Origin of the sequence: Kluyvera genomosp. 2 (assembly GCF_036759865.1) — a bacterium.
GTDB classification, from domain to species: Bacteria; Pseudomonadota; Gammaproteobacteria; order Enterobacterales; family Enterobacteriaceae; genus Kluyvera; species Kluyvera ascorbata_B.
The window spans coordinates 113,731-170,125 of the sequence record NZ_JAPKIA010000009.1 but is presented as its reverse complement, the minus strand read 5'-3'; the positions used below and the strand labels follow the sequence as shown (position 1 = coordinate 170,125).

The following is a 56,395-nucleotide window of genomic DNA, read 5'->3' as shown; positions in this document are numbered from 1 at the left end:
GCTTGCCCGGCGAGCGGAAGCAGCGCCTGCACTTCCACCGCTTTATGCTGCGGGTGCATGAGGAGCTGTCGGCGTTGCAGGGGCACAGTGACCCGTTGGAAATTGTCGCCGAGCGCTTTAAAGCAGAAACCGACGTGCTCTGCTTCGACGAATTTTTTGTCTCGGATATCACCGACGCCATGCTGCTCGGCGGCCTGATGAAAGCGCTGTTTGCGCGCGGTATTACGCTGGTCGCAACGTCCAACATTCCGCCGGATGAGCTGTACCGTAATGGCCTCCAGCGCGCGCGCTTCCTGCCAGCGATTGAGGCGATCAAAACGCACTGCGATATCATGAACGTGGACGCTGGCATTGACTATCGTCTGCGCACGCTCACCCAGGCTCACCTGTGGCTGTCGCCGTTAAACGAGGCGACGCGCGCGCAGATGAATAAACTGTGGCTGGCGCTGGCAGGTACGCCGCAGCAGAACCACACGACGCTGGAAATTAACCACCGTCCGCTGCCGACGCTCGGCGTAGAGAACCAAACGCTGGCGGTCTCGTTTACCACGCTGTGCGTTGATGCGCGCAGCCAGCACGACTACATTGCGCTCTCCCGCCTGTTCCACACCGTCATGCTGTACGACGTACCGGTGATGACGCCGCTGCTGGAGAGCGAGGCTCGGCGCTTTATCGCGCTGGTGGACGAGTTTTACGAGCGTCACGTCAAGCTGGTGGTCAGCGCTGAGGTTGAGCTGTACAACATCTACCAGGGCGAGCGGCTGAAATTTGAGTTCCAGCGCTGCCTGTCGCGTCTGCAGGAAATGCAGAGCGAAGAGTACCTGAAGCGCGCGCATATGCCCTGAATGCCACCCTCTCCCCGTGGGAGAGGGGCTGAGGATGTGGCCAGCGGGCCACACCGCTCCAAACCTTGAAAAACCCGCAGCAAATCACATAAAGGGGTCGATCTTTGACCCCGACTTCTCTATAATCTTGCGACCCCACGTTACAAGAGAGTTTTTTTCCCGAAACTTTCTCTGCGCCGGCATAGGCTATTCGAAGGGGTAGGTTTGCTGGACAATGTCGTGTGAACCTCAACTGACTAAACGTTTGGGTGTTCACCAACGTGTAACTTATTTATTTGGGTAAGCTTTTAATGAAAACTTTTACAGCTAAACCAGAAACCGTAAAACGCGACTGGTATGTTGTTGACGCGACCGGTAAAACTCTGGGCCGTCTGGCTACTGAACTGGCTCTGCGCCTGCGCGGTAAGCATAAAGCGGAATACACTCCGCACGTAGATACCGGTGATTACATCATCGTTCTGAACGCTGACAAAGTTGCTGTAACCGGCAACAAGCGTACTGACAAAGTGTACTATCATCACACCGGCCACATCGGTGGTATCAAACAAGCGACCTTTGAAGAGATGATTGCTCGCCGTCCTGAGCGTGTGATTGAAATCGCGGTTAAAGGCATGCTGCCAAAAGGCCCGCTGGGTCGTGCTATGTTCCGTAAACTGAAAGTTTACGCTGGCAACGAGCACAACCACGCGGCACAGCAACCGCAAGTTCTTGACATCTAATCGGGATTATAGGCAATGGCTGAAAATCAATACTACGGCACTGGTCGCCGCAAAAGTTCCGCAGCTCGCGTGTTCATCAAACCGGGCAACGGCAAAATCGTTATCAACCAACGTTCTCTGGAACAGTACTTCGGTCGTGAAACTGCCCGCATGGTAGTTCGTCAGCCGCTGGAACTGGTCGACATGGTTGAGAAACTGGATCTGTACATCACCGTTAAAGGTGGTGGTATCTCTGGTCAGGCTGGTGCGATCCGTCACGGTATCACCCGCGCTCTGATGGAGTACGACGAGTCCCTGCGTGGCGAACTGCGTAAAGCTGGCTTCGTTACTCGTGATGCTCGTCAGGTTGAACGTAAGAAAGTCGGCCTGCGTAAAGCACGTCGTCGTCCGCAGTTCTCCAAACGTTAATTGGTTTCTGCTTCGGCAGACAATCATTGGCGAAAAACCCGCTTCGGCGGGTTTTTTTATGCCCGTAAAGCAGGGCTGCCGGGCTCTTTTTCCGCTTTTCCGGAATCCCCTCACCACAAGTCGTTCAAAATCTGGTAGACTATCTTCCAATTTTCTGCCCAAATGCGCGCGATTGTTCATTTTTTGTTTAGAACGTGAACGAGAATGTCGCCAGCGTGCAGATGAGGCTTATCGTCTGGCTGGCCGCCGTTGTGGCTGGCAGCAGTACAAATTCTGATTATACCTGGAGGTTTTCATGGCTGTCGCTGCCAACAAACGTTCGGTAATGACGCTGTTTTCTGGTCCTACTGACATCTATAGCCATCAGGTCCGCATCGTGCTGGCTGAGAAAGGTGTCAGCTTTGAGATAGAGCACGTGGAAAAGGACAATCCACCGCAGGATCTGATTGACCTCAACCCGAATCAAAGCGTTCCGACACTCGTAGATCGTGAGCTAACGCTGTGGGAATCACGCATCATTATGGAATATCTTGATGAGCGTTTCCCGCACCCGCCGCTGATGCCAGTTTACCCGGTTGCACGTGGCGAAAGCCGCCTGTATATGCACCGTATTGAGAAAGACTGGTACTCACTGATGAACGTCGTGATGACCGGTTCCGCCGCGCAGGCAGACGCCGCGCGTAAACAACTGCGTGAAGAGCTGCTGGCGATTGCGCCGGTCTTCACTCAGAAGCCGTTCTTCCTGAGCGACGAATTCAGCATCGTTGATTGCTACCTGGCTCCGCTGCTGTGGCGTCTGCCGGTAATGGGTATCGAGCTGAGCGGCGCGGGTGCGAAAGAGCTGAAAGGCTATATGACCCGTGTCTTCGAACGTGACTCTTTCCTCGCCTCCTTAACGGAAGCCGAGCGCGAAATGCGCCTTGGCCGGGGTTAATTGAATGGAAGTATCACAGCTTTCTCCGCGTCGTCCGTACCTGCTGCGCGCGTTCTATGAGTGGCTGCTGGATAACCAGCTGACGCCGCACCTGGTGGTAGACGTTATGCTGCCGGGCGTGAACGTGCCGATGGAGTACGCGCGTGACGGGCAGATCGTGTTGAACATCGCGCCGCGCGCGGTGGGCAACCTTGAGCTGGCCAATGATGAAGTGCGCTTTAACGCGCGCTTCGGCGGCGTACCGCGTCAGGTTTCCGTCCCGCTGGCGGCCGTGCTGGCTATCTATGCTCGCGAAAACGGTGCTGGAACCATGTTTGAACCCGAAGCAGCTTACGATGAAGATGCCGAAAGCTTCAACGATGATGAGAACGTGGACAACGCTGGAAGCGAAACGGTGATGTCGGTCATTGACGGCAACAAACCGGATAGCGATGACGGCGACGAGCCGGACGACACGCCACCGCCGCCTCGCGGCGGGCGACCGGCGCTGCGCGTTGTGAAATAAAAAACAGGCCCTTTGGGGCCTGTTTTGTTATGTCAGTTTGATAATAAGTTACCCTGCGCGGCCAATGCCTTTTGTGAGCGAATCAGCTCATCTGCCAGCCGCTTTTCATCAGGCAGCTGTACTCTGTATTCGCTTGCCATCACGGTATTGGGCAGACCGTTCAGTGAGTAGTGCGCTTCCCCAGCCCCTTTCTCCGCACACAGAATGAGCCCCACGGGCGGATTTTCTCCCGGCATAGTCCAGTGCTCTTTGGCATAGTTCAGGTACATATTCATTTGTCCCGCATCGGCATAGCTGAATTTGCCTACTTTCAGGTCGATAACCAACAGACAGCGTAATTTCCGGTGGAAAAATAGCAGGTCGATGCGAAACCAGCTGTCGTCAATCCGCAAGCGACGCTGACGGCCTACAAATGCAAAGTCATCACCGAGTTCCAGCATAAAGTCCATCAGGTGGTTGAGTAGGGCCTCTTCAAGATCGGACTCTGAATACTCGTCTTTCAGGTCCAGAAATTCCAGAATGAACGGGTCGCGTATTGCCTGCTCTGGCGTAACCTCGGCGGCGGGCGCAGCCTGTTGTAGCATGGCCGTTTTATCGCGAGACAGCAGTGTCCGCTCGTAAAATTGTGTGGCGATTTGCCTGTCTAACTGCCGCACCGACCAGCCACAACGCAGCGTCTCTTTCTCGTAAAAGCTGCGCGCATCGGGATTTTTTACCGACAGAAGGCGTACGTATGCAGACCAGGGAAGCGGGAAAAACTTGGCCAGTTGTATGAGATATTGAGATTCTGCAGACACCGTCTGCGGAATTTCAATATGTTGAAAATAAATGTAAAAAGTGCGTATTTGCCACAGGATTCTTGTAGAAAAACCGCGTTTATACCTTTGGCTTAAATCCTGCGATAAACGATCAATGAGCTGTTCACCATAAGCCGCTCTGGTTTCACCGCCTTGCTCAAATTCGACAATGCGTCGGCCAATTTCCCAGTATGTCGCGGTCATGAGTGCGTTAACGCTGCGAACTATTTCAGTTCGCGCGCAATCGACCAGATGGATAATACCGTCATGGATCTGCTGATAATCATCTGCGTTTTGAGGTGACGCCGGCGTGTTCATATTTCATCCCTGTAGTGATAGTCGCAATGTGAAATTTTGCCGCTATCAATACGCCCGGGCGCTGAAGTGATCAATCCGCGTTCTAATAATTACAAAGACTTGCAGTCTGAATTGCGAGTAGCTTTCAAAGAATGGCGGGGATATACGAAGAAAAAAGCCCCTGTCCGCAAATGTGGACAGGGGCCAGAGAAGAGCCTTCTTACACTTCCAGGTAGTTCATAATCCCGTCAGCCGCCTTACGGCCTTCGGCAATCGCTGTCACCACCAGATCCGAACCACGCACGATGTCACCCCCGGCGAAGATTTTCGGGTTGCTGGTCTGGAAGGCATTTTCGTGACCTTCAGGCGCAATGATGCGGCCCTGAGAGTCCAGCTCAACGCTGTGTTTCGCCAGCCATTCCATGCTGTGTGGACGGAAGCCAAACGCCATCACGACGGCATCGGCCGGGATGACATGCTCGGAACCGGCGACGATCTCCGCGCGACGGCGGCCTTTCGCATCCGGCTGTCCCATTTCGGTGCGCGCCATCTTCACGCCGCTCACTTTGCCATTAGCATTCACTTCAATGCCCAGCGGCTGGATGTTGAACTGGAATTCCACGCCTTCTTCACGCGCGTTTTTCACTTCGCGTTTCGAACCCGGCATGTTCTCTTCGTCACGACGATAAGCACAGATAACGTGAGCCGCATTCTGACGAATGGAGGTGCGCACGCAGTCCATCGCAGTATCACCGCCGCCCAGTACCACCACGCGCTTGCCTTCCATGCTGACGTACGGTTCTTCGGCGGTTTCGCCGAAGCCCATAATCTGCTTGGTGTTGGCAATCAGGAATGGCAGAGCGTCGAATACGCCGGACGCGTCTTCGTTCTCCAGGCCGCCGCGCATGGACTGATAGGTGCCCACGCCGAGGAAGACGGCGTCGTAATCTTTCAGCAGATCGTCGAGCTGCACGTCGCGGCCCACTTCGACATTCAGTTTGAACTCAATGCCCATCCCGGTGAAGATTTCACGGCGGCGGGTCATCACCTCTTTTTCCAGCTTGAAGGCCGGGATACCGAAGGTCAGCAGACCGCCGATTTCAGGGTGACGGTCAAAGACCACCGCTTTCACGCCGTTACGGGTCAGTACGTCGGCGCATGCCAGGCCCGCCGGGCCCGCACCGATGATGGCGACTTTCTTGCCGGTTTGCTTCACGCCGGTCAGATCCGGACGCCAACCCATCTCAAACGCTTTATCGTTGATATAGCGCTCGATGTTGCCGATGGTCACTGCGCCGAACTCGTCGTTCAGCGTACAGGAACCTTCACACAGGCGGTCCTGCGGGCAAACGCGCCCGCAGACTTCCGGCAGGGTGTTGGTCTGGTGCGACAGCTCGGCTGCCTCAAAAATACGTCCTTCGTTGGCGAGCTTCAGCCAGTTCGGGATGTAGTTATGTACCGGACATTTCCACTCACAGTACGGGTTACCGCAGGACAGGCAGCGGTCTGCCTGTGCTTTGGCCTGGCCTTCGGAAAACGGCTCGTAGATCTCAATAAATTCGATCTTGCGGATCTTCAGCGGTTTCTTCGGCGGATCAACGCGCTGCAGGTCGATAAATTGATAAACGTTCTGACTCATGATGACCTCTTACTGCGCCTGCACACGCAGCTCAGCTGCGCTACGACTACGGTGACCCAACAGGGCTTTCACATCACTGGACTTCGGCTTAACCAGCGCGAACTTCGCGGAGTAAGACGGCCAGTGCGCCAGGATCTCTTCGCCGCGGGAAGAACCGGTTAACTGCACGTGTTCGGTAATCAGACCGCGCAGGTGCTCTTCGTGAATCGCCAGCGAGTCGACATCCAGCACTTCCACCAGTTCCGGGTTAACGCGTTTACGGAAATCACCGTCTTCATCCAGTACGTAAGCAAAGCCGCCCGTCATACCGGCGCCGAAGTTAACGCCCGTTTTGCCCAGCACGCAGACGATGCCGCCGGTCATGTATTCACAGCCGTTGTCGCCAATACCTTCCACCACGGTAATCGCCCCGGAGTTACGTACGCCGAAACGTTCACCTGCACGCCCTGCGGCGTACAGACGACCACCGGTTGCGCCGTACAGGCAGGTGTTGCCGATAATGCTCGCTTCGTGGCTGCGGAAGGAAGAACCCACCGGAGGACGGATCGCCAGCAGACCACCCGCCATGCCTTTACCGACGTAGTCGTTGGCATCGCCGGTCAGGTACAGCTCAACGCCGCCGGCGTTCCACACGCCGAAGCTCTGGCCCGCGGTACCGTTGAAGTGCGCCTTAATCGGGTCTGCCGCCAGCCCCTGGTCACCATGCGTCTGGGCGATGTAGCCCGATAGCGATGCGCCCACGGAACGATCGGTGTTGCGGATGTCGAACCAGAAGGTTTTGCTCTGGCGCTCATCAACAAACGGTTTTGCCTGCTGCAGCAGCTGCGCGTTCAGCACGCCGTTATCAAACGGCGGGTTGTTCTCGGTGCAGTACAGCGCTTTGCCAGGATGCGGCTCGGCGGTTTCCAGCAGACGAGACAGCTCCAGCTTCTGCTGCTTGGCGGTGAAGCCATCCAGCTCTTTGAGCAGGTCGGTGCGGCCAATCAGGTCTACGAGGCGGGTTACGCCCAGCGAGGCCATCAGCTCGCGCACTTCACGGGCGATAAATTCAAAGTAGTTAGTCACTTTGAACGGCAGGCCGTGATAGTGGTTCTTACGCAGTTTTTCATCCTGAGTTGCCACACCCGTTGCGCAGTTGTTCAGGTGGCAAATACGCAGGTATTTACAGCCCAGCGCGACCATTGGACCGGTGCCGAAGCCGAAGCTTTCCGCGCCGAGGATCGCCGCTTTAATGATGTCGACGCCGGTTTTCAGGCCGCCGTCTACCTGCAGACGAATCTTGTGACGCAGGCCGTTGGCAACCAGCGCCTGCTGGGTTTCCACCAGGCCCAGCTCCCACGGGCAGCCCGCGTATTTGACGGAAGACAGCGGGCTTGCGCCGGTGCCGCCGTCATAGCCAGCGATGGTAATCAGGTCAGCGTAAGCTTTCGCTACGCCCGTGGCGATAGTGCCGACGCCCGGTTCGGAAACCAGCTTCACGGAGATCATCGCCTTCGGGTTGACCTGTTTCAGGTCGAAAATCAGCTGCGCCAGATCCTCGATAGAGTAAATATCGTGGTGCGGTGGCGGAGAAATCAGCGTTACGCCCGGTACGGAATAGCGCAGTTTAGCGATGTACGGGGTGACTTTATCACCCGGCAACTGACCACCTTCGCCTGGCTTCGCGCCCTGGGCAACTTTAATCTGAATCACGTCGGCGTTAACCAGATACGCTGGCGTCACGCCAAAGCGACCGGAAGCCACCTGCTTAATGCGCGATACTTTGTTGGTACCGTAACGCGCCGGGTCTTCGCCGCCTTCGCCGGAGTTCGAGTTGCCGCCGATGCTGTTCATCGCTTCCGCCAGCGCTTCGTGTGCTTCCGGGCTCAGTGCGCCGATAGACATCGCTGCGGTGTCGAAACGTTTGAACAGGTCGCTTGCTGGTTCAACGTCGGCCAGGTTGACGGTTTCCCCGTTCGGGGTTATCGCCAGCAGGTCGCGCAGCGTCGCCGCCGGACGGTTGTTCACCAGCTCGGCATATTCTTTGTAATCGCTGTACTCACCGCTCTGTACTGCCTGTTGCAGGGTGCGCACCACGTCCGGGTTATAAGCGTGATATTCGCCGCCGTGAACGTATTTGAGCAGCCCGCCCTGATCCAGCGGTTTATGCGCCAGCCAGGCACGTTTCGACAGGTTCAGCAGATCCTGCTGGAAGTCGTCGAACGACGCGCCGCCAATGCGGCTGACCACGCCCTGGAAGCAGTTAGCGACCACATCGTCGTGCAGGCCAACCGCTTCAAACAGCTTGGAGCAGCGGTAGGAGGCAATGGTCGAGATGCCCATTTTGGACATGATCTTGTACAGGCCTTTATTGATGCCGTTACGGTAGTTCAGCATCACCGTGCGGTAGTCTTTCTCGATAGCATGCGTATCAATCAGACGTCCCAGGGTTTCATAAGCCAGATACGGGTAGATAGCCGTTGCGCCGAAGCCGAGCAGTACCGCAAAGTGGTGCGGGTCGCGGGCGCTGGCGGTTTCGACGATGATGTTGGCATCGCAGCGCAGGCTCTTATCAACCAGACGGGTCTGGATAGCGCCTACCGCCATCGGGGCCGGTACCGGCAGACGATTTTTGCCGATGTTACGATCGGACAGCACCAGCAGTACGGTACCGCTGCGCACCATCTCTTCGGCTTTATCGCACAGCGCTTTTACCGTCGTTTCGAGATCGGTTTCCGTCACGTCGAAGGTGATATCCAGCGTATCGGCGCGGTAGTGCTCCTCTTTCATCGTGGTGAGCTGATTGAAATCGGAGTACAGCAGAATCGGTGATTTGAAGCTCAGACGGTGTGCCTGGCCTTCCGCTTCGCAGAAGACGTTCATTTCACGGCCGATGCTGGTCGCCAGCGACATCACGTGCGCTTCACGCAGCGGGTCGATTGGCGGGTTAGTCACCTGCGCAAACTGCTGACGGAAGTAGTCGTAAATAATACGCGGCTGGCTGGAGAGCACGGCAAACGGGGTATCGTCACCCATTGAGCCGACCGCTTCCTGGCCGTTTTCGCCGAGCACGCGGATAACGGAATCCAGCTCTTCAGCGCTGTAGTTAAACTGTTTCTGATAGCTGGCAAGCGTATCGTCGTCCAGCTCACGGCTGCCAACGCGGTCATCGGCCAGATCTTCAAACGGCACCAGGCGGCGAACGTTCTTCTCCATCCACTCTTTGTACGGGTGGCGGCTTTTCAGATCGTTGTCGGTTTCAGCAGAGTGCAGGATGCGGCCGCTGCGGGTGTCGATAACCATCAGCTCGCCTGGGCCTACGCGGCCTTTTTCAACCACTTCGTCAGGCTGGTAATCCCAGATACCGACTTCAGAAGCGCAGGTGATGAGCTTGTCTTTGGTGATGACGTAGCGCGCCGGGCGCAGACCGTTACGGTCGAGGTTACAGGCGGCATAGCGACCGTCAGACATGACGATACCTGCCGGGCCGTCCCACGGCTCCATGTGCATGGAGTTAAAGTCGAAGAACGAACGCAGGTCCGGGTCCATATCCGGGTTGTTCTGCCAGGCCGGTGGTACCAGCAGACGCATGGCGCGAATGATGTCCATCCCGCCTGCCAGCAGCAGCTCAAGCATGTTATCCATGGAGCTGGAGTCGGAGCCGGTTTCGTTAACGAACGGCGCAGCGTCGTGCAGATCCGGGATCAGCGGGGTCTGGAACTTATAGGTACGCGCGCGTGCCCACTGGCGGTTACCGGTGATGGTGTTGATCTCGCCGTTGTGCGCCAGATAGCGGAACGGCTGAGCCAGCGGCCAGCGTGGAACGGTGTTGGTGGAGAAGCGCTGGTGGAACAGGCAGATGGCCGACTCCAGACGCAGGTCCGCGAGGTCCAGGTAGAAGCGCGGCAAATCCGCCGGCATACACAGACCTTTATAGATGTTGACCAGGTTCGACAGGCTACAAACGTAGAAGTCTTTATCTTCCTGGAGGCGTTTTTCGATACGGCGACGGGCGATAAACAGACGGCGTTCCATATCGCGCGGACGCCAGCCCGCAGGGGCGTTAACGAAAATTTGTTCAATGCGAGGCAGAGAGGAGAGGGCGATTTCACCCAGTACGCCTTCATTGGTTGGCACATCGCGCCAGCCGACGATAGACAGGGTTTCACGCTGTAGTTCTTCTTCTACAACACGGCGAGACGCCGCTGCCAGTTCAGGATCCTTATTCAGGAACAGCATCCCAACGGCATAGTTTTTCGCTAAGCGCCAGCCGCGCTCTTCGGCGACGATGCGAAAGAAACGGTCAGGTTTTTGCAGCAGCAGGCCACAACCGTCACCGGTTTTACCGTCGGCGAGTATTGCGCCTCGGTGCTGCATTCGGGCCAGTGCGTGTATCGCGGTACGCACTACCTTGTGGCTAGGTTCGCCTTCTATGTGGGCGATCAGGCCGAAACCACAGTTATCCCTCTCAAGGGATTTATCGTACAACATATCAGTGAACCTCCCCAGGCTCTACGGGACGCCCCCTTAATCGATTGCGCGCAAGGCACAGCAAGAGCATGGCGACGGGGTGAGGCACTCTTTGCCTAACCTCGCATTCGCCCTCTTTTATCCTTTTCGCGTAGGTCGCACAAGTTTGAGGACTTGCTTAAGAGGGAATCTCAATTACTGCATAAATATGATGAGCAGGCTACTCATCCAGAAAGCTTCCAGCGGATTCCCAACTTATCGGGAATCGCTACATAGGTCAAATGGCAATCTTATTTATACAGAAATGTGCTATGGAGCAGTTAACATAATGATTAATATAAAAAATAATGCATTTTCCTCGGTTAAGGACCTGATGGGGATGCCGCAATGAGTGTGATCTGTCTCACTATCTGTAAGCGCGCTTTTAATCTTCATGTGCTGTTTTGGATATTAAAAGTAGCATTTAATGCTGGTATTGACAGTGGGGGTATATGATCGCTCTGTTTTTCAACGGGCGCTGGATTATTGCAAATAACGGTACTGACATAAGCAAAAATAATCACGCTTCTTCTGAATGAAATTGCAGTAATTTTGATTTGTTATGCAATAAGGTAAAGGGTCTACATGGCGATTGATCCAGGTCATCGCCGATCGAGACTAAAAGTGGCAGGCTTGGGCCCTTTCTTCAGGCCGGTCTATCAGATTATGCAGTTACAAAAATTAGTCAATATGTTTGGTGGGGATCTTACGCGTCGTTACGGCGAAAAGGTTCATAAACTGACGCTGCATGGTGGATTCAGCTGCCCAAACCGCGATGGCACCATTGGCCGGGGCGGTTGTACGTTCTGTAATGTCGCCTCGTTTGCCGATGAAGCGCAGCAGCATAAGTCGATTGCCGAGCAGCTTGCTCATCAGGCGCAGCTGGTGAACCGCGCAAAGCGCTATCTGGCCTATTTCCAGGCCTATACCAGCACCTTTGCCGAAGTGCAGGTGCTGCGTTCGATGTACCAGCAGGCGGTAAGCCAGGCCAATATCGTCGGGCTGTGCGTGGGTACGCGCCCGGACTGCGTGCCGGAGGCGGTACTAGACCTGTTGAGTGAGTACCACGAGCAGGGCTATGAAGTGTGGCTGGAGCTGGGGCTGCAAACCGCGCACGATAAAACGCTGCACCGGATTAACCGCGGCCACGACTTTGCCTGTTACCAGAATACGACGCGTCTGGCACGTGAACGCGGCCTGAAGGTGTGCAGTCACCTGATTGTCGGCCTGCCCGGGGAAGGGCAGAGCGAATGCCTGGAGACGCTCCAGCAGGTGGTTGAGACGGGCGTTGACGGCATTAAGCTGCATCCGCTGCATATTGTCACCGGTAGCATTATGGCGAAGGCCTGGGAGGCCGGTCGTCTGAACGGCATTGCGCTGGACGACTATACGGTGACCGCGGGCGAGATGATTCGTCATACGCCGCCGGAGGTGATTTATCACCGTATTTCCGCCAGCGCTCGCCGGCCAACGCTGCTGGCGCCGCTATGGTGTGAGAACCGCTGGACCGGGATGGTCGAGCTGGATAAATACCTGAATGAACACGGTGTGCAGGGCTCGGCGCTGGGCACGCCTTGGGTGCAGCCGTAGTGTCGTCACGCCTCGCCGCCGTGTAGGCCTGATGGCGCTGCGCTTATCAGGCCTACAACACCGACTTCACAGATAATCCTCGCATTTTTTACACAACCTACCGCGCTGCGCTCAGAATTGGGTATGATTGAACGACGTTGTCGTTAAGGAATCCCTTATGAAGCAAATCCGTATGCTGGCGCAGTATTACGTCGACCTGATGATGAAGCTGGGTCTGGTACGTTTCTCTCTGTTGCTCGCGCTGGCGCTGGTGGTACTGGCGATTGTGGTACAGATGGCCGTCACCATGGTGCTGCATGGCCAGGTGGAGAGTATCGATGTTATTCGCTCCATCTTCTTCGGCCTGCTGATTACCCCATGGGCAGTGTATTTTCTGTCGGTGGTGGTTGAGCAGCTTGAAGAGTCGCGGCAGCGTCTGTCCCGGCTGGTTGAAAAGCTTGAAGAGATGCGCGAACGCGACCTTAAGCTCAACGTTCAGCTGAAAGACAATATTTCCCAGCTTAACCAGGAGATCAGCGACCGTGAAAAAGCGGAAGCGGAACGTCTGGCTACCCTTGAACAGCTGCGTATTGAGGTACAGGAGCGCGAAGAGACGCAGATCCGCCTTGAGCAGCAGTCCTCCTTCCTGCGTTCGTTCCTCGACGCATCGCCGGATTTGGTTTTCTATCGCAATGAAGATAAAGAATTTTCCGGCTGTAACCGGGCGATGGAGCTACTGACGGGTAAAAGTGAAAAGCAGCTGATTCACCTGCATCCTGAAGAGGTGTATAGCGCAGAGGCGGCGGCAAAAGTCATTGAAACCGATGAAAAAGTCTTCCGTCATAATGTCTCGCTCACCTACGAACAATGGCTCGATTACCCGGACGGACGCAAAGCGTGTTTTGAGATCCGTAAAGTGCCGTACTACGACCGCGTGGGGAAACGCCACGGCCTGATGGGCTTTGGTCGCGATATTACCGAACGCAAGCGCTACCAGGACGCACTGGAACGCGCCAGCCGCGACAAAACGACCTTTATCTCCACCATCAGCCATGAACTGCGCACGCCGCTTAACGGCATCGTGGGGCTTAGCCGAATCCTGCTCGACACTAACCTGACGGCAGAACAGGAGAAATACCTGAAAACCATTCACGTGTCGGCGGTCACGCTGGGCAATATCTTCAACGATATTATTGATATGGATAAGATGGAGCGCCGCAAGGTGCAACTGGATAACCAGGAGGTTGATTTCACCGGCTTCCTGGCGGATCTCGAAAACCTTTCCGGTTTGCAGGCCCAGCAAAAGGGGCTTCGCTTCATTATGGAGCCAACGTTGCCGCTGCCGCATAAAGTGATTACCGACGGTACCCGCCTGCGACAGATTCTGTGGAACCTGATCAGCAACGCCGTGAAGTTTACCCAGCAGGGCAACGTGGTGGTCCGCGTGCGCTATGACGAGGGCGATATGCTGCACTTCGAGGTGGAGGATTCCGGTATCGGTATCCCGCAGGAGGAGCAGGATAAAATCTTTGCCATGTATTATCAGGTGAAAGATAGCCAGGGCGGTAAACCGGCCACCGGTACCGGGATCGGTCTTGCCGTGTCGAAGCGTCTGGCGAAAAGCATGGGCGGGGATATCGACGTCTCCAGCCAGCCGGGCCACGGCTCTGTCTTTACCCTGACGGTGCATGCGCCGGCGGTGGCTGAGGAAGTCGAAGATACGCTGGAAGAAGACGATATGCCGCTGCCCGCACTGCACGTGCTGCTGGTGGAAGACATTGAGCTGAACGTGATTGTTGCCCGCTCCGTGCTGGAAAAACTGGGGAATAGCGTAGACGTCGCCATGACCGGTAAAGCCGCGCTGGAGATGTTTACGCCGGGTGAATATGACCTGGTGCTGCTGGATATCCAACTGCCGGACATGACCGGTCTGGATATTTCCCGCGAGTTGACGCGTAAATATCATGCCGACGATCTGCCGCCGCTGGTGGCACTGACGGCCAATGTACTGAAGGATAAGAAAGAATATCTGGATGCTGGCATGGACGATGTGCTGAGTAAACCGCTCTCGGTACCGGCCTTGACGGCGATGATCAAGAAGTTCTGGGATACCGCTGAAGACGAAGAGGAGAGTACCGTGAGCCAGAGTGATAACGGCAAGTCGCAGCAGCTGCTCGATATACCTATGCTGGAGCAGTATATCGAACTGGTAGGGCCGAAGCTGATTACCGATGGCCTGGCCGTGTTTGAAAAAATGATGCCGGGCTACCTGGCGGTGCTGGAGTCAAACCTGACCGCCCGTGACCAAAAAGGCATTGTCGAGGAAGGACACAAGATTAAGGGGGCTGCCGGTTCCGTAGGGCTTCGTCACCTTCAGCAACTAGGGCAACAGATCCAGTCACCGGACCTGCCGGCATGGTGGGATAACGTAGGCGAATGGGTTGAAGAAATGAAGTCGGAATGGCAGCACGATGTGGCGGTATTGAAAGCGTGGGTAGCCAACGTTGATAAAAAATGACCCCGGTCTAGCCGGGGTGCGCGAATACTGCGCCAACACCAGGGAACTGGTGGCTGCGTCAGATGATTGGCTTGATTTTGTTTGTTTGACACAACCTGAAATACGATTGCACGCTCAATAAGATAGCAAAACTTAAAATGTTTGTTACGTGAATCAGTAAAATGTGTGAAGCGTAACGCTTAATCAGAAATATTAATCAGCGTCAGAGAGTTAGCGAGAACGAGATGGCTTTGAGGAGTGTAGCTGGGCTAAAACGTCTGGTCTTGCGGCTGCTGCTGCTATTGGTGCTGGCATGGGGCGGCGGCATTGCCGCGTTCAGTATTCTGCCGGTACCATTTTCTGCCGTGATGATTGAGCGCCAGGTGGGGGCATGGCTGTCGGGAGACTTCGGCTATGTTGCCCGTTCGGACTGGGTCAGCATGGATGACATTTCGCCGTGGATGGGGCTCGCGGTGATTGCCGCCGAGGACCAAAAGTTCCCCGATCACTGGGGCTTTGACGTCACGGCAATTGAGAAGGCGCTGGCGCACAATGAGCGCAACGAAAACCGCATCCGCGGCGCATCAACGCTGTCGCAGCAGACGGCAAAGAACCTGTTCCTGTGGGACGGGCGCAGCTGGCTGCGTAAAGGGCTGGAGGCGGGTCTCACGCTGGGAATTGAGACGGTGTGGAGCAAGAAGCGCATTCTGACCGTCTACCTGAATATCGCTGAGTTTGGCGACGGCGTTTTTGGCGTGGAGGCTGCGTCGCAGCGCTTTTTCCATAAACCGGCCAGTAAGTTGACGATGGCGGAGGCTGCGCTGCTGGCGGCCGTGTTGCCAAACCCCATTCGCTTTAAGGCCAGCGCGCCGTCAGGGTATGTACGCAGCCGTCAGGCGTGGATTTTACGCCAGATGCGTCAGCTGGGCGGGGAAGGGTTTATGCGGGAAAATAAGCTGTATTAGCGGCAGGTTGCGGTGAGTTTTGTAGGCGCTGATAAGCGTAGCGCCATCTGGCATTCGTAAGGCACCGCTGTATTGCCGGATGGCGGCGTAAACGCCTTATCCGGCCTACGAGACTAGTCTTCGTCAAACCCGGCGTTAAACAGCGCAATCACCGCCGCCAGCGCTTCCACTTCCTGTGGGCCGGTGGCTTCAACCTCAATCTGGCGACCCTTGGCGGAGTCGAGCATCAGCAGCGCAATCACGCTGTTGGCTTCCGCTTCGGTGCCTTCGTCATTACGCAGCAAGACTTCCGCGTCAAAATCCTGCATCAGCTCAAACAGCTTCATCGCCGGGCGAGCGTGCATGCCCAGCTTATTAGTGATTTCAACGGTCTGTTTTACGGTCATGATTTGCGTTTTTCCAGCGTCCGATGACGAGACTGCACGTTCTTACCGCGTGAGCGGAAGTAGTCAGCCAGCTGTTCGGCAACGTAAACCGAACGGTGTTTACCGCCGGTACAACCAATGGCCACCGTCAGATAGCTACGGTTGTTGGTTTCCAGCATAGGTAACCATAGCTCAAGATAGCTGCGGGTCTGGTAAATAAAGTTGTGAACCTCGGTGTGCCTGTCGAGGAACGCGGCGACCGGTTTGTCGAGGCCGGTCATCGGACGCAGCTTCGGATCCCAGTGCGGGTTCGGCAGGAAGCGCACGTCGAAAACGTAATCGGCGTCGATAGGGATACCGTGCTTGAAGCCGAAGGATTCAAATACCATCGTCAGCTCACGCTCGCGTTTACCCAGAAGACGGGTACGCAGCATTTCCGCCAGCTCGTGAACGGACATCTCGGAGGTATCGACGATCAGATCGGCGCGAGAGCGCAGCGGCTCCAGCAGGTTGCTCTCTTCATCAATGGCGCTTTCCAGCGACAGATTCTTACTTGAGAGGGGGTGCAGACGACGGGTGTCGCTGTAGCGACGAATCAGCGTATTGCGATCGGCATCGAGGAACAGAAGCTGCGGGGAGAAGTTGTCCGGCAGGTTCTCCATTGCACGTTCGAAGATTTCCGGCGTTTCGGGCATGTTACGCACGTCAATGCTGACGGCGGCCGATATCTCGCGGTCAGCCAGCGTTTTCGCCAGTTCCGGCAGCAGCACCACCGGCAGGTTATCCACGCAGTAGAAGCCCATATCTTCCAGCGCCCTCAGGGCCACTGATTTTCCCGAGCCAGAGCGGCCGCTGACGATCATCAGTACCATGTACCGTTTCTCCTCAGTACGATGTGATGTCCATTATGCATCATCGTGGGTTTCCGTATCGGTGATGATTTGATACAGCTCTTCGTCGCTCTGCGCGGCGCGCAGGCGGCGACAAATGGTTTTATCCGCCAGACGTTTTGCCACCAGGGAAAGCGTATGCAGGTGGGTTTTGGTCTGGTCTGCCGGCACCAGTAGCGCAAAGAGTAAATCGACCGGCTGGTTGTCGATGGCGTCGAAGGCGATTGGCGTTTCCAACTGCACAAACACGCCGACGGCGCGCAGCGTATCTTCTTCCAGCTTGCCGTGCGGGATCGCGATACCGTTACCGATGCCGGTACTGCCCATTTTTTCACGGGTCAGAATGGCTTCAAACACCACCTGCGGCGGCAGGCTAAGTTGTTTAGCCGCCAGCTCGCTGATGATCTCAAGCGCGCGTTTTTTACTCTGGCAGTGTACTGCACTGCGGGTACATTCCTGGTTAAGGACATTGCTCAGTTGTAGAGCCGAATCGTTATTTGTCATAATTTCACCTAAGCGCCGCCCGATATGCCGGGCATATCGGGCGGCTGCTCGGACAATCAATGTTGTTTTAGTTTATCTTTGTGCTTGTTTAACTGTCTCGCCAGTTTATCGATTAAACCGTCGATAGCGGCGTACATATCCTGCCCTTCCGCGCTGGCATGAAGTTCGCCCCCGTTAACGTGCAGTGTAGCATCCGAGATGTGCGTCAATTTCTCCACTTTTAACACAATATGGACCTGATTGATCCTCTCGAAGAATTGTTCCAGCTTGCTGAATTTCGCATTCACGAATTCGCGCATTGGCTCGGTAATTTCGACGTTGTGTCCAGTGATGTTGAGCTGCATAGTGTCTTCCTTATCAGTAGTGTCAGACCAGCTGTTTACGCTGGTTAGACGGCGGAATGGATAAAGACTCTCGGTACTTTGCAACGGTGCGCCGTGCCACCATGATACCCTGTTCAGAGAGCATGGTGGTTAGTTTACTGTCGCTCAGTGGTTTTGCGGGATTCTCCGCGGCAATCAATTTCTTCACCAGTGCACGAATCGCCGTGGACGAGGCTTCGCCGCCGCCCTCGGTGCTGACGTGGCTGGAGAAGAAATACTTAAGCTCGAAAATGCCCCGTGGGCTATGCAAATACTTCTGCGTGGTAACACGCGAAATCGTGGACTCGTGCATTTCGACGGTCTGGGCGATGTCCGCCAGCACCATCGGTTTCATATACTCTTCGCCAAGATCGAAAAAGGCCTGCTGCTGTTCAACGATGCAGCGGCTGACACGCAGCAGCGTGTCGTTGCGGCTTTCCAGACTCTTAATCAGCCACTTCGCTTCCTGCAGGTTGCTGCGGATAAACTGGCTGTCGGCGTCGTTGCGGGCGTTATTGCACATGCCAGCATAGTGCTGGTTAATCTGCAGACGCGGGATGCTGTCGGCGTTCAGTTCAACCACCCAGCGATCGTTCACCTTACGCACCAGCACGTCAGGAATGACGTATTCAGGTTCACCGGTCTGGATCGATTGGCCGGGGCGCGGATCTAATGACTGGATCAGATCGACCGCTTCTTTCAGCACGTCTTCTTTCAGCCGCGTGACGCGCATCAGCGAACGGAAGTCATGGTTGGCGAGCAGATCCAGATGCTCACTGATGATCAGGCGAGCTTCATCAAGACGCGGCGTCGTAGGTGAGAACTGGGAAAGCTGGATCAGCAAACAGTCGCGGAGATCTTTGGCGGCGACGCCTACCGGATCGAAGCGCTGGATGCGCTTCAACACCGCTTCCACTTCATCGAGGCCAATCTCGTCGTCGCCGATGCTTTCGCGAATATCTTCCACGGAAACGGTGAGGTAGCCGGTGTCGTCCACCGCGTCGACGATGGAGGTGGCGATGGCGCGATCGGTATCGGTAAACGGCGTCAGTTCAACCTGCCACATCAGGTAATCCTGCAGCGACTGGGTTGTTTCGCCCTGGTAAACCGGCAGCTCGTCGTCCTGGTAGTCGGCCCCGGTGCCGGAAGGCGTCCCGGCGGTATAGATCTCGTCCCAGCTGGCGTCAAGCGGCAGCTCTTCGGGCATATCGGGCTTTTCCAGCGCGTCAACGCTGTCCAGCGTTTCGTGATCGGTGGCTTCCTGAGTTTCTACTTCTTCGTGAAGATCGGTTTGCTCGAGCAGGGGGTTGCTCTCCAGCGCCTGCTGGAGTTCCTGCTGAAGTTCCAGCGTAGACAGCTGCAGCAGACGAATAGCCTGCTGCAGCTGTGGCGTCATGGCAAGCTGTTGGCTGAGCCTTAATTGCAAACCTTGCTTCATGTTCAGAACGAATATCTCCCGCTAACGTCGTTAACCACTACCCTATCAGAGTCTGAAGTCTTCCCCAAGATACACGCGTTTAACATGTTCGTCTTGTAGGATCTCCTGAGGGGTACCGTGGGCAATCAGATGCCCCTGGCTGACGATATAAGCGCGTTCACACACCGCCAGCGTTTCACGGACGTTGTGGTCGGTAATCAGTACGCCAAGGCCGCTGTCGCGCAGGTGTTCGATAATACGTTTAATGTCGATAACCGAAATCGGGTCTACGCCGGCAAACGGTTCATCCAGCAGGATAAATTTCGGGTTTGCCGCCAGCGCGCGGGCGATTTCGACGCGGCGGCGTTCCCCGCCGGATAGCGCCTGGCCCAGACTGTCGCGCAGATGCTCGATGTGGAACTCTTCCATCAGCTCTTTAGCACGGTCTTCACGCTGTTCGTTGCTCAGATCGTCGCGGATTTGCAGCACAGCCATCAGGTTATCGTAAACGCTCAGACGGCGGAAAATAGAGGCTTCCTGCGGCAGATAGCCGATACCCCGGCGCGCGCGCGCGTGCAGCGGCAGCAGGCTGATGTCTTCGTCATCAATGATGATATTGCCCGCGTCGCGCGGCACGATCCCAACCACCATGTAGAAGGTGGTGGTTTTACCCGCGCCGTTTGGCCCAAGCAGACCCACAATCTCACCGGAATTCACGGTCAGACTGACATCTTCCACTACGCGGCGGCCTTTGTAGGCCTTCGCCAGATTTTTTGCAGTTAATGTCGCCATAACGGATTAGTTACTCTTCTTCTGTGCCGGAGCCTGATCTTTGGACTTGTCCTGCAGCTGGGATGGCACCAGAACGGTGGTCACGCGTTTGCCTTTATCGCTAAACGCCTGCATTTTCTGTTCCTTGACCAGGTACGTGATCTTGTCGCCCTTGATGTTGCTGTCGAGCTGCTCAAGGTAAGCGTTGCCGGTCAGCACCACGAAGTCGTTCGCCAGCTCATAGCGCATTTTCGACGCATGGCCTTTCACCGGTTTGCCGTTGTCCTGCATCTGGTAGAAGGTGGCCGGATTGCCGTAGCCTTCAATAACTTCTTTACCCTGCTGATTCGCAGGGCGGGTCACGACCACTTTGTCAGCGTTAATTTTGATTGTGCCCTGGGTGACGACGACGTTGCCGGTAAAGGTCACGACGTTGCCCTGCATATCCAACGACTGCTGATCGGATTCAATGTGAATCGGTTGATTGGTATCGCCGGTCACCGCCATGGCCGGCAGGCTAGCGGCCAGCAGAGAAGCGACGAGCGCCAGCTTAAGGCTGAGTTTGTTTGTTCTGAATTTCATAAGAGGTTCTAACCTTTTCAATCAGCTCGGCGTTTTTGCTGCGTAAATTGCCGCGCATTTTCAGGCCGCTGGAATTAAATGTTGTGCCGTATAACGTCACCAGATCGTCAGAGGAAACATCCTGAGTTATCAGGTTTACCTGGGCATTATCCGTCGTAATCTTACGCAGTTGTGCGTCTTCTGTCAGCGCGTTGATTTCAACGTGCCCGTAGAGGTACAGCATGCGGTCGTTGGTCAGCTTCGCTTTATCGGCTTTAATCGACCAGGTTGGCACCTTGGCGGCGTCAAATGTTGTCAGTACGGGGCGAGTAAACCACGACAGACTCTGATCGGAAAAATACTCCACGTGTTCGGCAATTAACCGGTAGGAGAGCGCGCCTTCGGGGCTGTACACCACCGTATCGGTATGCTCGCTTTTATAAGTTGGATCGCCAGCGTTTGTTGTCACCGGGCCGCTGTCTTCTTTATCGGCAAGATTAAGGCCGATCAGGACAAGCGCCACCAGCGATAGCAGAATGATAACCCAACGTCTGGTTTTACTCATATGGATTGCCCTTTGGCTTCGTCCAGCTTCCCTTGCGCCAGCAGCAGCAGATCGCAGACTTCACGAACCGCGCCGCGGCCTCCTGCAATACGCGTGACGTAATCAGCGCGCGGTGGCAGCAGCGGGTGCGCGTCCGCTACCGCGACGCTGAGACCGACTTCTGCCATGACCGGCCAGTCGATCAGATCGTCGCCCACGTAGGCCACTTCCTCTGGCTGAAGGTCAAGCTTCGCCAGCAGTTCACGGTAGGCAATGAGCTTATCCGACTGACCCTGATAGAGATGCGTGATGCCGAGCGTCGCGCAGCGGTCTTCTAACAGTTTAGCTTTTCGCCCGGTAATAATCGCCACTTCGATGTCGGAGGTAAGGGCACAGCGTACGCCGTAACCATCGCGAACGTTGAAGGCCTTCAACTCTTCGCCGTTGTTGCCCATGTAGATAAGACCATCGGACAGCACTCCATCGACGTCGAGGATCAGCAGGCGGATTTTCTCCGCCTTCGCGATAAATTGTGGACTCACCGGCCCGTAGCAGGTAGCGACCGATGCGACAGCATTACTCATTATTTATATCCTTGATTACACTACGCCTGCGCGCAGTAGGTCGTGCATATGTATCACACCTAGCAGATGGTCGCCATCGGCAACCAGCACGCAGGTGATATGACGTGATTGCATCAGGTTCAGCGCGTCGACCGCCAGGATACCCGGACGAATGCGGATACCGCCCGGCGTCATGACGTCGGCAATGCCGAGGCTGCGCACGTCGACGCCATTGTCGAAAATGCGTCGCAGGTCGCCGTCGGTGAAAATACCTTTAATCTGCATATTGTCGTCGCAGATGGCCGTCATCCCCAGATTCTTGCGGGTAATTTCCAGCAGCGCATCGCGCAGCGATGCGTCCGGACTGACGTGCGGAATTTCATCGCCAGTATGCATAATATCGTTAACGCGCAGGAGAAGCTTGCGACCCAGTGCGCCGCCGGGGTGCGAGAGAGCAAAATCTTCGGCGGTAAACCCGCGGGCCTTGAGCAACGCGACGGCCAGCGCATCGCCCATCACCAGCGCAGCGGTGGTGCTGGACGTCGGCGCCAGCCCGAGCGGACAGGCTTCTCGCGGCACCTTCACGCACAGGTGAATATCCGCCGCGCGGCCCATGCTGCTATCCGGGCGGCTGGTGAGGCAAATCAGCGGCACACGCAGGCGTTTAAGTACCGGAATGAGCGCCAGAATTTCGTTTGATTCGCCGGAGTTAGACAGCGCGATAACCACATCCTGCGGCGTGACCATGCCCAAATCGCCGTGCGCCGCTTCGCCGGGATGGACGAAGAAGGCAGAGGTGCCGGTGCTGGCGAAGGTGGCCGCCATTTTGCGGCCGATGTGGCCTGATTTCCCCATCCCCATGACCACAACTTTGCCGGTGCAGTAGAAGATCTTCTCGCAGGCGTCGCTGAAATCCTGGTTAATGTATTGATCGAGCTGTTCCAGCCCTTCCCGTTCAATCGCCAGAACGTCTCTTCCGGCCTGCTGGAAGTCGAAATTTGGCTGCAAATCTATTTGCGACATAGTGTTATCCCGATTCATTCGATGAAGAGCGGCATTGCCCCATAGAGCAGCGCCAGCCACGCAACAAACCCGCCGATCAACAGTAAGCCCGCGCCGCGGCCTATCTGGCGTCGACGCCAGCACAGGAGGGCGAAGACCACGCTCACCACAACCATTACGCCATAGTCCCGGGTAAACGCGAGCGGGTTAAACGACCCCGGTGCGATAAGGGCGGGGATGCCCAGAACGATAGCGATATTAAAGAAATTCGAGCCGATGATATTACCGACCGCAATATCATTTTCACCTTTGCGCACGCCGGCGATGGCGGTTGCCAGCTCCGGCAGGCTGGTGCCGAGTGCAATGATCGTCAGACCAATGGTCAGTTCGCTCATGGCAAAAAAGTTCGCCAGCACCGTGGCGTTATCAATCACCATTCGGGTTGCCATCGGCATAATAATCAGCGCAACGCCAAGCCATAAGCAGGCGACGGGGAGCGAACCGTCGCGCGGCAGCTCGGCCAACTGCTCCTGCGTAAATTTATCATTGCCCTGACGTTCGGCCAGGCGCGCTATCTTAATGATAAACAGCAGCCATAGCGCCGCCAGAACGATGAGAAAGATACCGTCAAACCGCGAGAGTTCGCCATCATAGAGAACATACCCGGCCAGCAGGCTCACGACCAACATTAGCGGTATTTCGCGGCGCAGGATATCAGAATGCACGGTAAAAGGGTGGAACAACGCGGTCAGGCCGAGGATCAGCAGGATATTGACGATATTGGATCCGATGGCGGTGCCAACGGCGACGTCAACCTGGCCATGCAACGAGGCGGCGGCGGAGACGATGATTTCCGGCAGCGAAGTACCGATGCTGACCACGGTCATACCGATAATCAGCGGAGGAACGCCCAGAGCACGGCACAGAATGGAGGCGGAGTACACAAGGCGATCGGCGCTGTAGACCACCAGAAGTAAACCAATAATTAACAGAGCCGTGGCTAAGAGCATCTAAAGTCCTTTCTTCAGGTATAATCGTCGGTCCGCACGTCTGGACGTAACGAATTCTTAATTTTGACTTTATGAGCCGTAAAAGTAAAACAAATGCCAGATTTCGTTAACCCGTGCGGCTAGGATTCTGTAAGAATGCGCAATCGAGTGGGAAATGATTCCCCTTAAGGACCTGGAAAGGTAAGCCTATGAGCCACACTATCGAGAATTTGGTCGATATGCGCGACGTCACGTTCAGCCGTGGCAGTCGGGTGATCTTCGACAATATCTCGCTGTCGGTGCCGCGCGGAAAAATTACCGCGATTATGGGGCCGTCGGGGATTGGCAAGACCACGCTGCTGCGCCTGATCGGCGGGCAAATTCCCCCGGACAGCGGAGAGATCCTCTTTGATGGCGAGAACGTGCCGCACATGTCGCGTTCCCGTCTTTATACTGTCCGTAAACGGATGAGTATGCTGTTTCAGTCCGGTGCGCTGTTTACCGACATGAACGTGTTTGACAACGTGGCGTACCCGATCCGCGAGCACACCCAGCTGCCCGCGCCGTTATTAAAAAGTACGGTGATGATGAAGCTGGAGGCCGTTGGCCTGCGCGGGGCGGCGAAACTGATGCCATCCGAGCTTTCCGGCGGGATGGCCAGGCGCGCTGCGCTGGCCAGGGCGATTGCCCTGGAGCCGGATCTGATCATGTTCGATGAGCCTTTCGTCGGCCAGGATCCGATCACCATGGGCGTGCTGGTGAAGCTGATTTCTGAACTCAACAGCGCATTGGGTGTCACCTGTATTGTGGTTTCCCACGACGTGCCGGAAGTGCTGAGTATTGCTGATTTTGCCTATATCATGGCGGATCGCAAAATCATCGCTCACGGCAGCGCCACTTCGTTGCAGGAAAACGACGATCCTCGAGTGCGTCAGTTCCTCGACGGGATCGCCGACGGCCCGGTGCCGTTCCGTTTCCCTGCGGGCGACTATCGCCGCGACCTCATCGGCACAGGGAGTTAATCGACTCATGCTGTTAAATGCACTGGCAGCGCTTGGACATCGCGGGATCAAGACCATCGCGACGTTCGGGCGAGCCGGGTTAATGTTGTTCAATGCCATCGTTGGCAAGCCGGAGTTCCGCAAGCACGCGCCGTTGCTGGTGCGCCAGCTGTATAACGTCGGCGTGCTGTCTATGGTTATCATCATTGTGTCGGGCGTATTTATCGGCATGGTGCTGGGCCTGCAGGGCTATCTGGTGCTGACCACCTACAGCGCAGAGACCAGTCTCGGTATGCTGGTCGCGCTGTCGCTGCTGCGCGAGCTGGGGCCGGTTGTCGCCGCGCTGCTGTTTGCCGGCCGTGCCGGTTCAGCGCTAACGGCGGAAATTGGCCTGATGCGTGCCACCGAACAGCTCTCCAGTATGGAGATGATGGCGGTGGATCCGCTGCGTCGGGTCATCTCGCCGCGCTTCTGGGCGGGGGTGATCTCGCTGCCGCTGCTGACGATTATCTTTGTGGCGGTGGGCATCTGGGGCGGTTCGCTGGTGGGCGTAAGCTGGAAAGGCATTGATGCCGGGTTCTTCTGGTCGGCAATGCAAAATGCGGTGGACTGGCGTCTCGATCTGGTGAACTGCCTGATTAAGAGCCTGGTTTTCGCCATTACGGTGACATGGATTGCGTTATTTAACGGTTACGATGCGATCCCCACTTCTGCCGGAATCAGCCGGGCGACCACCCGTACCGTGGTGCATGCGTCGCTGGCGGTTCTTGGGCTGGACTTTGTGCTGACGGCACTGATGTTTGGGAATTGAGTGAATGCAAACGAAAAAGAGTGAAATCTGGGTCGGTATTTTTCTGCTGGTGGCCCTGCTGGCGGCGCTGTTTGTCTGCCTGAAGGCGGCGGACGTGTCGTCCATAAAATCAGAGCCAACCTACCGCATTTACGCCACCTTCGATAACATCGGCGGCCTGAAGGCACGTTCGCCGGTGCGGATTGGCGGCGTGGTCATTGGCCGGGTGGCCGATATTAGTCTGGACCCGAAAACCTACTTACCCCGCGTGGCTATTGATATTGAAGATCGCTACAACCACATCCCCGATACCAGTTCGCTGGCGATTCGAACTTCGGGCCTGCTGGGCGAGCAGTATCTGGCGCTGAACGTGGGTTTTGAAGACCCAGAGCTGGGAACGTCTATTCTTAAAGACGGCGGCGTCATTCAGGACACCAAATCAGCGATGGTGCTGGAAGATCTTATTGGGCAGTTCCTTTACAACAGCAAAGGTGGCGACAATAAGAATTCAGGCGATGCGCCGGCATCCACAGATGGACATACTGATACGGCGACGCCGGCAACTGGCGCGACGAATTAATCTCAGGAGATACTCGATATGTTTAAACGTTTACTGATGGTCGCCATGCTGGTGATTGCACCGTTAACGGCGGCGACGGCGGCGGACCAATCTAACCCTTACAAGCTGATGAACGAAGCGGCGCAGAAAACATTCGATCGCCTGAAGAATGAGCAGCCTAAAATTCGCGCTAATCCGAACTACCTGCGTGAGGTAGTCGATCAGGAACTGCTGCCGTATGTGCAGGTAAAATATGCCGGTGCGCTGGTGCTGGGCCGTTACTACAAAGATGCGACCCCGGCGCAGCGCGAAGCCTACTTCGCTGCTTTCCGTGAATACCTGAAACAGGCGTACGGCCAGGCGCTGGCGATGTACCACGGTCAGACCTACCAGATTGCGCCGGAACAGCCTCTGGGCGATGCGAGCATTTTGCCTATCCGCGTTACCATCATCGATCCGAACGGCCGCCCGCCGGTACGACTGGACTTCCAGTGGCGTAAAAATACCCAGACGGGTAACTGGCAGGCGTTTGATATGATTGCGGAAGGGGTGAGCATGATCACCACCAAGCAGAACGAATGGAGCGACCTGCTGCGTACTAAAGGCATTGACGGCCTGACCGCGCAGCTGAAATCCATCTCTGCGCAGCCGATTACCCTGGAACAGAAAAAATAATGGCCGAATCGCTGAGCTGGACGCGCGAAGGTGAACGCCTTGCGCTGCACGGCGAACTGGATCAGGACTTTCTGGTGCCGCTATGGGAGGCCAGAAACGAGGCGACGCAGGGCGTGTCGGTGATAGACCTCAGCGATCTTCGCCGCGTCGATACCGCCGGTCTGGCCCTGTTGGTGCACCTGGTCGATCTGATTCGCTCTCAGGGACGCAAGGTGACGCTGGAGGGCGTAAGCGAAAAAGTGGCGACGCTGAAAGGGTTGTATAATCTACCTGAAGATATGATCCCTTAAAAATTTCAGCACGTTATTGTTTCCAATACTCCTAAAGCCCCATCAATCTTAACGATGGGGCTTTTTGCTTGTTTAAGACTGCGCCACTTTCCTCTAAGATGTGGGGCTGTTTTCACTCTCAAATGAAATGTGAACCTATGGAAAATAATGAAATTCAGACCGTGCTGATGAATGCACTCTCCCTTCAGGAAGTTCTCGTTTCTGGCGACGGTAGCCACTTCCAGGTGATTGCCGTGGGTGAGATGTTTGATGGCATGAGCCGGGTTAAGAAGCAGCAGACTATCTATGGCCCGCTGATGGAGTACCTTGCGGACAACCGCATTCATGCCCTGTCGATCAAAGCGTATACCCCGCAAGAATGGGCGCGCGATCGCAAACTCAACGGCTTTTGAGCCATGGGAAAAGTGTGAACACTTTTCCGGTGGCGAACGTGAATACTTAACAGAGATAAGATTTGATGGATAAATTTCGTGTGCAGGGGCCAACTCGCCTTCAGGGTGAGGTCACCATTAGCGGTGCCAAAAATGCTGCCCTGCCGATTCTTTTTGCCGCACTGCTGGCTGAAGACCCGGTAGAGATCCAGAACGTACCGAAGCTGAAAGACGTGGATACCTCCATGAAGCTGCTGACGCAGCTGGGTGCGAAGGTTGAACGCAACGGTTCCGTATGGATTGACGCCAGCTCGGTTAACGTGTTCTGTGCCCCTTACGAGCTGGTTAAAACCATGCGTGCGTCTATCTGGGCGCTGGGCCCGCTGGTGGCGCGTTTCGGTCAGGGTCAGGTTTCGCTGCCGGGCGGTTGCACCATCGGCGCGCGTCCGGTCGATCTGCACATCTCTGGTCTTGAACAGCTGGGCGCGGAAATTAAGCTGGAAGAGGGCTACGTCAAAGCGTCCGTCAACGGTCGTCTGAAAGGCGCGCATATCGTTATGGATATGGTCAGCGTAGGCGCGACCGTCACCATCATGACTGCAGCGACGCTGGCGGAAGGCACCACCATTATTGAAAATGCCGCGCGCGAGCCGGAAATCGTCGATACGGCGAACTTCCTGAACGCGATGGGCGCCAAGGTATCTGGTCAGGGTACCGACCGTATCACCATCGAAGGCGTGAAACGTCTGGGCGGCGGCGTTTATCGCGTCCTGCCTGACCGTATCGAAACCGGCACCTTCCTGGTGGCGGCGGCGATCTCCGGCGGTAAAATTGTCTGCCGTAACGCACAGCCGGATACGCTGGACGCGGTGCTGGCCAAGCTGCGTGAAGCCGGTGCCGACATTGAAGTGGGTGACGACTGGATTAGCCTTGATATGCACGGCAAGCGCCCGAAAGCGGTGAACGTGCGTACTGCGCCGCACCCGGCGTTTCCGACCGACATGCAGGCGCAGTTCACGCTGTTGAATATGGTGGCGGAAGGGACCGGCGTGATCACGGAAACCGTCTTCGAAAACCGTTTCATGCACATTCCGGAACTGATCCGTATGGGCGCACGCGCGGAAATCGAAAGCAACACCGCGATTTGCCACGGCGTTGAGCAGCTCTCCGGCGCTCAGGTGATGGCAACCGACCTGCGTGCTTCCGCAAGCCTCGTGCTGGCGGGCTGTATTGCTCAGGGCACCACCGTTGTTGACCGTATCTATCACATCGATCGCGGCTATGAACGCATTGAAGATAAGCTGCGTGCGTTAGGCGCAAACATCGAACGCGTTAAAGGCGAGTAATCTCTGCCCGCCGTTGTGAAGCGCCCTCCGGAACCCCGGAGGGCGCTTTTTTATGCGGTGTCCTTCTTTGGCTGGCGCATCGCCTGCGTTCTGTCGATAAACTCATGCGTCACCGGGTCGTGATATCTCGACGGCCAGATGACCCACGGTTCCGTCTCCAGAACCTTCGCAATAATCACTTCTCCCTTTGGCCAGGGGCGTGAGAGCACGTTAGCCAACGTTGATGAGCTCAGGCCGTTTTTGCGCGATTCTGCGGCCATTGAGGTGCCTTTTTTGCGTAGCCCGGCGATGATGTCCGCCGGATGCCAGTCGATAAATTTATCCATACTTCCTCCCTGAGAGCGCTGTTTAAATCGCCAGATTGGGCGAAGAATGTACTTTATCGCGCTTTTCATGAAGATTCTAAAAAGTTCGTGTAAGTTATGGAAAATTAGGAAAACGTTAATTTTCAGGCGTGAATAGACGTTATTGGATGCTTTTAAGAACTTTCCCGCGCGATGCGCGGGAAAGGATTAACGATCGCGCTGAACGGCAATATGGGCGAGCCCAATGAGCGCGTCGCGCCATGGGGAGTCAGGCAGCGGTGCCAGGGCAGCAATCGCTTTATCGGCTTCTTCTTCGGCGCGCTGGCGGGTCCACTCCAGTGAACCGCTGGCGGCCATAGCTTCCAGCACCGGCTCCAGCAGATGGCGGCCGTTACCTTGCTCAATGGCACCGCGAATCAGCTGCGCCTGTTCCGGCGTACCGTTACGCATGGCGTGCAGTAGCGGCAGCGTCGGTTTGCCTTCATTCAGGTCGTCGCCAACGTTTTTACCCAGCGTCTCACCATCGGCGCTGTAGTCGAGCAGATCGTCGATCAGCTGGAAGGCGGTGCCCAGGTAGCGGCCATAGTCCTGCAGACCTTTTTCCTGCTCTGGCGTACAGCCTGCGAGCAGTCCGGAACACTGAGCGGCAGCTTCGAACAGGCGCGCAGTTTTGCTATAAATCACGCGCATGTAATTTTCTTCGGTGATGTCCGGATCGTTAACGTTCATCAACTGAAGGACTTCGCCTTCGGCAATGACGTTGACCGCTTCGGACATGACTTCCAGCACCTTCAGTGAACCGAGGCTGGTCATCATCTGGAAGGCGCGGGTGTAGATAAAGTCGCCAACCAGCACGCTGGCCGCGTTGCCAAAGGCGGCATTGGCCGTGGCCTTGCCGCGGCGCATATCGGACTCATCAACCACATCGTCATGCAGCAGCGTTGCGGTATGAATAAATTCGATCAGCGCGGCGATTTTGACATGGGCATTTCCCTGATAGCCAACGGCGCGGGCGGCCAGCACGGCGATCATCGGACGAATCCGTTTTCCACCGCCGCTCACGATGTAATAGCCTAGCTGGTTGATCAACTGGACGTCCGAGTTGAGCTGCTCAAGAATCGTCGCATTGACTCCCGCCATATCCTGCGCGGTTAACTCATTGATTTTTTGTAAATTCATCGCAAAAGCCGGGCTTAATGTCCTGTTTACCACTTATCCATACGGGATAACGAAGGTTTTACGTTAGAGTTGTAAGTACGATTGTACTGAAAAAACGCGCCAGATAAACGTTGCCGTGTGCGTTGTGTTTTTTTTCTGCATCTATTGATGGTAGCACTTGTCAAAGGCTCGCGTTTTGCGTAATATTCGCGCCCTATTGTGAATATTTATAGCGCACTCTGAATCACACGAAGATGTGCGCGGAAGCGGAGTTTATATGTACGCGGTTTTCCAAAGTGGTGGTAAACAACACCGAGTAAGCGAAGGTCAGACCGTTCGCCTGGAAAAGCTGGACATCGCAACTGGTGAATCTGTTGATTTCACTGAAGTTCTGATGATCGCAAACGGTGAAGAAGTCAAAATCGGCGTTCCTTTCGTTGATGGCGGCGTTATCAAAGCTGAAGTTGTTGCTCACGGTCGTGGCGAGAAAGTTAAAATTGTTAAGTTTCGTCGTCGTAAACACTACCGTAAGCAGCAGGGCCATCGTCAGTGGTTCACTGATGTGAAAATCACTGGCATCAGCGCTTAAGTTAAGGGGAGCAGATTAAATGGCACATAAAAAGGCTGGCGGCTCGACTCGTAACGGTCGCGATTCAGAAGCTAAACGTCTGGGCGTAAAACGCTTCGGCGGTGAAACAGTTCTGGCTGGTAGCATCATCGTTCGTCAACGTGGTACCAAATTCCACGCTGGCTCCAACGTTGGTTGCGGCAAAGACCACACTCTGTTTGCTAAAGCAGACGGTAAAGTGAAATTTGAAGTTAAAGGTCCGAATAACCGTAAATATATCAGCATCGTTGCTGAATAAGTTATTCGCGTCCCGGTAACGGATAAAAGCCCCGCAACACGTTGCGGGGCTTTTTACATTCGACGCCAGGAAAATGATAGTTTGTCGCGCTAGAGAATCCGGTATGAAGCAACAGGCGGGTATAGGTATTCTGTTGGCGCTCACCACGGCGATATGCTGGGGTGCACTGCCGATTGCGATGAAGCAGGTTCTGGAGGTCATGGAACCGCCTACCGTCGTGTTCTACCGTTTTTTGATGGCCAGCTGTGGTCTGGGCCTGATTTTGACCTGGAAGCGCAAGCTGCCCTCTCTGCAGCTTTTTCGCAACCCGCGTTGGCTGGTGCTGCTGCTGATTGCCACCGGCGGTCTGTTTGGCAACTTCGTGCTGTTTAGCTCTTCGCTACAGTACGTCAGCCCGACGGCGTCGCAGGTGATTGGCCAGCTCTCGCCCGTCGGCATGATGGTGGCGAGCGTCTTTATCCTCAAAGAAAAGATGCGCGGCACGCAGATTATCGGCGCGACCATGCTGATCTGCGGGCTGGTGATGTTCTTTAACACCAGCCTGATTGAAATTTTTACCCGTCTGACCGATTACACCTGGGGCGTTATCTTCGGTGTCGGTGCGGCGATGGTCTGGGTGAGCTACGGCGTCGCGCAAAAGGTGTTATTGCGACGGATGGCCTCACAGCAGATTCTCTTTTTATTGTACACTTTATGTACAATTGCACTGCTGCCGTTAGCAAAACCCGGTGTCATCGGGCAACTGAGCGACTGGCAGCTAGCCTGTCTGATCTTTTGTGGTCTGAACACACTGGTCGGCTATGGGGCGCTGGCGGAAGCCATGGCGCGCTGGCAGGCGGCGCAGGTGAGCGCGTTAGTTACGCTGACTCCCCTGTTCACCCTGTTATTTTCAGATTTATTATCAATGGCCTGGCCCGATTTCTTCGCCAGACCGATGTTGAACCTTTTAGGTTACCTCGGTGCGTTTGTCGTGGTTGCGGGCGCGATGTATTCCGCCATTGGTCATCGTCTATGGGGGCGGTGGCGTAAGCGTGAAGCGGTTGTTCCGTTACCCCGCGCAGGCGAATGATTTACGGAGAGTAAAATGAAGTTTGTTGATGAAGCAACGATCCTGGTCGTAGCAGGTGATGGCGGTAATGGTTGCGTAAGCTTCCGCCGTGAAAAATATATTCCGAAAGGTGGCCCGGACGGCGGTGACGGCGGCGACGGCGGTGACGTCTGGATGGAAGCCGACGAGAACCTGAACACCCTGATCGACTACCGTTTCGAAAAATCCTTCCGTGCCGAGCGCGGTCAGAACGGCGCGAGCCGTGACTGTACCGGTAAACGTGGTAAAGACGTCACCATCAAGGTGCCAGTGGGTACCCGCGTTATCGATCAGGGCACCGGCGAAACCATGGGCGATATGACCAAACACGGTCAACGTCTGATGGTCGCTAAAGGCGGCTGGCACGGTCTGGGTAACACCCGTTTCAAATCTTCCGTGAACCGTACGCCGCGTCAAAAGACCATGGGTACGCCGGGCGATAAACGTGACCTGCAGCTCGAACTGATGCTGCTGGCGGACGTGGGGATGCTGGGGATGCCGAACGCCGGTAAATCCACCTTTATCCGCGCCGTGTCTGCGGCCAAGCCGAAAGTGGCGGACTACCCGTTTACCACGCTGGTACCAAGCCTTGGCGTGGTGCGTGTCGACAACGAGAAGAGCTTTGTGATCGCCGATATCCCGGGGCTGATTGAAGGTGCGTCCGAAGGCGCTGGCCTCGGTATCCGCTTCCTGAAGCACCTTGAGCGCTGCCGCGTGCTGCTGCACATTATCGATATCGATCCGATTGACGGTTCCGATCCGGCTGAGAACGCAAAAATTATCATTGGCGAGCTGGAGAAATACAGCGAGAAGCTGGCGAATAAGCCACGCTGGCTGCTGTTCAACAAGATCGACACCATGGACAAAGCAGAAGCCGAAGCGAAAGCTAAAGCGATTGCCGAAGCGATGGGTTGGGAAGATAAGTACTATCTGATCTCAGCAGCAAGCCAGGTTGGCGTAAAAGACCTGTGCTGGGATGTGATGAACTTTATCATTGAAAACCCAATTACTCAGGCTGAAGAAGCTAAACAGCCTGAGAAAGTCGAGTTCATGTGGGATGACTACCACCGCCAGCAGCTTGACGAAGTCGCCGCAGAAGCGGAAGACGAAGAGTGGGATGACGACTGGGATGAAGACGACGAAGAAGGCGTTGAGTTCATCTACAAGCGTTAATCTCCTCGTAGCCGGATGGCGCTTGCGCTTATCCGGCCTACAATATGCAACGGGCCGCAAATGCGGCCCGTTTTGTTATGTGCTTGTAGGCCGGATAAGACGCGTTAGCGTCGCCATCCGGCAAGCGCGCACTCAGTTATTCTGATAAATATCTTTGTACAATCGGCTTTCAAAGCGCACCAGCGGAATACGGCGGTTACGCTGATCGGCCGGCGACACGGCATAGCCCGAGAGATACTGCACGAAGGCCATCCGCTGCCCGCTGGCGGTGGTGATAAAGCCCGCCAGGTTGTATACGCCCTGCAATGAACCGGTTTTTGCCGATACTTTGCCGTCAACGCCTGCCTGGTGTAGGCCAGCGCGGTACTGCAGTGAACCGTCGTGGCCGGCGAGAGGCAGCATCGAGATAAAGTTCAGCTCATTATCATGCTGGGCGATGTACTGAAGCGCTTGCATCATAGTGGCGGGGGCAATCAGGTTATGACGTGAAAGCCCGGAGCCGTCGGCGATAATCGTATTACCGAGATCAACCCCTGCCTGCTGGCGCAGAATCTGCCGTACCGCATCGGAACCCGCACGCCAGGTACCGGGCACACCAAAGCGTGCATGGCCAATCATGCGGAATACCGTGTCGGCAATCATGTTGTCGGATTTCTTCAGCATAATCTTCAGCAGATCGTGCAGCGGCGCGGACTGTTTGCTGGCAATCACCGTTCCCGGCTCGTTGACCAGCGTCTGGCGCAGCAGGGTGCCGCTATAGGTGATACCCGCTTGCTTAAGCTCATCTTTGATAATCGCCCCGGCATAGCTTGCGCCATCCTGAATGGCGAACGCCAGCGGCAACGGTTCGGCACGCTGTGGCAGACAGCCGGTGAGCGTATAGCGGTTGAGATCGCCCGGCACCACGTCCAGCTCGCAGTATTGTGCCTCCGGTGAGCCTTTCGCCAGCGTTCGCACCTGGCTGAACATGGTCACCGGGTAGTAAGAGGCGATGCGAATGAACGCCAGATCGTTGGCTTTTTGCGCGCTGTAAAGCGAGATCGAGAAGCAGTTGCGGTCAACGATGGCGGCGGCTGGCGGTGCGCTGAAGCACTGGGTCATGTCGTTCCATGGCCAGCCGGGCGCTTTATCGTGGCTGGCAAAAATCGAGGTGTCGATCAGTACGTTGCCCTCAATGGTCTGCACGCCGGCCTTTTTCAGCGCTGCGACCATATTGCGAAGATCCTGGCGTCTTAGCGTAGGATCACCACCAAATCGCGCAATCAGGTCACCTTTAAGCGTCCCGTTATCAATGCTGCCTTTGCTCTCCAGCGTGGTGGTAAAACGAAAATCAGGCCCGAGCTGCAACAGCGCTGCCAGCGCGGTGAGCACCTTTTGGGTACTGGCCGGTAGCGCCATCTGCTGGCCATGGTAGTCAATCAGTGGCGCAGGGGCGCCCACTTTCTGCACCAACAGCGCGAGGTTGGCCCCGGCAGGAAGTTGATTGATATACTCATCAACATTCGCGGCCTGAACGCTAAACGCTATACTGGTGGTCAATCCGATGATAAATCTGGAAAATCGCATATTCTCGCGCTAACAACCTGGAAACAAGCCGTCATACTACGGCGCAACGCCCTGTAAAGTAAACGATGACCCGTAGTGAACTTCAGGGTAAAATGCGTATCAAATTAAAAATTACTGCTGACCTGGGGCTTTGTACCCGGGTCGGTTTTCTTTTGCTTCTGGCCTGGCGTTGATAGCAACCCAGGCGGGCTGAGTAGCCGGAGCGGGGCTAACCGCTCCCAACAGGAATGTTCAAGAGGTATAACAATGCAAGCTATTCCGATGACCCTTCGTGGTGCAGAAAAACTGCGTGAAGAACTGGATTTTCTGAAGTCCGTACGTCGCCCAGAGATTATTGCGGCCATCGCCGAAGCGCGCGAGCACGGCGACCTGAAAGAGAACGCGGAGTATCATGCTGCTCGTGAGCAGCAGGGCTTCTGCGAAGGTCGTATCAAAGATATCGAAGCGAAGCTGTCCAACGCGCAGGTTATCGACATCACCAAAATGCCGAATAACGGCCGCGTCATTTTCGGTTCTACCGTGAAGGTACTGAATCTGGACAACGATGAAGAGCAGGCCTATCGCATCGTCGGTGACGATGAGGCTGACTTCAAACAGAATCTGATTTCTGTGAACTCACCTATCGCCCGCGGCCTGATCGGCAAAGAACAGGACGATGTCGTGACTATCCGTACGCCGGGTGGTGAAGTTGAGTACGAAATCATCAAAGTGGATTATCTGTAAATTTTGTTCAACACTGAAAATGTTGACTGAGTGTAAAGATAAGAAAAAGGCCGCATAGCGGCCTTTTATCAAGCATAAGAGCGTGGCATGTTGCTAGCCCTCGTAAAGGAAAACCCTCATTTAACACAATGTTGTGTCAGAAATTAGGATATTCTTAACGTGGCAGCGAGATTTTGCGTTCTTTACCAGGGCGATAAAGCACCAGCATTTTGCCGATGACCTGTACGTTACAGGCGCCGGTTTCGCGCACGATAGCGTCCACGATCAAGGTTTTGGTCTCGCGATCTTCCGAGGCGATTTTCACCTTGATAAGTTCATGGTGCTCTAACGCTTGTTCAATCTCGGCCAGTACCCCTTCGGTCAAACCATTGTTGCCAAGCATAACTACCGGCTTGAGCGGATGTGCCAGACCTTTCAGGTGCTGTTTTTGTTTAGTACTCAGATTCATCGTATATTTTTGCTTACGTTGGGATTGAAAACGGGTCATTCTACCGCCATCTCCCATATATCGCCAAATGGCGCGTAGAAATTTACGCCAAAAGGTTACGATGAACTGTCCCGATGGGAATGTTAAATGACAGGTAAAAAGCGTTCTGCCAGCTCAAGCCGCTGGCTTCAGGAACACTTTAGCGATAAATATGTTCAAGAGGCACAGAAAAAGGGGTTACGTTCCCGTGCCTGGTTTAAACTTGATGAAATACAGCAAAGTGACAAACTTTTTAAGCCGGGGATGACGGTTGTCGATCTCGGTGCTGCGCCAGGAGGCTGGTCACAGTACGTGGTCACGCAGATTGGCGGCAAAGGCCGCATCATCGCTTGCGATCTTTTACCTATGGATCCAATCGTTGGTGTGGACTTCCTTCAGGGCGATTTTCGTGATGAACTCGTCATGCAGGCATTACTCGAACGCGTGGGTGACAGTAAAGTACAAGTTGTCATGTCAGATATGGCACCAAACATGAGCGGAACGCCGGCGGTAGACATTCCCCGGGCCATGTATCTGGTGGAGCTGGCGCTTGAAATGGCGCGTGATGTGCTTGCGCCAGGCGGAAGTTTTGTAGTGAAGGTGTTCCAGGGCGAAGGCTTCGATGAGTATCTAAGGGAAATTCGCTCCCTGTTTACGAAGGTTAAAGTTCGTAAGCCGGACTCTTCGCGTGCGCGTTCACGCGAAGTGTACATTGTAGCGACCGGGCGAAAATCATAGACGGTGGTTTTTCAAACGAAAGTTTTGAAAGAAACTGGATATAGAGTATCCTGACGCTGTTTTTAACACAGTTGTAATAAGAGGTTAATCCCTTGAGTGACATGGCGAAAAACCTAATACTCTGGCTGGTCATTGCCGTTGTGCTGATGTCAGTATTCCAGAGCTTTGGGCCCAGCGAATCGAACAGCCATAAGGTGGATTATTCTACCTTCCTGCAAGAGGTCAATAACGACCAGGTTCGCGAAGCGCGTATCAACGGACGTGAGATCAACGTTACCAAGAAAGATAGTAACCGTTACACGACCTACATCCCGGTTAACGATCCGAAGCTGCTTGATAACCTGCTGACGAAAAACGTCAAAGTGGTTGGCGAGCCGCCAGAAGAGCCGAGCCTGCTGGCGTCGATCTTCATTTCCTGGTTCCCGATGCTGCTGCTTATCGGCGTCTGGATCTTCTTCATGCGTCAAATGCAGGGCGGCGGTGGCAAAGGTGCCATGTCGTTCGGTAAGAGCAAAGCGCGCATGCTGACGGAAGATCAGATCAAAACCACTTTTGCCGATGTTGCGGGCTGCGACGAAGCGAAAGAGGAAGTGGGCGAACTGGTTGAATACCTGCGTGAGCCGAGCCGTTTCCAGAAGTTGGGCGGTAAGATTCCGAAAGGCGTCCTGATGGTCGGTCCTCCGGGTACCGGTAAAACGCTGCTGGCGAAAGCCATTGCCGGCGAAGCCAAGGTGCCGTTCTTTACCATTTCCGGTTCTGACTTCGTGGAAATGTTCGTGGGCGTCGGCGCATCTCGTGTGCGTGACATGTTCGAACAGGCCAAGAAAGCAGCACCGTGCATCATCTTCATCGATGAAATCGACGCCGTCGGTCGCCAGCGTGGCGCAGGTCTGGGCGGTGGTCACGATGAACGTGAGCAAACGCTGAACCAGATGCTGGTTGAGATGGATGGCTTCGAAGGTAACGAAGGTATCATCGTTATCGCGGCAACTAACCGTCCAGACGTACTTGACCCGGCGCTGCTGCGTCCAGGCCGTTTCGACCGTCAGGTTGTGGTCGGTCTGCCAGACGTTCGCGGTCGTGAACAGATTCTGAAAGTGCATATGCGTCGCGTACCGCTGGCGCCGGATATCGATGCGGCAATCATTGCTCGCGGTACTCCGGGCTTCTCCGGTGCAGACCTGGCGAACCTGGTGAACGAAGCGGCGCTGTTTGCTGCTCGTGGCAACAAACGCGTTGTGTCGATGGTTGAGTTCGAGAAAGCGAAAGACAAAATCATGATGGGTGCGGAACGTCGCTCCATGGTGATGACGGAAGCGCAGAAAGAATCTACCGCGTATCACGAAGCGGGCCACGCGATTATCGGTCGCCTGGTGCCGGAACACGATCCGGTGCACAAAGTAACGATTATCCCGCGCGGCCGTGCGCTGGGTGTAACCTTCTTCCTGCCTGAAGGCGATGCGATTAGCGCCAGCCGTCAGAAGCTGGAAAGCCAGATCTCGACCCTGTACGGCGGTCGTCTGGCGGAAGAGATCATCTACGGCGTTGAGCATGTATCCACCGGTGCGTCGAACGACATTAAAGTCGCGACCAACCTGGCGCGTAACATGGTCACCCAGTGGGGCTTCTCCGACAAACTCGGTCCGCTGCTGTATGCAGAAGAAGAGGGCGAAGTATTCCTGGGCCGTAGCGTCGCGAAAGCGAAACATATGTCCGATGAAACCGCGCGTATCATCGACCAGGAAGTGAAGTCGCTCGTGGAACGTAACTACAACCGCGCGCGCCAGCTTCTGAACGACAACATGGACATTCTGCATGCCATGAAAGATGCGCTCATGAAATATGAGACCATCGATGCACCGCAGATTGACGACCTGATGGCTCGCCGCGACGTGCGTCCGCCAGCAGGTTGGGAAGAACCGGGTTCATCCAACAACAACTCGGGCAGCACCGGTAAACCAAGTGCGCCGCGTCCGGTTGATGAACCACGTGCGCCGGACTCTGGCACCATGTCAGAGCAGCTGGGCGACAAATAAGTTCTCCCCCGTGGAAGACTGCGTTGTACCTGAAACCCTGGGGCTTGCCCCGGGGTTTTTTATATTCAGAAATCAATAATTAAAAGGATTCGATATGAAACTCACCGCCCAGGGCTCCATCCTGGATCTCTCCCATCCACACGTGATGGGGATCCTCAACGTCACGCCGGACTCTTTCTCCGACGGTGGCACGCACAATACGCTGGTTGAGGCGGTGAAACATGCGAACCTGATGATTAACGCGGGCGCGACCATCGTTGACGTAGGCGGCGAGTCCACTCGCCCGGGCGCGCTGGACGTGAGCGTGGAAGAAGAGCTTGATCGCGTTATCCCAGTGGTGGAAGCGATCGCCCAGCGCTTTGAAGTGTGGATCTCTGTCGATACGTCTAAGCCTGAAGTGATTCGTGAGTCTGCCCGTGCCGGAGCGCACATCATTAACGATATCCGCTCGCTCAGCGAGCCGGGCGCGCTCGAAGCTGCGGCCGAAACCGGACTGCCCGTTTCGCTGATGCATATGCAGGGCAACCCAAAAACCATGCAGGATGCGCCGAAGTATGACGATGTCTTTGCTGAGGTAAATCAGTATTTTATTGAACAGATTGCCCGCTGCGAACGGGCAGGAATCTCAAAAGATAAATTGTTGCTCGACCCGGGGTTCGGTTTCGGTAAAAATCTGTCCCATAACTATGCATTACTGGCGCGTTTGTCAGAGTTCCATCATTTCGGCCTGCCGCTGTTTGTCGGCATGTCGCGTAAATCAATGATTGGTCAACTGCTGAACGTGGGGCCGTCGGAGCGCCTTAGCGGCAGCCTGGCGTGCGCGGTGATTGCTGCCATGCAGGGCGCGCATATTGTTCGCGTCCACGACGTCAAAGAAACTGTTGAAGCGATGCGTGTGGTTGAGGCCACCTTGTCTGCGAAGGGAAATAAACGTTATGAGTAATCGCAAGTATTTTGGTACCGATGGGATTCGTGGTCGCGTAGGTGATGCGCCGATTACCCCTGATTTTGTTCTGAAGCTCGGCTGGGCGGCAGGCAAGGTACTGGCAAGCCACGGATCGCGTAAAATTATTATTGGTAAAGATACCCGTATCTCAGGCTATATGCTGGAGTCCGCGCTGGAAGCCGGTCTGGCGGCCGCGGGGCTGTCGGCCTCTTTCACCGGGCCGATGCCGACGCCGGCGGTGGCTTACCTGACCCGCACGTTCCGCGCGGAAGCCGGTATCGTTATCTCCGCATCGCATAACCCGTTTTATGACAATGGCATCAAATTCTTCTCCATCGACGGCACCAAGCTGCCGGACGAAGTGGAAGAGGCCATTGAAGCCGAGATGGAAAAAGAGATCACCTGCGTTGATTCCGCCGAGCTGGGTAAAGCTAGCCGCATCGTTGATGCGGCGGGCCGCTATATTGAGTTCTGCAAAGGCACCTTCCCGAACGAGCTGAGCCTGAACGGGCTGAAAGTGGTCGTTGACTGCGCCAACGGCGCAACCTACCACATTGCGCCGAATGTGCTGCGCGAACTGGGCGCCACCGTGATCGCCATCGGCTGCGAACCGAACGGCGTCAACATTAACGAAGAAGTGGGGGCCACCGACGTCCGCGCTTTGCAGGCGCGCGTATTGGCTGAGAAAGCCGATGTGGGCATCGCGCTGGACGGTGACGGCGACCGCGTCATCATGGTTGATCACCAGGGTAATAAAATCGATGGTGATCAGATTATGTATATCATCGCCCGCGAAGCGCTGCGCCAGGGCCAGCTGCGCGGCGGCGTTGTTGGTACGCTGATGAGCAATATGGGGCTGGAAGTGGCGCTCAAGCAGCTCGGCATTCCGTTTACCCGCGCGAAAGTGGGCGACCGCTACGTGCTGGAAAAAATGCAGGAGAAAGGCTGGCGCATCGGTGCGGAAAACTCCGGCCACGTGATCCTGCTGGACAAAACCACGACCGGCGACGGTATTGTGGCGGGTCTGCAGGTGGTGGCGGCCATGGTGCGTAACCACATGAGCCTGCACGATCTGAGCAGCGGTATGAAAATGTTCCCGCAGGTGCTGGTAAACGTGCGCTATACCGATGGCAAATCGAACCCGCTGGACAACGAGGCGGTGAAGGCGGCGGCCCTGGCGGCAGAAGCAGCGATGGGTAATCGTGGCCGCGTACTGCTGCGTAAATCAGGCACCGAGCCGCTGATTCGGGTGATGGTTGAAGGGGAAGATGAAGCGCAGGTAACCGAGCTTGCGCATCGCATCGCCGACGCGGTTAAAGCGGCCTGACAGACAGGCTAAGTGATTAAAAAGGCGGCGCTTGCCGCCTTTTTCTCATTAACCGAGACAGTTTTGCTGTTTTTTTCCGCAGTTGATACAATGTGTGGAAATTGCCCTTGCGAAGGTCATTCGCTTTGGTTAGTATTCACACCCGCTTCAGTGGGAAACTTAAATGTCCCGCTTTATTGGTCGAAGCACTTGGTACGCGGCATTCCCGCAAGGAACAGGTTGATTATGTACGAAGCTCTTTTAGTTGTTTTCCTTATTGTAGCGATTGGCCTTGTGGTCCTCGTTATGCTGCAACAAGGTAAAGGCGCTGATATGGGAGCCTCCTTTGGAGCAGGCGCTTCCGGCACATTGTTTGGTTCAAGTGGTTCAGGTAACTTCATGACCCGCATGACCGCTGTGTTCGCGACGCTGTTCTTCATTATCAGTCTGGTGCTGGGTAACATCAACAGCAACAAGACCAATAAAGGAAGTGAGTGGGATAACCTGACTGCACCGAAGACTGAGCAAACGACTCAGCCAGCGGCACCGGCTCAGCCGACCAGCGATATCCCGCACTAAGTATTCTGTACCGAGGTGGTGGAATTGGTAGACACGCTACCTTGAGGTGGTAGTGCCCTAACGGGCTTGTGGGTTCGAGTCCCATCCTCGGTACCAATATTCCGAAAGAAAGACGCTGAAAAGCGTCTTTTTTTTCGTCCGTATCTTTTATCCCTTCTTTCCTCGGGGTATACGGGCCGCAGCTCCCTTACCCGCAAAACACGGTTAATCCGCCTTAGGAAAATCTACCACCGTGTCGTTCACCCGGTTCACCATATTGGTAAACAGAATGGCGCTGATTGCGCTGATAATCTCAACGATCTGACGATCGCTGAAGCCTGCATGTTTCAGCGCGGTCACGTTGGCTTCCGGCAGCGTACCGGTGGTGGTGACCAGGGTTTGTGCAAATTTCACCAGCGCATCAAGCTGTGCATCTTCGGCGTATTCTCCACGACGTAGCGCGTGGATCTGCTCGCTACTAAAGCCCGCCTTTTTTGCCATCAGCGTATGGGCCGCCAGGCAGTAATCGCACTGCGTCGCTTCGCTCACGGACAGGTTAATTGCTTCCAGCATTTTAGCGTTCAGGCTGCCTTTATGTAGCATGGCGTTGTGCGCCAGCGCCTGCTGCAGCGCCTCCGGTGAATGCCCACCAATGGTCAGATAGGCGTTCGGTACTTTACCCACTGCTTTTTTGATCCCGCTAAAAAGTTCTGCGGCTTTGCCCGTTGCATCTTGTTCGCGAATGTCTGTTAAACGGCTCATCATCTTCTCCTGTCGTTCGAGGGTTTGTTGTGGCAATGGAAACATCATAGGACAGGTTGACGTGATAGACTGGCGCGATTCGTCTCATCTTTTTGTCTTATCGTCTCAGGAGCTGTATGGACAGTCTTAGCCATCTCTTAACGCTGCTGGCACCGCGCTGTGAAGTGAATCTGCACTGCCGCTTTGGCGGACGCTGGCAGGCGGGGCATAGCCAGATGCGGACGGGCGTCGTTCCCTGGCACTTTGTACTGCGCGGAGAGGGGCGACTCACCGTGGGGAAGGAAACGCGTCAGATGCATACGGGAGACGTTATCCTGCTGCCGCACGGTTCACCACATCTGATGGAAAGCCTGGTCGAGTGGGGGCAGGTGCTGCCGGTCGCCCATCGCTTTAACGGTACGCTGACCGAGATGCGCACAGCATCAGACAGCAATGCGCTGGAGATGCTGTGCGGAGAGTTCTACTTCGGGCCGCACGTAAACTGGCTGTTCAGCGAAGACAGTGAACTCATCCATCTGCATACCCACGAACGGGAAGACTGCCCTGAACTGGAGACGATGCTGAGCGTATTGGTTCGTGAGAGTCTGGCTGAGCGGCCGGGCGCTGCCGCTATCGTACGCAGCCTAGGCGATACGCTGCTGGTACTACTGATGCGCACGTTGCTGGCGGCGAAAGCACCACCGGGCGGACTGCTACGGTTAATGAGCGATGAGCGACTGATGCCCGCGGTGCTTGCGGTACTCGCGGCACCAGAACAACCGTGGACCATGGAGACAATGGCTTCCCGGGCGTTTTTATCACGTGCCACGTTTGCCCGCCACTTTGCTCGCGTCTACCACCTGACACCTCAGGCCTGGCTGACGCAGCTGCGTATGGTGATGGCCGCGCGGTTACTTCACCAGGACCGACAGGCGCGGGTGGAGGCGATCGCCGAACGCTGCGGATTTCAATCGCTGGCCTCATTCTCAAAAAGCTTTAAAAAGTACTACGGCCTGACGCCGGGAGAGTGGCGGCGGCGATAGCAATAAAAAAGGCCGCACAGGCGGCCCTTGATGGCGTTTACACAGGCTTATTTGCCTTTGTTTTCCAGATTCTCAACCTGCGGCAGGCCGGTTGCAGAAGAGGCGGTCAGCAGCCCGCTCTGGGCGTAGCCGAACAGCTTCTCGCGGGTATCGGTAATGTCCAGGTTACGCATAGTCAGCTGGCCGATACGGTCTTCAGCGCTAAACATAGAGTCACCTTTTTCCATGGTCAGACGTTCTGCTTTATAGGTCAGGTTGTCAGACACGGTATTCATGATGGAGTAGTCGTTACCGCGGCGCAGTTCCAGCGTGACTTCACCCGTAATCTGGCTGGCCACCCAACGCTGCAGAGAGTCACGCAGCATCAGCGCCTGGGAGTCAAACCAACGGCCCTGATACAGCAAGCGGCCCAGTTGGCGACCGTGAGCGTGATACTGCTCAATGGTATCTTCGTTGTGAATACCGGTCAGCAGACGCTCGTAAGCGATGTGCAGAAGTGCCATCCCCGGCGCTTCGTAGATACCACGGCTCTTCGCTTCGATAATACGGTTTTCAATCTGGTCACTCATGCCCAGACCATGACGCCCGCCGATGCGGTTGGCTTCCAGCATCATCTCTACGTCGTCGCTGAAGGTTTTACCGTTAAGCGCAACCGGATGGCCCTGCTCAAAACGCACGGTCACTTCTTCTGCCGGCACTTTTACGTTTTCGTCCCAGAACTTCACACCCATAATCGGGTTAACGATTTTGAGGCTGGAGTTCAGGAATTCCAGATCTTTTGCTTCGTGCGTTGCGCCAAGCATATTGGAGTCGGTTGAGTAGGCTTTCTCCACGGACATTTTGTAGTCGAAACCGCAGGAGATCATAAACTCTGACATTTCATGACGGCCGCCCAGTTCATCGATAAAATCGCTATCCAGCCACGGTTTGTAAATCTGTAGCTCGGCGTTGGTCAGCAGGCCGTAGCGATAGAAACGCTCAATATCGTTACCTTTGTAGGTGCTGCCGTCGCCCCAGATGTTAACGCCGTCTTCTTTCATGGCGGCGACCAGCATGGTGCCGGTAACCGCACGGCCCAGCGGAGTGGTGTTGAAGTAGGTCAGGCCGCCGGTAGTATTGTGGAAAGCACCGCATTGGATAGCGGCGATGCCTTCGGCAACCAGCTGTTTACGACAGTCGATCAGGCGAGCGTTCTCTGCGCCATATTCCATAGCACGACGAGGAATTGCATCATAATCATCTTCGTCCGGCTGACCCAGGTTTGCAGTATATGCATAAGGGACAGCGCCTTTTTGTCGCATCCACAGCAGCGCTGCGCTGGTGTCAAGACCGCCAGAGAAGGCGATACCAATACGTTGACCTACCGGAAGATGCTTGAGAATCGTCGTCATAAAGTAAAACCCTGCTTGATTGACTGAAGGAGAAATTACGTTCCGCTGTCAGTGAATTTTTATGCAAAATAAATGAGTTTTCATTTAATCACGTTTTATCTGTGACAGGAAGACATTCATGCATTTTTATTCAAAAAATCCGCACTGCCAGCGAAGGTTGTCAGGCGTACCTTAGCGCGATGGCCGGCGCATTTCTTCTGCATAGAATGTGAGGTTGACAAGTTGTGATAATGCTCACTATACTGGAGGCCGGTTTTACGTCCCGTCCTCGGTACCAAATCCCAGCATTATTTGCATTTTTTACTCAAAACGCGTAAAATTTGCCACGTTTCAGGCGCGGGGTGGAGCAGCCTGGTAGCTCGTCGGGCTCATAACCCGAAGGTCGTCGGTTCAAATCCGGCCCCCGCAACCACTTTCCCTTAGAGTTCATTTTCAAATATACTGTGAAGACTTAGGCCTTCGTAGCTGGATTTGAAAAAAAATTCTTTCGGAAGGTTCTCCAGGCCGCAGTTGCGGCTATAGGGTTCAGTTATCTAAAGCCCCGATTTATCGGGGTTTTTTGTTATCTGACTACAGAATAACTGGGCTTTAGGCCCTTTTTTTATGTCTTGGGGGTGGGTTTGTCCACATTAGAGCAAAAATTAACAGAGATGATTACAGCGCCGGTTGAAGCCCTGGGCTACGAACTGGTCGGCATCGAATTTATTCGCGGTCGCACATCCACACTGCGCATCTATATTGATAGTGAAGATGGCATCAATGTTGATGATTGTGCTGATGTGAGCCACCAGGTAAGCGCGGTGATGGACGTTGAAGATCCGATTACCGTTGCTTACAACCTGGAAGTTTCCTCTCCGGGCCTCGATCGTCCGATGTTCACCGCGGAACACTATGTGCGTTTCCTGGGTGAAGAGGTGACGCTGGTCCTGCGCATGGCGGTACAGAACCGTCGTAAATGGCAGGGCATTATCAAAGCGGTAGACGGTGAGATGATCACTGTGACAGTCGAAGGCAAAGATGAAGTGTTCGCGCTGAGTAACATCCAGAAGGCGAACCTGGTTCCCCACTTTTAACAGTCTGGATTGAGGTGAAAGGCCCCGATGAACAAAGAAATTTTGGCTGTTGTTGAAGCCGTCTCCAACGAGAAAGCGCTGCCGCGTGAGAAGATTTTCGAAGCGCTGGAAAGTGCGCTGGCAACGGCGACAAAGAAAAAATACGAACAGGAAATCGACGTACGCGTTGAAATCGATCGCCGCAGCGGCGACTTCGATACTTTCCGTCGCTGGGTCATTGTTGAAGAAGTTACCCAGCCAACCAAAGAAATTACGCTCGAAGCGGCACGCTTCGAAGACGAAAGCCTGAACGTAGGCGATTACGTTGAAGATCAGATTGAATCCGTCACCTTTGACCGTATTACGACTCAGACGGCAAAACAGGTTATCGTGCAGAAGGTCCGTGAAGCCGAGCGCGCGATGGTTGTCGATCAGTTCCGCGATCAGGAAGGCGAAATCGTCACTGGCGTAGTGAAGAAAGTGAACCGCGACAACATCTCTCTGGAAGTGAAATCCGAAGGGATGGCCGGGAACGCTGAAGCCGTAATCCTGCGTGAAGACATGCTGCCGCGTGAAAACTTCCGTCCGGGCGACCGCATCCGCGGCGTACTGTACGCCGTTCGCCCAGAAGCGCGCGGCGCACAGCTGTTCGTCACCCGTTCTAAGCCGGAGATGCTGATCGAACTGTTCCGCATCGAAGTGCCGGAAATCGGTGAAGAAGTGATTGAAATTAAAGCGGCCGCTCGCGATCCGGGCTCTCGTGCCAAAATCGCGGTAAAAACCAACGACAAACGTATCGACCCGGTCGGCGCTTGCGTAGGTATGCGCGGCGCTCGCGTGCAGGCGGTTTCTACCGAACTGGGCGGCGAGCGTATCGATATCGTGCTGTGGGACGACAACCCGGCGCAGTTCGTGATCAATGCTATGGCACCTGCTGATGTGGCATCCATCGTGGTTGATGAAGACAAGCACACCATGGATATCGCGGTAGAAGCAGGTAACCTGGCGCAGGCGATCGGCCGTAACGGCCAGAACGTGCGTCTGGCTTCTCAGCTGAGCGGCTGGGAACTCAACGTGATGACCGTTGACGACCTGCAGGCGAAGCATCAGGCGGAAGCGCACGCGGCGATCGATACCTTCACCAAATATCTCGATATTGATGAAGAGTTCGCGACCGTGCTGGTAGAAGAAGGCTTCTCCACGCTTGAAGAACTGGCCTATGTGCCAATGAAAGAACTGCTGGAAATTGATGGTCTGGACGAAGCGACCGTTGAGGCGCTGCGCGAACGTGCGAAAAACGCCCTGACCACTCTGGCACTTGCCCAGGAAGAAAGCCTCGGTGATAACAAACCGGCTGACGATCTGCTGAACCTGGAAGGGTTAGATCGCGCACTGGCTTTCAAACTGGCCGCTCGTGGCGTTTGTACGCTGGAAGACCTCGCTGAACAAGGCGTTGACGACCTGTCTGACATCGAAGGGTTAACCGACGAGAAAGCGGGTGAGCTGATTATGGCTGCGCGTAATATTTGCTGGTTCGGCGACGAAGCGTAATAAACTGTAGCAGGAAGGAACAGCATGACAGATGTAACCGTAAAAACGCTGGCCGCAGAGATACAGACCTCGGTGGATCGCCTGGTACAGCAATTTGCTGATGCGGGTATCCCGAAGTCTGCAGATGACTCTGTGTCCGCACAAGAGAAGCAAACCTTACTGGCGCACCTGAACCGCGAAAACGGTTCTGCGCCGGATAAGTTGACTTTGCAGCGCAAAACGCGCAGTACTCTCAACATTCCAGGTACCGGTGGAAAAAGCAAATCGGTACAAATCGAAGTCCGCAAGACACGCACCTTTGTGAAACGCGATCCGCAAGAGGCTGAACGCCTGGCCGCGGAAGAGCAGGCGCAGCGTGAAGCGGAAGAGCAAGCCCGTCGTGAAGCTGAAGAAGCAGCTAAACGCGAGGCGCAACAAAAAGCTGAACGTGAGGCCGCAGAAAAAGCTAATCGTGAAGCCGCTGATAAAGCGAAACGTGAAGCTGCGGAAAAAGACAAAGTGAGCAATCAACAGACCGACGATATGACCAAAACCGCCCAGGCTGAAAAAGCCCGCCGTGAAAATGAAGCTGCCGAGCTGAAGCGTAAAGCGGAAGAAGAAGCCCGCCGTAAGCTGGAAGAAGAAGCTCGCCGCGTGGCTGAAGAAGCGCGCCGCATGGCAGAAGAAAACGAGAAGAACGGTGTGAATACCGCTGAGCCAACTGAAGACACCAGCGATTATCACGTCACCACTTCTCAGCACGCACGCCAGGCTGAAGACGAAAACGACCGTGAAGTCGAAGGTGGTCGTGGTCGTGGCCGTAATACGAAAGCCGCCCGCCCGGCGAAAAAAGGCAACAAACACGCCGAATCTAAAGCCGATCGTGAAGAAGCGCGTGCCGCTGTTCGCGGGGGTAAAGGCGGCAAACAGCGTAAAGGTTCCGCGCTGCAGCAGGGCTTCCAGAAGCCGGCTCAGGCCGTTAACCGTGACGTTGTGATTGGCGAAACCATCACCGTTGGCGAACTGGCTAACAAGATGGCGGTGAAAGGTTCTCAGGTCATCAAAGCGATGATGAAGCTGGGCGCCATGGCCACCATTAACCAGGTCATCGACCAGGAAACCGCACAGCTGGTTGCCGAAGAGATGGGCCACAAAGTTATCCTGCGTCGTGAAAACGAGCTGGAAGAAGCGGTAATGAGCGACCGTGACACCGGCGCTGCGGCTGAACCGCGCGCACCGGTTGTGACCATCATGGGTCACGTTGACCACGGTAAAACCTCTCTGCTGGACTACATTCGTTCCACGAAAGTAGCCTCTGGCGAAGCGGGCGGCATTACCCAGCACATCGGTGCATACCACGTTGAAACCGACAACGGTATGATCACCTTCCTGGACACCCCGGGGCACGCCGCGTTTACCTCTATGCGTGCTCGTGGTGCGCAGGCAACGGATATCGTTGTTCTGGTTGTTGCAGCAGACGATGGCGTGATGCCGCAGACTATCGAAGCTATCCAGCACGCGAAAGCGGCAGGTGTGCCGGTTGTGGTTGCGGTAAACAAAATCGACAAACCAGAAGCGGATCCGGATCGCGTTAAAAACGAACTGTCCCAGTACGGCATCCTGCCGGAAGAGTGGGGCGGTGAAAGCCAGTTCGTTCACGTATCTGCGAAAGCCGGTACCGGTATCGACGAGCTGCTGGACGCTATCCTGCTGCAGGCTGAAGTTCTGGAGCTGAAAGCGGTCCGTAAAGGCATGGCGAGCGGCGCGGTTATCGAATCCTTCCTGGATAAAGGTCGTGGTCCGGTTGCTACCGTACTGGTTCGTGAAGGTACGCTGCACAAGGGCGATATCGTTCTGTGTGGCTTCGAATACGGTCGCGTTCGTGCAATGCGTAACGAACTGGGTCAGGAAGTCCTGGAAGCAGGTCCGTCTATCCCGGTGGAAATCCTCGGCCTGTCCGGCGTTCCGGCTGCGGGTGACGAAGTGACCGTCGTTCGTGACGAGAAGAAAGCCCGTGAAGTTGCGCTGTATCGTCAGGGCAAATTCCGTGAAGTTAAACTGGCTCGTCAGCAGAAATCTAAACTCGAGAACATGTTCGCCAACATGACCGAAGGCGAAGTTCACGAAGTGAACATCGTCCTGAAGGCCGACGTTCAGGGTTCTGTGGAAGCGATCTCCGACTCCTTGCTGAAACTGTCTACCGACGAAGTGAAAGTGAAGATCATCGGTTCTGGCGTAGGTGGTATCACCGAAACCGACGCAACCCTGGCGGCGGCATCCAACGCGATTCTGGTTGGCTTCAACGTCCGTGCTGATGCCTCTGCACGTAAAGTGATCGAAGCGGAAAGCCTGGATCTGCGCTACTACTCCGTCATCTATAACCTGATCGACGAAGTGAAAGCGGCGATGAGCGGCATGCTGTCTCCGGAACTGAAACAGCAGATCATCGGTCTGGCTGAAGTTCGTGATGTGTTTAAATCACCGAAATTCGGTGCGATCGCGGGCTGTATGGTTACCGAAGGCACCATCAAACGTCACAACCCGATCCGCGTTCTGCGTGACAACGTGGTTATCTACGAAGGCGAGCTGGAATCCCTGCGCCGCTTCAAAGATGACGTCAACGAAGTCCGTAACGGCATGGAATGTGGTATCGGCGTGAAGAACTACAACGACGTTCGCGTTGGCGATATGATCGAAGTGTTCGAAATCATCGAGATCCAACGTACCATCGCTTAATCTTCGTTAAGATTGCCGATTGTAGGCCGGGTAAGCGAAGCGCCACCCGGCATGAATTTCAAAAGGGGCTGATAGCCCCTTTTTTGTCTGGAGAATTTATTATGGCGAAAGAATTTGGTCGCCCGCAGCGCGTGGCCCAGGAGATGCAAAAAGAGATCGCAATCATCCTGCAGCGCGAAATTAAAGACCCGCGTCTGGGCATGATGACCACCGTTTCTGGCGTTGAAATGTCCCGCGACCTGGCCTATGCCAAAGTATTTGTCACCTTCCTGAACGATCAGGATGAAGCCGCGGTGAAAGCGGGCATCAAAGCGCTGCAGGAAGCATCTGGCTTTATTCGCTCGCTGCTGGGCAAAGCCATGCGCCTGCGTATCGTGCCGGAACTGACCTTCTTCTACGACAACTCGTTGGTTGAAGGTATGCGCATGTCCAACCTGGTGACCAACGTGGTGAAGCATGACGAAGAGCGTCGTGTTAACCCGGACGACAGCAAGGAGGACTGATGAGTCGTCCTCGTCGTCGCGGCCGTGACATTCACGGCGTGCTGTTGCTGGATAAACCGCAGGGTGCGTCCAGCAATGATGTGCTGCAAAAGGTGAAGCGTATTTATAACGCCAACCGCGCCGGGCATACCGGCGCGCTGGATCCGCTGGCAACCGGTATGCTGCCGATTTGCCTCGGTGAAGCCACCAAGTTTTCCCAGTATCTGCTGGACTCCGATAAACGCTATCGGGTGATTGCGCGTTTAGGCCAGCGTACCGATACCTCGGATGCCGATGGGCAGATCGTGGAAGAGCGTCCGGTGACCTTTAGCGAGGCGCAGCTGGCCGATGCGCTGGAAAGCTTCCGTGGCGATACGCAGCAGGTGCCGTCGATGTACTCGGCGCTGAAGTACCAGGGTAAAAAGCTCTACGAATACGCGCGTCAGGGTATCGAAGTGCCGCGCGAAGCGCGCCCGATTACCGTCTACGAACTGCTGTTTATTCGCCATGAAGGTCACGAGCTGGAGCTGGAAATTCACTGCTCTAAAGGCACCTATATTCGTACCATTATTGACGATCTGGGTGAGAAGCTCGGCTGCGGCGCGCACGTGATTTTCCTGCGTCGCCTGGCGGTCAGCAAATACCCGGTCGAACGTATGGTGACGCTGGAGCATTTGCGCGAGCTGGTTGAACAGGCCGAGCAGCAGGGGATCCCGGCTGCGGAGCTACTCGATCCGTTACTGATGCCGATGGACAGTCCCGCTTCGGACTATCCGATTGTGAATATTCCTTTAACGTCATCGGTTTACTTTAAAAATGGTAACCCGGTACGGACCTCCGGCGCACCGCTGGAAGGGCTGGTGCGCGTGACGGAAGGCGAAGAAGGCAAATTCCTCGGAATGGGTGAAATCGATGATGAAGGCCGCGTGGCTCCGCGCCGTCTGGTGGTCGAATACACCGAGTAAGTCAGATTGTGTGGCTTGCGATAACAGAGCGCTGCGGGTAGAATGTCGCGGCTTAACGTCTGCTTAATTGTTTAACAATTGGCAAGCGTTATCTCAGGGGCTGCTGAATTAGAGATCGGCACCCTTTCTTTCTTTTAAATTTGGAGTTCAAAATGTCTCTAAGCGTTGAAGCTAAAGCACAAATCGTTTCTGAGTTCGGTCGTGGCGCGAACGACAGCGGTTCCACCGAAGTTCAGGTTGCACTGCTGACTGCACAGATCAACCACCTGCAGGGTCACTTTGCAGAGCACAAAAAAGATCACCACAGCCGTCGTGGTCTGCTGCGCATGGTTTCTCAGCGTCGTAAGCTGCTGGACTACCTGAAACGTAAAGATGTTGCACGCTACACCGCGCTGATCGAGCGTCTGGGTCTGCGTCGCTAACTCTAGCGAGTTTCAGAAAGAGGGGCCTTTATGGCCCCTTTTTTCCACCGGACGACCGCTATTTATCAGAAAGAGTACCCGTCAAAACGCTGCCTGGTGTTGTGGTAATCTCGTTTGTCTGCAATGCGTTTAGACAAAATTGAGCTGAAATTACCAACACAGCAGTATTTTGAAAGATAGCGGGTATAATGTATTGTTGTTGTACATATTCTTCATTGCAGAGGTTCGCGCGGCTAATGAGAGGCTTTACCCGCATCGGGTTAGGGTTGTCATTAGTCGCGAGGATGCAAAGAAGATCGGTTTCATTGGCCGGCACGCCACAGGGTGTGCCGCCGTTCATTAAGAAAGGATAGAATTTTGCTTAATCCGATCGTTCGTAAGTTCCAGTACGGTCAGCATACCGTTACGCTGGAAACCGGCATGATGGCACGTCAGGCGACTGCCGCTGTTATGGTTAGCATGGATGACACTGCGGTATTCGTTACCGTTGTGGGTCAGAAAAAAGCGAAACCAGGCCAGGACTTCTTCCCGCTGACCGTTAACTATCAGGAGCGTACCTACGCTGCTGGCCGTATCCCGGGTAGCTTCTTCCGCCGTGAAGGCCGTCCGAGCGAAGGCGAAACCCTGATCGCGCGTCTGATTGACCGCCCGGTTCGTCCGCTGTTCCCGGAAGGCTTCGTCAACGAAGTTCAGGTCATCGCGACCGTCGTTTCCGTTAACCCGCAGGTTAACCCGGATATCGTGGCAATGATCGGTGCATCCGCTGCGCTGTCTCTGTCCGGTATTCCGTTCAACGGCCCGATCGGTGCCGCACGCGTCGGTTACATCAACGACCAGTACGTGCTGAACCCGACTCAGGACGAACTGAAAGAGAGCAAGCTGGACCTGGTGGTTGCCGGTACTGAAGCCGCTGTACTGATGGTTGAGTCCGAAGCAGAACTGCTGAGCGAAGACACCATGCTGGGCGCGGTCGTATTCGGCCACGAGCAGCAGCAGATCGTTATTCAGAACATCAACGACCTGGTGAAAGAAGCCGGTAAACCGCGTTGGGATTGGCAGCCGGAAGCCGTTAACGAAGCGCTGAACGCGCGCGTTGCTGCACTGGCTGAATCTCGCCTGAGCGACGCTTACCGCATCACCGACAAACAAGAGCGTTACGCTCAGGTTGACGTGATCAAATCTGAAACCATCGCGACGCTGGTGGCTGAAGACGAAACCCTGGACGCGAACGAACTGGGTGAAATCCTGCACGCTATCGAGAAAAACGTTGTGCGTAGCCGCGTACTGGCTGGCGAACCGCGTATCGATGGCCGCGAAAAAGACATGATCCGTGGTCTGGACGTGCGCACTGGCGTACTGCCGCGTACTCACGGCTCCGCACTGTTCACCCGTGGCGAAACTCAGGCGCTGGTTACCGCGACCCTGGGTACCGCACGTGATGCACAGGTTCTTGATGAACTGATGGGCGAGCGCACCGACAATTTCCTGTTCCACTACAACTTCCCTCCGTACTCCGTAGGGGAAACCGGCATGGTCGGTTCTCCGAAGCGTCGTGAAATTGGTCACGGTCGTCTGGCGAAGCGCGGCGTGCTGGCAGTGATGCCGGAAGGCGACAAGTTCCCGTACACCGTTCGTGTGGTTTCTGAAATCACCGAATCTAACGGTTCTTCTTCTATGGCTTCCGTATGTGGCGCTTCCCTGGCGCTGATGGATGCAGGCGTGCCGATTAAAGCGGCCGTAGCGGGCATCGCGATGGGTCTGGTGAAAGAAGGCGACAACTTTGTTGTTCTGTCTGACATCCTGGGCGACGAAGATCACCTAGGCGATATGGACTTCAAAGTAGCGGGTTCCCGCGACGGTATCTCTGCGCTGCAGATGGATATCAAAATTGAAGGTATCACCAAAGAGATCATGCAGGTTGCTCTGAACCAGGCTAAAGGTGCGCGTCTGCACATCCTGGGCGTGATGGAACAGGCGATCAACGCACCGCGTGGCGATATTTCTCAGTTCGCTCCGCGTATCCACACCATCAAGATCAATCCGGACAAGATCAAAGACGTTATCGGTAAAGGCGGTTCTGTTATCCGTGCACTGACCGAAGAAACCGGCACCACCATCGAAATCGAAGATGACGGTACCGTGAAGATCGCAGCAACCGACGGCGAGAAAGCAAAACACGCTATCCGTCGTATCGAGGAAATCACTGCTGAAATCGAAGTCGGTCGTATCTACAATGGTAAAGTGACCCGTATCGTTGACTTTGGCGCATTCGTTGCCATCGGTGGCGGTAAAGAAGGTCTGGTCCACATTTCCCAGATCGCCGACAAGCGCGTTGAGAAAGTGACTGACTACCTGCAGATGAATCAGGAAGTGCCGGTTAAAGTTCTGGAAGTTGACCGTCAGGGCCGTATCCGTCTGAGCATTAAAGAAGCAACCGAGCAGTCTCAGCCTGCCGCCGCACCGGAAGCTCCGGCAGCGGAACAGGGCGAGTAAGGTTTGCCTTTTGCCCTCCGCGCTTGCGGAGGGCACATTTCGCTGGCGGGATGCCTTGTTTGCAGGCGGGGGACAGGACGTTCATCCAATTGTTGTCTTCGGGAGTGGGAAATGAAGCCTTTTTTGCGCTGGTGTTTCGTTGCGACAGCACTCACGCTGGCAGGATGCAGCAACTCTGCCTGGCGTAAGAGTGAAGTCCTCGCGGTGCCATTGCAACCGACTTTACAGCAGGAAGTAATCCTGGCGCGCATGGAACAAATACTTGCCAGTCGGGCTTTAACCGATGACGAACGCGCACAGCTTTTATATGAGCGCGGAGTGTTGTATGATAGTCTCGGTCTGAGGGCATTAGCGCGCAACGATTTCTCGCAAGCGCTGGCAATCCGACCCGATATGCCTGAAGTATTCAATTACTTAGGCATTTATTTAACGCAGGCAGGCAATTTTGATGCTGCCTATGAAGCGTTTGATTCTGTACTTGAGCTTGATCCAACTTACAATTATGCGCACTTGAATCGCGGCATCGCGCTTTATTACGGTGGCCGTGCGAAGTTAGCGCAAGATGATCTGCTGGCGTTTTATCAAGACGATCCCAATGATCCTTTCCGCAGCCTGTGGCTTTATCTTGCCGAGCAGAAGCTCGATGAGAAGCAGGCAAAAGTCGCGTTGAAGCAACGCTTCGATAAATCGGATAAAGAGCAATGGGGATGGAACATTGTCGAGTTCTACTTAGGCAACATTGACGAAAAAACGTTAATGGAGCGCCTGAAGGCGGACGCAACGGATAACACCTCGCTCGCTGAGCATCTCAGTGAAACCAACTTCTATTTAGGTAAGTATTACCTAAGTCTTGGGGACAGGGACAGCGCTACGGCACTGTTCAAACTGGCGGTTGCCAACAACGTACATAACTACGTTGAGCACCGATACGCATTGTTGGAATTATCGCTCCTGGGCCAGGACCAAGATGACCTGGCAGAATCGGACCAGCAATAGCTGACGACTACATCAGCCCGTAATCTTTTTTGATTGCCATCACCTTCGCGGGTGAGGGCGTTGTTGTTCGTTAATACACCTACTTTGAGCCGGTTCACACTTTTCAATGAAAATTGCAGATCAATTTCATGATGAGTTATGTAGACTGGCCGCCATTAATATCGAGGCACTTGTACTACATGGCTGAATTCGAAACCACTTTTGCAGATCTGGGCCTGAAGGCTCCTATCCTTGAAGCCCTTAACGATCTGGGTTACGAAAAACCATCTCCGATCCAGGCAGAGTGTATCCCGCACCTGCTTTCTGGTCGTGACGTGCTGGGCATGGCCCAGACTGGTAGCGGTAAAACCGCAGCGTTCTCTCTGCCGCTGCTGAACAATATCGATCCTGAGCTGAAAGCACCGCAGATTCTGGTGCTGGCCCCGACCCGCGAACTGGCGGTTCAGGTGGCTGAAGCCATGACGGACTTCTCTAAACATATGCGCGGCGTAAACGTGGTTGCCCTGTACGGCGGCCAGCGTTATGACGTGCAGCTGCGCGCCCTGCGTCAAGGGCCGCAAATCGTTGTCGGTACCCCGGGTCGTCTGCTGGACCACCTGAAGCGCGGCACCCTGGACCTCTCCAAACTGAGCGGCCTGGTGCTGGACGAAGCAGATGAAATGCTGCGCATGGGCTTTATCGAAGACGTTGAAACCATTATGGCGCAGATTCCAGAAGGTCATCAGACCGCGCTGTTCTCTGCAACCATGCCGGAAGCTATCCGTCGTATTACCCGTCGCTTTATGAAAGAGCCGCAGGAAGTGCGCATTCAGTCCAGCGTCACTACGCGTCCGGACATCAGCCAGAGCTACTGGTCCGTGTACGGCATGCGCAAAAACGAAGCGCTGGTACGTTTCCTGGAAGCGGAAGATTTTGATGCGGCGATTATCTTCGTACGTACCAAAAACGCGACC

56 protein-coding genes and 2 tRNA genes (2 of these 58 running past the window's edge) are annotated in these 56,395 nt (G+C 55.1%); 38 read left to right on the top strand and 20 right to left on the bottom strand.

Annotated features, from left to right (window positions below; genetic code table 11):
* The 5 genes from zapE to sspB form a co-directional block, all read left to right on the top strand.
* Positions 1-845, top strand: the 3' portion of a protein-coding gene (gene zapE, locus V6942_RS11905; protein WP_106927299.1) for a cell division protein ZapE. 280 nt of this gene lie to the left of the window's left edge; the window shows 845 of its 1,125 coding nt (coding positions 281-1,125); its start codon lies beyond the left edge, outside the window; the stop codon is at positions 843-845.
* A 290-nt stretch (positions 846-1,135) separates the two neighbouring features.
* Positions 1,136-1,564 (top strand): 50S ribosomal protein L13, encoded by a 429-nt coding sequence (gene rplM, locus V6942_RS11900; protein WP_000847556.1) that lies wholly within the window; start codon positions 1,136-1,138, stop codon positions 1,562-1,564.
* Between the two features lie 15 nt (positions 1,565-1,579).
* The gene (rpsI, locus tag V6942_RS11895) at positions 1,580-1,972 is read left to right on the top strand and encodes a 30S ribosomal protein S9 (protein WP_000829815.1); all 393 of its coding nucleotides are present in this window, start codon (positions 1,580-1,582) and stop codon (positions 1,970-1,972) included.
* A 295-nt stretch (positions 1,973-2,267) separates the two neighbouring features.
* Complete coding sequence (gene sspA / locus V6942_RS11890; RefSeq protein WP_106927297.1) at positions 2,268-2,906, top strand: stringent starvation protein SspA; 639 nt, start codon at positions 2,268-2,270, stop codon at positions 2,904-2,906.
* Between the two features lie 4 nt (positions 2,907-2,910).
* A complete protein-coding gene (gene sspB, locus V6942_RS11885; RefSeq protein ID WP_106927295.1) occupies positions 2,911-3,411 on the top strand; it encodes a ClpXP protease specificity-enhancing factor in 501 nt (166 codons plus the stop codon).
* Between the two features lie 32 nt (positions 3,412-3,443).
* On the opposite strand, the gene V6942_RS11880 is transcribed toward sspB, so the two are convergent.
* The 3 genes from V6942_RS11880 to gltB form a co-directional block, all read right to left on the bottom strand.
* Positions 3,444-4,526 carry a PDDEXK nuclease domain-containing protein gene (locus tag V6942_RS11880; protein ID WP_333501279.1) on the bottom strand — a complete coding sequence of 361 codons (1,083 nt, stop codon included), beginning with the start codon at positions 4,524-4,526 and terminating at the stop codon, positions 3,444-3,446.
* A gap of 199 nt (positions 4,527-4,725) precedes the next feature.
* Positions 4,726-6,144: a glutamate synthase small subunit gene (locus V6942_RS11875; protein ID WP_106927291.1), complete on the bottom strand. Its 1,419-nt coding sequence runs from the start codon at positions 6,142-6,144 to the stop codon at positions 4,726-4,728.
* Between the two features lie 9 nt (positions 6,145-6,153).
* A complete protein-coding gene (gltB, locus tag V6942_RS11870) occupies positions 6,154-10,614 on the bottom strand; it encodes a glutamate synthase large subunit (protein ID WP_333501278.1) in 4,461 nt (1,486 codons plus the stop codon).
* Between the two features lie 684 nt (positions 10,615-11,298).
* Here gltB and V6942_RS11865 point away from each other — a divergent pair.
* From V6942_RS11865 to mtgA, 3 genes are all read left to right on the top strand, one after another.
* On the top strand, positions 11,299-12,222 hold the full coding sequence (locus V6942_RS11865) for a TIGR01212 family radical SAM protein (protein ID WP_182929947.1): 924 nt from the start codon (positions 11,299-11,301) through the stop codon (positions 12,220-12,222).
* Positions 12,223-12,379: 157 nt separating this feature from the next.
* Positions 12,380-14,719, top strand: coding sequence for an aerobic respiration two-component sensor histidine kinase ArcB (gene arcB, locus V6942_RS11860; RefSeq protein WP_106927286.1), 2,340 nt, complete (start codon positions 12,380-12,382; stop codon positions 14,717-14,719).
* Positions 14,720-14,943: 224 nt separating this feature from the next.
* Positions 14,944-15,663 carry a monofunctional biosynthetic peptidoglycan transglycosylase gene (gene mtgA, locus V6942_RS11855; RefSeq protein WP_182934587.1) on the top strand — a complete coding sequence of 240 codons (720 nt, stop codon included), beginning with the start codon at positions 14,944-14,946 and terminating at the stop codon, positions 15,661-15,663.
* A gap of 113 nt (positions 15,664-15,776) precedes the next feature.
* Here mtgA and npr read toward each other — a convergent pair whose 3' ends face one another.
* Genes npr through V6942_RS11800 form a run of 11 tightly spaced genes read right to left on the bottom strand, consistent with a single transcriptional unit; the run spans position 15,777 to position 23,652 of the window.
* Positions 15,777-16,049: a PTS phosphocarrier protein NPr gene (gene npr / locus V6942_RS11850; RefSeq protein WP_052283608.1), complete on the bottom strand. Its 273-nt coding sequence runs from the start codon at positions 16,047-16,049 to the stop codon at positions 15,777-15,779.
* Complete coding sequence (gene rapZ / locus V6942_RS11845) at positions 16,046-16,900, bottom strand: RNase adapter RapZ (protein WP_106927282.1); 855 nt, start codon at positions 16,898-16,900, stop codon at positions 16,046-16,048. The genes npr and rapZ overlap by 4 nt, the downstream gene beginning before the upstream one ends.
* A gap of 33 nt (positions 16,901-16,933) precedes the next feature.
* Positions 16,934-17,422 carry a PTS IIA-like nitrogen regulatory protein PtsN gene (gene ptsN, locus V6942_RS11840; RefSeq protein ID WP_035891171.1) on the bottom strand — a complete coding sequence of 163 codons (489 nt, stop codon included), beginning with the start codon at positions 17,420-17,422 and terminating at the stop codon, positions 16,934-16,936.
* 56 nt (positions 17,423-17,478) lie between these two features.
* Entirely contained in the window at positions 17,479-17,766 is a 288-nt protein-coding gene (gene hpf / locus V6942_RS11835) for a ribosome hibernation promoting factor (protein ID WP_106927280.1), read from the bottom strand.
* Between the two features lie 22 nt (positions 17,767-17,788).
* Positions 17,789-19,222: an RNA polymerase factor sigma-54 gene (gene rpoN / locus V6942_RS11830; RefSeq protein ID WP_106927279.1), complete on the bottom strand. Its 1,434-nt coding sequence runs from the start codon at positions 19,220-19,222 to the stop codon at positions 17,789-17,791.
* 45 nt (positions 19,223-19,267) lie between these two features.
* Positions 19,268-19,993, bottom strand: coding sequence for an LPS export ABC transporter ATP-binding protein (lptB, locus tag V6942_RS11825; RefSeq protein ID WP_035891167.1), 726 nt, complete (start codon positions 19,991-19,993; stop codon positions 19,268-19,270).
* Positions 19,994-19,999: 6 nt separating this feature from the next.
* Positions 20,000-20,554 (bottom strand): lipopolysaccharide ABC transporter substrate-binding protein LptA, encoded by a 555-nt coding sequence (gene lptA, locus V6942_RS11820; protein WP_106927277.1) that lies wholly within the window; start codon positions 20,552-20,554, stop codon positions 20,000-20,002.
* A complete protein-coding gene (gene lptC, locus V6942_RS11815) occupies positions 20,523-21,098 on the bottom strand; it encodes an LPS export ABC transporter periplasmic protein LptC (RefSeq protein ID WP_106927275.1) in 576 nt (191 codons plus the stop codon). The genes lptA and lptC overlap by 32 nt, the downstream gene beginning before the upstream one ends.
* Entirely contained in the window at positions 21,095-21,661 is a 567-nt protein-coding gene (gene kdsC / locus V6942_RS11810; RefSeq protein WP_106927273.1) for a 3-deoxy-manno-octulosonate-8-phosphatase KdsC, read from the bottom strand. Before kdsC ends, lptC begins: the two co-directional genes overlap by 4 nt.
* A gap of 15 nt (positions 21,662-21,676) precedes the next feature.
* A complete protein-coding gene (gene kdsD, locus V6942_RS11805; protein ID WP_182934588.1) occupies positions 21,677-22,663 on the bottom strand; it encodes an arabinose-5-phosphate isomerase KdsD in 987 nt (328 codons plus the stop codon).
* A gap of 14 nt (positions 22,664-22,677) precedes the next feature.
* Positions 22,678-23,652: a calcium/sodium antiporter gene (locus V6942_RS11800; RefSeq protein WP_106927269.1), complete on the bottom strand. Its 975-nt coding sequence runs from the start codon at positions 23,650-23,652 to the stop codon at positions 22,678-22,680.
* Positions 23,653-23,840: 188 nt separating this feature from the next.
* On the opposite strand from V6942_RS11800, the gene mlaF reads away from it, so the two are divergent.
* From mlaF to murA, 7 genes are all read left to right on the top strand, one after another.
* Complete coding sequence (gene mlaF / locus V6942_RS11795; protein WP_106927267.1) at positions 23,841-24,653, top strand: phospholipid ABC transporter ATP-binding protein MlaF; 813 nt, start codon at positions 23,841-23,843, stop codon at positions 24,651-24,653.
* A gap of 7 nt (positions 24,654-24,660) precedes the next feature.
* Positions 24,661-25,443, top strand: coding sequence for a lipid asymmetry maintenance ABC transporter permease subunit MlaE (gene mlaE, locus V6942_RS11790; RefSeq protein WP_106927265.1), 783 nt, complete (start codon positions 24,661-24,663; stop codon positions 25,441-25,443).
* A 4-nt stretch (positions 25,444-25,447) separates the two neighbouring features.
* A complete protein-coding gene (gene mlaD / locus V6942_RS11785; RefSeq protein ID WP_106927262.1) occupies positions 25,448-26,002 on the top strand; it encodes an outer membrane lipid asymmetry maintenance protein MlaD in 555 nt (184 codons plus the stop codon).
* An 18-nt stretch (positions 26,003-26,020) separates the two neighbouring features.
* Positions 26,021-26,656 (top strand): phospholipid-binding protein MlaC, encoded by a 636-nt coding sequence (mlaC, locus tag V6942_RS11780; RefSeq protein WP_106927260.1) that lies wholly within the window; start codon positions 26,021-26,023, stop codon positions 26,654-26,656.
* Complete coding sequence (gene mlaB / locus V6942_RS11775) at positions 26,656-26,946, top strand: lipid asymmetry maintenance protein MlaB (RefSeq protein ID WP_106927258.1); 291 nt, start codon at positions 26,656-26,658, stop codon at positions 26,944-26,946. The genes mlaC and mlaB overlap by 1 nt, the downstream gene beginning before the upstream one ends.
* A 137-nt stretch (positions 26,947-27,083) precedes the next feature.
* Entirely contained in the window at positions 27,084-27,338 is a 255-nt protein-coding gene (ibaG, locus tag V6942_RS11770) for a BolA family iron metabolism protein IbaG (RefSeq protein ID WP_035891140.1), read from the top strand.
* A 65-nt stretch (positions 27,339-27,403) separates the two neighbouring features.
* Positions 27,404-28,663 (top strand): UDP-N-acetylglucosamine 1-carboxyvinyltransferase, encoded by a 1,260-nt coding sequence (murA, locus tag V6942_RS11765; RefSeq protein ID WP_106927254.1) that lies wholly within the window; start codon positions 27,404-27,406, stop codon positions 28,661-28,663.
* A gap of 50 nt (positions 28,664-28,713) precedes the next feature.
* On the opposite strand, the gene sfsB is transcribed toward murA, so the two are convergent.
* Entirely contained in the window at positions 28,714-28,989 is a 276-nt protein-coding gene (gene sfsB, locus V6942_RS11760) for a DNA-binding transcriptional regulator SfsB (RefSeq protein WP_106927252.1), read from the bottom strand.
* Between the two features lie 186 nt (positions 28,990-29,175).
* The gene (ispB, locus tag V6942_RS11755; RefSeq protein WP_106927250.1) at positions 29,176-30,147 is read right to left on the bottom strand and encodes an octaprenyl diphosphate synthase; all 972 of its coding nucleotides are present in this window, start codon (positions 30,145-30,147) and stop codon (positions 29,176-29,178) included.
* A gap of 256 nt (positions 30,148-30,403) precedes the next feature.
* Here ispB and rplU point away from each other — a divergent pair, with 256 nt between their 5' ends.
* From rplU to cgtA, 4 genes are all read left to right on the top strand, one after another.
* Positions 30,404-30,715, top strand: a complete 312-nt coding sequence (rplU, locus tag V6942_RS11750; protein ID WP_106927248.1) for a 50S ribosomal protein L21 — start codon at positions 30,404-30,406, stop codon at positions 30,713-30,715.
* Between the two features lie 19 nt (positions 30,716-30,734).
* Complete coding sequence (gene rpmA / locus V6942_RS11745) at positions 30,735-30,992, top strand: 50S ribosomal protein L27 (protein WP_064541895.1); 258 nt, start codon at positions 30,735-30,737, stop codon at positions 30,990-30,992.
* 103 nt (positions 30,993-31,095) lie between these two features.
* A complete protein-coding gene (locus V6942_RS11740; RefSeq protein ID WP_106927246.1) occupies positions 31,096-32,061 on the top strand; it encodes a DMT family transporter in 966 nt (321 codons plus the stop codon).
* Between the two features lie 15 nt (positions 32,062-32,076).
* Complete coding sequence (cgtA, locus tag V6942_RS11735; protein ID WP_106927244.1) at positions 32,077-33,252, top strand: Obg family GTPase CgtA; 1,176 nt, start codon at positions 32,077-32,079, stop codon at positions 33,250-33,252.
* Positions 33,253-33,384: 132 nt separating this feature from the next.
* Here cgtA and dacB read toward each other — a convergent pair whose 3' ends face one another.
* A complete protein-coding gene (dacB, locus tag V6942_RS11730; RefSeq protein ID WP_106927242.1) occupies positions 33,385-34,818 on the bottom strand; it encodes a serine-type D-Ala-D-Ala carboxypeptidase in 1,434 nt (477 codons plus the stop codon).
* A gap of 246 nt (positions 34,819-35,064) precedes the next feature.
* On the opposite strand from dacB, the gene greA reads away from it, so the two are divergent.
* Positions 35,065-35,541, top strand: coding sequence for a transcription elongation factor GreA (gene greA, locus V6942_RS11725; protein WP_333501277.1), 477 nt, complete (start codon positions 35,065-35,067; stop codon positions 35,539-35,541).
* Between the two features lie 154 nt (positions 35,542-35,695).
* Here the strand turns inward: greA and yhbY are convergent, their stop codons facing one another.
* Entirely contained in the window at positions 35,696-35,989 is a 294-nt protein-coding gene (gene yhbY, locus V6942_RS11720; RefSeq protein ID WP_024133059.1) for a ribosome assembly RNA-binding protein YhbY, read from the bottom strand.
* Between the two features lie 126 nt (positions 35,990-36,115).
* Between yhbY and rlmE the strand changes: the two genes are divergently transcribed.
* The 6 genes from rlmE (at position 36,116) to V6942_RS11690 (ending at position 41,708) form a co-directional block, all read left to right on the top strand.
* Positions 36,116-36,745: a 23S rRNA (uridine(2552)-2'-O)-methyltransferase RlmE gene (gene rlmE / locus V6942_RS11715; protein WP_064541917.1), complete on the top strand. Its 630-nt coding sequence runs from the start codon at positions 36,116-36,118 to the stop codon at positions 36,743-36,745.
* Between the two features lie 101 nt (positions 36,746-36,846).
* Positions 36,847-38,781, top strand: a complete 1,935-nt coding sequence (ftsH, locus tag V6942_RS11710; protein WP_106927236.1) for an ATP-dependent zinc metalloprotease FtsH — start codon at positions 36,847-36,849, stop codon at positions 38,779-38,781.
* Positions 38,782-38,875: 94 nt separating this feature from the next.
* Entirely contained in the window at positions 38,876-39,724 is an 849-nt protein-coding gene (gene folP / locus V6942_RS11705) for a dihydropteroate synthase (RefSeq protein ID WP_106927234.1), read from the top strand.
* Complete coding sequence (gene glmM, locus V6942_RS11700; RefSeq protein ID WP_106927232.1) at positions 39,717-41,054, top strand: phosphoglucosamine mutase; 1,338 nt, start codon at positions 39,717-39,719, stop codon at positions 41,052-41,054. Before folP ends, glmM begins: the two co-directional genes overlap by 8 nt.
* Before the next feature lie 225 nt (positions 41,055-41,279).
* Positions 41,280-41,612 carry a preprotein translocase subunit SecG gene (gene secG, locus V6942_RS11695; protein ID WP_106927230.1) on the top strand — a complete coding sequence of 111 codons (333 nt, stop codon included), beginning with the start codon at positions 41,280-41,282 and terminating at the stop codon, positions 41,610-41,612.
* A gap of 9 nt (positions 41,613-41,621) precedes the next feature.
* A tRNA-Leu gene (locus V6942_RS11690) sits at positions 41,622-41,708 on the top strand.
* Positions 41,709-41,816: 108 nt separating this feature from the next.
* On the opposite strand, the gene V6942_RS11685 is transcribed toward V6942_RS11690, so the two are convergent.
* Positions 41,817-42,353 carry a carboxymuconolactone decarboxylase family protein gene (locus tag V6942_RS11685; RefSeq protein ID WP_182929954.1) on the bottom strand — a complete coding sequence of 179 codons (537 nt, stop codon included), beginning with the start codon at positions 42,351-42,353 and terminating at the stop codon, positions 41,817-41,819.
* 116 nt (positions 42,354-42,469) lie between these two features.
* Between V6942_RS11685 and V6942_RS11680 the strand changes: the two genes are divergently transcribed.
* On the top strand, positions 42,470-43,375 hold the full coding sequence (locus V6942_RS11680) for an AraC family transcriptional regulator (protein WP_333501276.1): 906 nt from the start codon (positions 42,470-42,472) through the stop codon (positions 43,373-43,375).
* Between the two features lie 47 nt (positions 43,376-43,422).
* Here V6942_RS11680 and argG read toward each other — a convergent pair whose 3' ends face one another.
* The gene (gene argG, locus V6942_RS11675) at positions 43,423-44,766 is read right to left on the bottom strand and encodes an argininosuccinate synthase (protein WP_106927224.1); all 1,344 of its coding nucleotides are present in this window, start codon (positions 44,764-44,766) and stop codon (positions 43,423-43,425) included.
* Between the two features lie 335 nt (positions 44,767-45,101).
* Between argG and V6942_RS11670 the strand changes: the two genes are divergently transcribed.
* The 11 genes from V6942_RS11670 to V6942_RS11620 all read left to right on the top strand — a co-directional run.
* Positions 45,102-45,178 (top strand) — tRNA-Met (locus V6942_RS11670).
* Positions 45,179-45,386: 208 nt separating this feature from the next.
* Positions 45,387-45,839 carry a ribosome maturation factor RimP gene (rimP, locus tag V6942_RS11665; RefSeq protein ID WP_064541967.1) on the top strand — a complete coding sequence of 151 codons (453 nt, stop codon included), beginning with the start codon at positions 45,387-45,389 and terminating at the stop codon, positions 45,837-45,839.
* A gap of 27 nt (positions 45,840-45,866) precedes the next feature.
* On the top strand, positions 45,867-47,369 hold the full coding sequence (nusA, locus tag V6942_RS11660) for a transcription termination factor NusA (RefSeq protein ID WP_106927222.1): 1,503 nt from the start codon (positions 45,867-45,869) through the stop codon (positions 47,367-47,369).
* 24 nt (positions 47,370-47,393) lie between these two features.
* On the top strand, positions 47,394-50,084 hold the full coding sequence (gene infB / locus V6942_RS11655) for a translation initiation factor IF-2 (RefSeq protein ID WP_106927220.1): 2,691 nt from the start codon (positions 47,394-47,396) through the stop codon (positions 50,082-50,084).
* Positions 50,085-50,185: 101 nt separating this feature from the next.
* Positions 50,186-50,587 (top strand): 30S ribosome-binding factor RbfA, encoded by a 402-nt coding sequence (gene rbfA, locus V6942_RS11650; RefSeq protein ID WP_106927218.1) that lies wholly within the window; start codon positions 50,186-50,188, stop codon positions 50,585-50,587.
* Positions 50,587-51,531 (top strand): tRNA pseudouridine(55) synthase TruB, encoded by a 945-nt coding sequence (gene truB / locus V6942_RS11645; protein ID WP_106927216.1) that lies wholly within the window; start codon positions 50,587-50,589, stop codon positions 51,529-51,531. The genes rbfA and truB overlap by 1 nt, the downstream gene beginning before the upstream one ends.
* Before the next feature lie 152 nt (positions 51,532-51,683).
* Positions 51,684-51,953 carry a 30S ribosomal protein S15 gene (gene rpsO / locus V6942_RS11640; protein WP_035891092.1) on the top strand — a complete coding sequence of 90 codons (270 nt, stop codon included), beginning with the start codon at positions 51,684-51,686 and terminating at the stop codon, positions 51,951-51,953.
* Positions 51,954-52,310: 357 nt separating this feature from the next.
* Positions 52,311-54,446 carry a polyribonucleotide nucleotidyltransferase gene (gene pnp, locus V6942_RS11635; protein WP_106927214.1) on the top strand — a complete coding sequence of 712 codons (2,136 nt, stop codon included), beginning with the start codon at positions 52,311-52,313 and terminating at the stop codon, positions 54,444-54,446.
* 111 nt (positions 54,447-54,557) lie between these two features.
* Positions 54,558-55,442 carry a lipoprotein NlpI gene (nlpI, locus tag V6942_RS11630; protein WP_106927212.1) on the top strand — a complete coding sequence of 295 codons (885 nt, stop codon included), beginning with the start codon at positions 54,558-54,560 and terminating at the stop codon, positions 55,440-55,442.
* Between the two features lie 106 nt (positions 55,443-55,548).
* Complete coding sequence (yrbN, locus tag V6942_RS11625; RefSeq protein WP_100249910.1) at positions 55,549-55,629, top strand: protein YrbN; 81 nt, start codon at positions 55,549-55,551, stop codon at positions 55,627-55,629.
* Positions 55,622-56,395 carry the 5' portion of a DEAD/DEAH family ATP-dependent RNA helicase gene (locus V6942_RS11620; RefSeq protein WP_182928506.1) on the top strand. The gene runs 1,179 nt beyond the window's last position, so the window shows 774 of its 1,953 coding nt (coding positions 1-774); the start codon lies at positions 55,622-55,624; the stop codon falls past the right edge of the window. Before yrbN ends, V6942_RS11620 begins: the two co-directional genes overlap by 8 nt.

Coding starts and splice junctions, on each gene's coding strand:
- rplM (WP_000847556.1), top strand. CDS start 1,136: ATGAAAACTTTTACAGCTAAACCAGAAACCGTAAAACGCGACTGGTAT.
- rpsI (WP_000829815.1), top strand. CDS start 1,580: ATGGCTGAAAATCAATACTACGGCACTGGTCGCCGCAAAAGTTCCGCA.
- sspA (WP_106927297.1), top strand. CDS start 2,268: ATGGCTGTCGCTGCCAACAAACGTTCGGTAATGACGCTGTTTTCTGGT.
- sspB (WP_106927295.1), top strand. CDS start 2,911: ATGGAAGTATCACAGCTTTCTCCGCGTCGTCCGTACCTGCTGCGCGCG.
- V6942_RS11880 (WP_333501279.1), bottom strand. CDS start 4,526: ATGAACACGCCGGCGTCACCTCAAAACGCAGATGATTATCAGCAGATC.
- V6942_RS11875 (WP_106927291.1), bottom strand. CDS start 6,144: ATGAGTCAGAACGTTTATCAATTTATCGACCTGCAGCGCGTTGATCCG.
- gltB (WP_333501278.1), bottom strand. CDS start 10,614: ATGTTGTACGATAAATCCCTTGAGAGGGATAACTGTGGTTTCGGCCTG.
- V6942_RS11865 (WP_182929947.1), top strand. CDS start 11,299: ATGCAGTTACAAAAATTAGTCAATATGTTTGGTGGGGATCTTACGCGT.
- arcB (WP_106927286.1), top strand. CDS start 12,380: ATGAAGCAAATCCGTATGCTGGCGCAGTATTACGTCGACCTGATGATG.
- mtgA (WP_182934587.1), top strand. CDS start 14,944: ATGGCTTTGAGGAGTGTAGCTGGGCTAAAACGTCTGGTCTTGCGGCTG.
- npr (WP_052283608.1), bottom strand. CDS start 16,049: ATGACCGTAAAACAGACCGTTGAAATCACTAATAAGCTGGGCATGCAC.
- rapZ (WP_106927282.1), bottom strand. CDS start 16,900: ATGGTACTGATGATCGTCAGCGGCCGCTCTGGCTCGGGAAAATCAGTG.
- ptsN (WP_035891171.1), bottom strand. CDS start 17,422: ATGACAAATAACGATTCGGCTCTACAACTGAGCAATGTCCTTAACCAG.
- hpf (WP_106927280.1), bottom strand. CDS start 17,766: ATGCAGCTCAACATCACTGGACACAACGTCGAAATTACCGAGCCAATG.
- rpoN (WP_106927279.1), bottom strand. CDS start 19,222: ATGAAGCAAGGTTTGCAATTAAGGCTCAGCCAACAGCTTGCCATGACG.
- lptB (WP_035891167.1), bottom strand. CDS start 19,993: ATGGCGACATTAACTGCAAAAAATCTGGCGAAGGCCTACAAAGGCCGC.
- lptA (WP_106927277.1), bottom strand. CDS start 20,554: ATGAAATTCAGAACAAACAAACTCAGCCTTAAGCTGGCGCTCGTCGCT.
- lptC (WP_106927275.1), bottom strand. CDS start 21,098: ATGAGTAAAACCAGACGTTGGGTTATCATTCTGCTATCGCTGGTGGCG.
- kdsC (WP_106927273.1), bottom strand. CDS start 21,661: ATGAGTAATGCTGTCGCATCGGTCGCTACCTGCTACGGGCCGGTGAGT.
- kdsD (WP_182934588.1), bottom strand. CDS start 22,663: ATGTCGCAAATAGATTTGCAGCCAAATTTCGACTTCCAGCAGGCCGGA.
- V6942_RS11800 (WP_106927269.1), bottom strand. CDS start 23,652: ATGCTCTTAGCCACGGCTCTGTTAATTATTGGTTTACTTCTGGTGGTC.
- mlaF (WP_106927267.1), top strand. CDS start 23,841: ATGAGCCACACTATCGAGAATTTGGTCGATATGCGCGACGTCACGTTC.
- mlaE (WP_106927265.1), top strand. CDS start 24,661: ATGCTGTTAAATGCACTGGCAGCGCTTGGACATCGCGGGATCAAGACC.
- mlaD (WP_106927262.1), top strand. CDS start 25,448: ATGCAAACGAAAAAGAGTGAAATCTGGGTCGGTATTTTTCTGCTGGTG.
- mlaC (WP_106927260.1), top strand. CDS start 26,021: ATGTTTAAACGTTTACTGATGGTCGCCATGCTGGTGATTGCACCGTTA.
- mlaB (WP_106927258.1), top strand. CDS start 26,656: ATGGCCGAATCGCTGAGCTGGACGCGCGAAGGTGAACGCCTTGCGCTG.
- ibaG (WP_035891140.1), top strand. CDS start 27,084: ATGGAAAATAATGAAATTCAGACCGTGCTGATGAATGCACTCTCCCTT.
- murA (WP_106927254.1), top strand. CDS start 27,404: ATGGATAAATTTCGTGTGCAGGGGCCAACTCGCCTTCAGGGTGAGGTC.
- sfsB (WP_106927252.1), bottom strand. CDS start 28,989: ATGGATAAATTTATCGACTGGCATCCGGCGGACATCATCGCCGGGCTA.
- ispB (WP_106927250.1), bottom strand. CDS start 30,147: ATGAATTTACAAAAAATCAATGAGTTAACCGCGCAGGATATGGCGGGA.
- rplU (WP_106927248.1), top strand. CDS start 30,404: ATGTACGCGGTTTTCCAAAGTGGTGGTAAACAACACCGAGTAAGCGAA.
- rpmA (WP_064541895.1), top strand. CDS start 30,735: ATGGCACATAAAAAGGCTGGCGGCTCGACTCGTAACGGTCGCGATTCA.
- V6942_RS11740 (WP_106927246.1), top strand. CDS start 31,096: ATGAAGCAACAGGCGGGTATAGGTATTCTGTTGGCGCTCACCACGGCG.
- cgtA (WP_106927244.1), top strand. CDS start 32,077: ATGAAGTTTGTTGATGAAGCAACGATCCTGGTCGTAGCAGGTGATGGC.
- dacB (WP_106927242.1), bottom strand. CDS start 34,818: ATGCGATTTTCCAGATTTATCATCGGATTGACCACCAGTATAGCGTTT.
- greA (WP_333501277.1), top strand. CDS start 35,065: ATGCAAGCTATTCCGATGACCCTTCGTGGTGCAGAAAAACTGCGTGAA.
- yhbY (WP_024133059.1), bottom strand. CDS start 35,989: ATGAATCTGAGTACTAAACAAAAACAGCACCTGAAAGGTCTGGCACAT.
- rlmE (WP_064541917.1), top strand. CDS start 36,116: ATGACAGGTAAAAAGCGTTCTGCCAGCTCAAGCCGCTGGCTTCAGGAA.
- ftsH (WP_106927236.1), top strand. CDS start 36,847: ATGGCGAAAAACCTAATACTCTGGCTGGTCATTGCCGTTGTGCTGATG.
- folP (WP_106927234.1), top strand. CDS start 38,876: ATGAAACTCACCGCCCAGGGCTCCATCCTGGATCTCTCCCATCCACAC.
- glmM (WP_106927232.1), top strand. CDS start 39,717: ATGAGTAATCGCAAGTATTTTGGTACCGATGGGATTCGTGGTCGCGTA.
- secG (WP_106927230.1), top strand. CDS start 41,280: ATGTACGAAGCTCTTTTAGTTGTTTTCCTTATTGTAGCGATTGGCCTT.
- V6942_RS11685 (WP_182929954.1), bottom strand. CDS start 42,353: ATGAGCCGTTTAACAGACATTCGCGAACAAGATGCAACGGGCAAAGCC.
- V6942_RS11680 (WP_333501276.1), top strand. CDS start 42,470: ATGGACAGTCTTAGCCATCTCTTAACGCTGCTGGCACCGCGCTGTGAA.
- argG (WP_106927224.1), bottom strand. CDS start 44,766: ATGACGACGATTCTCAAGCATCTTCCGGTAGGTCAACGTATTGGTATC.
- nusA (WP_106927222.1), top strand. CDS start 45,867: ATGAACAAAGAAATTTTGGCTGTTGTTGAAGCCGTCTCCAACGAGAAA.
- infB (WP_106927220.1), top strand. CDS start 47,394: ATGACAGATGTAACCGTAAAAACGCTGGCCGCAGAGATACAGACCTCG.
- rbfA (WP_106927218.1), top strand. CDS start 50,186: ATGGCGAAAGAATTTGGTCGCCCGCAGCGCGTGGCCCAGGAGATGCAA.
- truB (WP_106927216.1), top strand. CDS start 50,587: ATGAGTCGTCCTCGTCGTCGCGGCCGTGACATTCACGGCGTGCTGTTG.
- rpsO (WP_035891092.1), top strand. CDS start 51,684: ATGTCTCTAAGCGTTGAAGCTAAAGCACAAATCGTTTCTGAGTTCGGT.
- nlpI (WP_106927212.1), top strand. CDS start 54,558: ATGAAGCCTTTTTTGCGCTGGTGTTTCGTTGCGACAGCACTCACGCTG.
- yrbN (WP_100249910.1), top strand. CDS start 55,549: ATGAAAATTGCAGATCAATTTCATGATGAGTTATGTAGACTGGCCGCC.